This window comes from Nocardioides luteus, assembly GCF_000960475.2.
GTDB classification, from domain to species: Bacteria; Actinomycetota; Actinomycetes; order Propionibacteriales; family Nocardioidaceae; genus Nocardioides; species Nocardioides luteus_A.
This window is the reverse complement of the sequence record NZ_JZDQ02000008.1, coordinates 110169-167839: the sequence shown is the minus strand read 5'-3', so window position 1 is coordinate 167839 and position 57671 is coordinate 110169. Positions and strand designations below refer to the sequence as shown.

Below are 57671 nucleotides of genomic sequence, written 5' to 3'. Positions count from 1 at the left end.
CAGGTCGAGACCGGCGAACGCGCCGCGCTCGAGCAGCTCGATCTTGCCACCGCCGCCCTCTTCTGCGGGGGTGCCGTAGACCTCGATGGTCAGGCCGGCCGCGTCGGCGAGCGGCGCGAGCGCGCGGGCGGCGCCGACGGTGATCGCGGAGATCAGGTTGTGGCCGCAGGCGTGGCCGAGACCGGGGAGCGCGTCGTACTCGGCGCAGAGACCGAGCCGGAACGGGCCGCTGCCGAAGGTGGCCAGGAACGCGGTCTCCAGGCCGAGGTAGGCCGGGGTCACGGTGAACCCGGCCTCCTCGAGCGACTCCGCGACCCAGCGGGAGGAGTTGTGCTCCTGCCAGCCGATCTCGGGGTGGGCGTGGAGCTGCTCGGAGAGCCGGATGAGGCGCTCGGCGTCGCTGCTGACGGTGGCGGCGGCGTCCTGCTTCGCGGTGGGCATCACTCGTCCCCGGGGACGCCGTAGGACGGTGCGGTGGTCGGGTCGAGACCGCGGGTCACGTAGTCGTCGCGCTGCGGCAGCCAGACCTTCAGCAGGTCGCGGAGCTCCTCGATCGGACGGTCGCTCCAGTCGACGCGGAGGTCGGTGACCCGCCACGCGACCTCGCGTACGACGGACAGGCCCGCCGAGCGCACGGGGCCGGCCTCGCCGCCCGCCGCCTGACCAGCCTCGAGCCCGGCGAGCAGCCGCTCCTCGAGCTCTCCGGTCGCCGCCTCGAAGCCCGCGACGACGGCGTCGACGACCTCGGTGCCGGCCAGCAGGTTGCCGGCGGCGACGACCCGCGGCGCGACCACGTGGTGGTGGACGCCGAGAGACCCGGACCCGCTGTACGCCGCACCGGCTCCGTCGAGACCGAGCACGGTCAGCTGGCGGTGCTCGATGTGCTCGCGGTCCTGGGTGACTGCCGCCAGAGCGGCCCGGGCGTCGAGCCCCGAGGCGAGCGCGTCGAGCAGGTCGGTGCCCAGACGCGGGTCGGTGATGTTCTGCGACGAGGCACCGCCGACGCCGGGCCGCAGGTGGACGCAGCGCGCGGCGACCGCCGGGCTGGAGGAGGTGACGGCCATGCCGACGGCGCCCTTGCCGTCGGTGGCGAGGACGGAGAAGGTCACTTCGACGCCTCCGGGATCACGGCGATCGCGTCGACCTCGACCAGCCACTCCGGACGGGCCAGGGCGGAGATCACCAGACCGGTGGAGATCGGGTGCACGCCCTTCGTCCAGCGGCCGATGGTCCGGTAGACGACCTCGCGGTAGCGCGGGTCGACGATGTAGATCGTGAGCTTGACCAGGTGCTCCATCTCGGCACCGGCCTCCTCGAGCAGCATCTTGATGTTGGCCATCGCCTGCTCGGTCTGCGCCTCGACGTCGCCGATACCGACCGACTCGCTGGTGTCCAGGTTCTGCCCGATCTGGCCGCGCACGTAGACGGTGTTGCCCGCGACGACGGCCTGGCACAGGTCGTTGTCGAGGTTCTGCTCGGGATACGTGACGCTGGTGTTGAACGGGCGGATCCGGGTGTGTCCGCCGACGACGATGCTGCTCTTGTTGGTCTCCACGACGTCCAGTTCACCTCGTCCCGGAGCATGTGTCCAACAGATGTTTCCAAGGACTATCGTCAATGAAACAGATGCAATGGCGGTCGTGACGGTTGCATCAGTCAATCCGATGGATAAGGCCAACAACATCTGTTGGACACGACCAAGCGCGACGCCTGAGGATTTCGGTATGGCAAACGAAGACATCGAGGTCCTCGTCGTCGGCGCAGGTCAGGCCGGGGTGGCGATGAGCGAGCACCTGAGCGACAACGGCGTACCCCACCTCGTGCTGGAACGTGACCGGATCGCCGAGCGCTGGCGCACCATGCGCTGGGACTCGCTCGTCGCGAACGGCCCCGCGTGGCACGACCGGTTCCCGGGCCTGGAATTCCAGGACGTCGACGCGGACGCGTTCGCCACCAAGGACCAGGTCGCCGCCTACTTCGAGGCGTACGCCGAGAAGATCGCCGCTCCGATCAGGACCGGCGTCGAGGTCACCTCGGTGACCCGCAACGAGGGCCGTCCGGGCTTCCGGGTCGAGACCTCCGACGGCGTCATCGATGCCCGCTTCGTCGTCGCCGCGACCGGCCCGTTCCAGAAGCCCGTCTACCCGCCGATCATCCCCGACGGCGCGGTCCGGCTGCAGATGCACTCGAGCGACTACCGCAACCCCGACCAGCTTCCCGAGGGCAACGTCCTGGTCGTCGGCGCCGGCTCCTCCGGCGTCCAGATCGCCGACGAGCTGCAGCGCTCCGGCCGCCAGGTCCACCTCTCCGTCGGCCCGCACGACCGTCCCCCGCGCAGCTACCGCGGCCGCGACTTCTGCTGGTGGCTCGGCGTCCTCAACCTCTGGGACCTGGAGACCCCGCCGGCCGGCGCGGAGCACGTCACGATCGCCGTCAGCGGCGCCCGCGGCGGTCACACCGTCGACTTCCGCGACCTCGAGGCCGGCGGGATCCAGCTCGTCGGCATGACCGACCGGTTCGACGCCGGCACGCTCACCTTCCGTGAGGACCTCGCCGAGAACATCGCCCGGGGCGACGCCAGCTACCTCGCCCTCCTCGACGCCGCCGACGAGTACGTCACCCGCAACGGCATCGACCTACCCGAGGAGCCCTCGGCCCGCGACCTCGGCCCCGCCCCTTCAGCGGCGACCACCCCCCTGCTCTCCCTCGACCTGGCCGAGGCCGGCATCACCACGGTGATCTGGGCGACCGGCTTCGCCACCGACTACAGCTGGCTGAAGGTCGACGCGCTCGACGAGAACGGCCGCCCGGCCCACCGCCGCGGCGTCTCCACCGAGCCCGGTGTCTACTTCGTCGGCCTCCCCTGGCTCTCCCGCCGTGGCTCGAGCTTCATCTGGGGTGTCTGGCACGACGCCAAGCACGTCGCCGGCCACATCGCGACGCAGCGGAGCTACGCGGCGCACGACCGTCAGGCTCGGGGGTGACCGCGCGCGGCTGATCCACGGCGCACAGCCGCACCGGTCGGAGGCCCGGATCCCGCAAGGGGTGCGGGCCTTCGGCACGTCCCGGCGAGCGACCGGAGCTGGACTCCATCTGAGAGACTTCGGGCATGCGCATCGTCTCGGTCAACGCATGGGGCGGTGCCCGCTACGACGACCTCGCGGCCTGGCTGCCCACCGCCGGCGCGGACGTGGTCTGCCTCCAGGAGGTGACCCGCACCGCGGGCCTGTCCGGCTGGACGTCCTTCGCCGACGGTGAGCGGTCGCTCCCTCAGCGGGCGAACCTGCACGACGACGTACGCCGCCTGCTGCCGTCGCACGAGGGCCTGTTCCTGGCCAGCGATGCCGGGCCCGTGACCGACGACGCCGGCGACCGGCACCAGCAGGACTTCGGCCTCGGCACGTACGTCAGCGAGAAGCTGCCCATGATCGGCATGGCGAGCGCGTTCGTGCACGGCGGATTCGTCGACCACGACGAGTGGACGATCAGCGACCGGCCCCGGGCAGTCCAGGCGGTCCGCGTCGTCGACCGCACGGCCGGGCGGCAGGTGTGCGTCGTGCAGCTGCACGGCCTGCGGGACCCGGCCGGCAAGGGCGACACCCCGGCCCGGCACGAGCAGGCCGAGCGGCTCGCCGCCTTCGTCGAGGCGATCCGGGAGCCGGGCGACCTCGTGGTGGTGGCCGGTGATCTCAACCTGCTGCCGGACAGCGCCACCTTCGACGTGCTCCGCAGGATCGGCCTGCACGACCTGGTCGGCGCGGCCGACACCCGCACGTCGTCCTACCCCAAGCCGGTGCGGCACGCGAGCTACCTGCTCGTCTCGGACCCGGAAGCCGTCGCGGGCTTCCGGGTCCGGACGGAGCCGGAGGTCTCCGACCACCGGATCCTCGAGCTCGACCTCACGCCAGCTGGGTGACCTCCCGCCGGAACGGCACCTCGTCGTTGGAGGGCAGGACGGCGTCGAACTCCTCGGCCGCGCGGCGGCCGGACCAGACCGCGGCCGCGATGGTGCCGGGCGCCCAGGAGTCGCCGATGCCGCGTACGGAGGCGATCTCGCCGGCGTCGCGACGGGCGAGGAGGTCGAGGTAGAGCTCCTCGCGCGGGAGCCGGGCGGTGACCATGACGACGGCGTCGCAGTCGAGGTCGCGCTCGGCGCCGGCGTAGACGTCCTGGACCCGGACACCGCCGGTCCCGACCGACACGACGGCGTGGTCGGTCACCCGGGTGATGCCGTTCTCGATCAGCCGGCGCTGGATCCGGTTGATCTCGAAGGTGTTGTTGGTCCACGACGAGATCTGCGCGCCGGTGGTGACGATCGAGACGTCGTAGCCCTGCTGCGCGAGCAGCTCGGCGACGACACCACCCAGGTAGTAGTGGTCGTCGTCGTAGACGACGACCTTCTTGCCGTCGGGCAGCCGTCCGGCGAAGAGGTCGTCGGGCCCGAGCACCTGCATGCCCGCGTCGATCGGCATCGCGGTCGTGTGGAACCGCGCCACACCGTCCGTACGCCAGGTGGCGCCGGTCGCGGTGATCACGTGCTCGAAGCCGAACTCGACGATGTCCGCGGCCGCCATCGGGCTCTCGCGGTAGATCTCGACGTTGGGGAGGTCGGCGAGGACGGCCTCGCGGTACTCCTTGACCCGGCCCCAGGCCGACAGCCCCGGCAGCTTCGACTCCGCGGTCACCCGGCCGCCGAGGTCGCGACCGGCCTCGGCGAGGACGACGTCGTAGCCTCGCAGGCCGAGGGCACGCGCGGCCTCCAGACCGGACGGGCCGGCGCCGACGACGAGGACGCGGGAGTCGCTCTCCTTGGCCCGGATCCTCTCCGGGTGCCAGCCCCGACGCCACTCCTCCCCCATGCTCGGGTTCTGCGTGCAGCGGATCGGCGACATGGTCAGGTCGCCGGAGACGCAGATGTTGCAGCCGATGCACTCGCGGATCAGGTTGAGCCGGCCGTCGCGGATCTTGTTCGGCAGGAACGGGTCCGCGATCGACGGGCGCGCGGCGCCGATCAGGTCGAGGATGCCGGCCTTGACCTGGCGCACCATCGCGTCGGGCGAGGTGAACCGGCCGACGCCGACGACGGGCTTGGTGGTGAGCTTCTTGAGGCCGGCGACGAACTCCTCCTGGCGGCCCTCGGGGGCGAACCGCGAGGTGACCGAGTCGCCCTCCCAGCTGCCCATCGCGAAGTCCCACAGGTCCGGCAGCTCGCCGAGCTCGCGCAGCACGCCCTCGATGTCCTCGCGGGTGATGCCGCCGTCGATCTCCTCCTCGACCGTGATCCGGCAGGCCACGGCGGCGCGGCCGGCGACCTCCTCGATGGTGTCCTCGAGCAGCTCCCTGAGCAGCCGCATCCGGTTCTCCAGCGACCCGCCGTACGCGTCGGTGCGGTTGTTGTAGCGCCGCGAGAGGAAGTGGTGCGGAGCGCCGTAGCCGTGGGCGCCGTAGACGTAGACGACGTCGTAGCCGGCCTCGAGCGAGCGGCGTACGGCATTGCGGTGCCAGCGCCGCAGGTCCGCGATGTCCTGCAGCGACATCGCCCGGGCCTGGACCGGGGCGATCGTGTCAGGGGCGACCGGGAGGTGGGCGGGGCCGAGCGGGGTCTCGCGGCTGAGCTGGTTGGGCGCGTTCATGCCGTTGTGGGCGAGCTCGATGCCGGCCAGGCCGCCGCCCTCGTGGATCGCGTCGGCGATCCGCTTCAACGCGGGCAGATCCTGGTCGTCCCAGATCCGCAGCTCGATGAACGGTGCGATGTCGGAGGTTGCGTGGATCTCCACCTGCTCGGTGCACACCACCGACCAGCCGCCCTCGGCCTTGATCTTGCGCATCGCCGCCTGGGCGCTGGGGTCGCGGTAGCCCATCCCGTTGCAGTGCGGGACCTGGTAGAAGCGGTTCTTCGTCGTGAACGGCCCGATCCGGACGGGCTCGAACAGGATGTCGTACGGGGCAGCCACAGGGGTCTGCTCGGTCATCGGGTGGGCTCCTCGGTAGGAACGGACGGGACGGGAGCGCCGACCTCGGCGCGGACGCGGGCACCACGGGCGTACCCGACGGCGCACAGCAGGAGCAGGCAGGCGAGGGTGCCGAGGGTGAAGGCCTCGAAGGTCCCCTGGCTCACGCCCCAGTACTCCTTGAACGGGTAGGCCTCGCCGAACAGCCGCTCGAGCGTGCCGGGGAAGACCGCGACCCAGGAGCCGAGCAGGACCCAGGCGAAGGCGATCCAGCCGAGCACCGCGAAGCCGCGGTCGGAGACGGGGACCCGGAAGGGGCGCGGACGGTCGGGGTAGCGGGTACGCAGCCGGATCGCGGCCGGGATGACCAGCAGGTAGCTGAGCAGGAAGGTCGAGATCGAGATGGTGAGCACGACGCCGAAGATCGAGGCGCCGTCGCCGGTGACCTGCATGGCGACGAGCAGGAAGACGGTGGCCACGACGCCGGAGAGCATGTTGACCCGCACCGGGGTGCCGAGGCCCTCGTGGAAGCGGCCGAAGAAGCCGCCGAAGAAGGCACCGTCGGCGGCGGTCATCGCCTGCATCCGGTCGGAGATGATCATCCACGCGGCGCCCTGGCTCATCAGGATGTAGACGAAGACCACGGCGGTGAGCGTGAGCAGCGGCTCGGCCGCGGCGCCGTAGACGGAGTAGACGGTGCCGACCGCGTCCAGGAGGCCGCCGATGCCGGTGATGTCGTCGCTGGGGACGACGAGCAGGATCGCGAAGATCGGCACCAGGTAGCAGACCGCGGCGGTCGCGCAGGAGCGGAAGATCGAGACCGGTACGTCGCGGGCCGGGTTCTCCATCTCGCCGGCGGCGCTGTTGGAGGACTCGAAGCCGAGGTAGGCGAAGAGCAGGATGGGGACCGAGCCGAACAGGCCGAGCAGGGTCGGGCTGAAGTCGCCGCCGCTGAGACCGACGACGCCGTGCTGCACCGCGTAGATGATCGTGGTCAGCACGAAGAAGGCGAGCAGGCCGACCTTGATGATCGCACCGCTGGTCGGCAGCCACTTGCCCTTGGCCAGGCTGGCGATCGCCGCGACCACGGTGATCCAGATGAAGACGATCTTGAAGAGGTAGTCACCGACCGAGCCGTGCTCGAGCGGCGTGATGTAGGTGCTGACCGTCTCGGCGGCGAGGAAGGCCATCGAGCCGCCGACCCACACCGGCTGGGTGATCCAGGTGAGGATCGCCGCCACCGCGGCGGCCGGCCGTCCGAAGGCATCCCGGACCCAGGTGTAGGCCCCGCCCTCCTCGCTGAACGCCGCGCCGGTCTCGGCGAAGATCAGCCCGTACGGCACGAGGAAGAAGACCGCGAGCACGAGCGCCCACGTGAACGCCTCGGCGCCGTAGAGCGAGACCTGTCCGAGGGTCTCCAGGCCGACGACGGCGGCGATGAGCAGGAAGACGATGTCGAAGCGTCGGAGCGTCTTGCGGAGATGTGACTGCTGCTCGGCCGCGAGCGCGGTCGGCTGGTTGGTCTGCGTCATGGTGTGTCCCTGGCTGTGTGGGGCTGGCGGTCAGTGGTTGATCCAGACGGTCTTGAGACCGACGTACTTGTCGAGGGCGTGGAGCGAGAGGTCGCGCCCGAAGCCGGAGCCCTTGAACCCGCCGAACGGGGTCCAGGCGCTGAAGGCGTCGACGCCGTTGACGGTCACCGTGCCGGCGTGGATGCGCTCGGCGAGCCGGTGCGCGCGGCCCAGGTTGCTGGTCGCGACGGAGGCGGCCAGCCCGTACGCGGTGTCGTTGGCGAGCGCGACGGCCTCCTCCTCGGTGTCGAAGGCGGTGATCGCCAGGACCGGCCCGAAGACCTCCTCGCGGGCGAGGGTGGACGCCGGGTCGACGTCGTCGAAGACGGTCGGCTGGACGTAGCAGTCGCTGCCGTCACGGGTGATCCGTTCACCACCGGTGACCAGGCGGGCGTCGGACAACCTGGCGCCGTCGACGAACTCCATGATCCGGTCGGTCTGCTCGGGCGAGACGATCGCGCCCATCCCGGCGGCCGGGTCGAGCGGGTCGCCCGGGGCGTACGCCCCCGCCTCCTTCGCGACGAGGTCGACGAACTCCTCGTGGACCTCGCGCTGCACCAGGACACGGGAGTGCGCCGAGCAGACCGCGCCCTGGTTGAACCAGATGCCGAAGGCGGTCTGCTTGGCCGTGGTGGCGAGGTCCTCGGCGTCGCCGAAGACGACCTGCGGGCTCTTGCCTCCGCACTCGAGCCAGACCTGCTTGAGGTTCGACTGGCCGGCGTACTGCAGGAAGTACGCACCGACCTCGGTCGAGCCGGTGAAGGCGAGCACGTCGACGTCCGGGTGCAGGCCGAGCGCCTTGCCGGTCGTCTCCCCCAGGCCGGGGACGACGTTGAGGACACCGTCGGGGATCCCGGCCTCGGCGGCGAGCTCGGCGATCCGCAGCGCCGAGGAGGGCGACTGCTCGGCGGGCTTGAGGACGACACTGTTGCCGGCGGCCATCGCCGGGGCGACCTTCCAGGCGAGCATGTCGACCGGGTAGTTCCACGGGACGACCGCCCCGACGACGCCGAGCGGCACCCGGCGGATCAGCGCGGTGGTGCCCGGCGGAGTCGGCGCGACCTCGTCGTTGATCTTGTCGATCGCCTCGGCGTAGTAGCGGAACAGGTTCACCGAGAACGGGAGGTCCAGGTCGTAGGCGTCCACGACCCGCTTGCCCATGTCGAGCGAGTCCAGGACCGCGAGCTCGGCCGCGTGGTCGGCGAGGAGGTTGGCGAAGCGAAGCATCCGCTCGCGCCGGAAGGCGACTCCCGCCCGCGACCATCCCCCGTCGTGGTACGCAGCCCGTGCCGCCTGCACGGCGGCGTCGACCCCGGCGGCGCCGGCGTCGGCGACCTCGGCGAGCAGGGCACCGGAGGCGGGGTTGCGGTTCTCGAAGGAGCCCTCCGCGGTGTCGACGGAACGACCGCCGACGAACGCTCGCGTCCGGGGGCGGACCTCGGCGGCGATCTGGCGCCAGTCCTGGTGGGTACGCACAAGCAAGTCCTTTCTTTGCGCTTCACCGCAAATATGAGGCGCGCCACACCAGGTGTCAATCATCCGCCCGCAGATTTCACATACGCGTTACGGTTGAGCATGGCTCGACGCAAGGACCAGGCCGCTCGGCGCGAACACCTGACCGCGGCAACACTGACCGTGATCGCCGCCCACGGGTTGGCCGGCGCCACGATGAAGAACATCGCCGCCGAGGCCGGCATCTCACCCCGGTTGATCGCCTACTACTACCCCGAGCTCGACGGCCTCATCGAGGCCGCCCACCAGGCCGCGACGGACCGCTACTACTGGTCGCGTCAGCGCGCGATCGAGGGCGATCTCTCCCCCGCCGAGAAGCTCGGCCGGCTGATGTACTCCGGTCTTCCCCGAGGTGAGGACCTTCTCCTGAGCCAGGTCCTCGACGAGATCTCGGTCAACGCGAGCCGCAGCCCGATGCACGCGACCCTGATGACCCTGCTCTTCGACCGCGAGGTCTCGCTCTACACCGCCGTGCTCGAGGTCGGACGCGCCACGGGTGCCTTCACGCTGACCGACTCGGCCGAGGCGATCGCCCGCAACTTCGTCGCCCTCGAGGACGCCTTCGGCCTCCACCTGCTCGCTCACAACTCGTCCCTGACCCTCGAGCGGGCCGAGCAGCAGCTGGCCAGCTACGCCCACTCCGCGCTCGGCGTCCGGGTCACCCCGATCGACCCTTCCTTGCCTGAGAACGCAAAGAAATCGCGGCCGCGAGCCTGACCGTCCCGCCCGCCCCTCGGCAACACCCCGACGCCCAACGGGTCGCTTGACCATCTCCGATCGGCACTTTACGTTGCAGCGGGGGCACGTCGGATGCTCTCAATCACTTACTCGGGGGAATCGCATGCGTGGGTTGGCCTTACAGATCGGCGGCGCGCTTGCCGCCTTGGCCACGGTTGTCAGCGGATGCGGTTCGGCCGATTCCGGCGACCTCGACGACGTCAAGCCGTCCACGCAAACAGCACCGCGGGAGTCTCCCGAGTACGAGGAGGTGGCCGATCTCGCAGCCATGAAGGTTGTAGACCAGCAGTACGTCTTCGGTGACACGCTCTACCTGGACGATTCCCTCCTGTTGATCCAGGCAAGGACCCATCCAGACGTCGACTACCTCAGCCTGGTCACCGGCATCAACCCCGCCACCGGCAAGGTCAAGTGGGAGATCGACGAAGAGGACGTTCCGCCGTCGATCCTGAAGTCGGGCCTCTTCCTGAATCGCGGTCGTCTGCTGGTCACGGACGGCACCGCGTACGTCCCCATCGGGTCCAGCAGCAGCACCGGCTTCGTAGCCCTGGACGCCGAGACCGGCGAAGCAAGATGGAGTGCACAACATCCCGTCTGGGCGCCGGGTCACCCTGGCCCCGGCGGACGCGGAGCCCAGACAGTCGTCGACATCGTGGGCGCAGCGGGGGACGTGGTTGTCTACGCAGCGCACGAGTACTGGTCCGACGGCGACCTCTCCGCTCTCAACGACCCAGACGTCGACATCAAACCCAACATTCTCCACCGCGTCGAAACCGTCGCAGTGGACGCCGAGACCGGCAAGGAACACTGGCGCAAGAGCGGCTTCCTCGGCCGGTACGTCACCCGGAACCACGTGATCGGAACGATGCCGGCCAAGGAGGAAGCGCGCCACAACGAGCCCCTCGCGGCAGTCGTGGCCACAACCGGTGCCGAGGCCTGGAAGACCACATGGAAGTCGAACATCACAGACCTCTCCAAGGACTGGCTGCTCGTCCGTAAGTCGAACTCAGGAGACATCGGTCCCCACGACGGCGTCTACGAGGCAGCCACCGGTCGCCGGGTCGCGGAACTGGACGCCGACACCCCGCCCGGCCTCAGCTCGGGCTGGGCGAACGAGGTGCCGGAGGCCAGAGGGCACGGCATTGCCTGGATCACCACCGAGAAGGACAAAGACGGACCGCGGACCCTGCACGTCGCCAAGGACGGCGAGACCACACTCCGCAAGGTTGCCCTCCCACCCAATGACAGGCTCGAGATCGGCTACCCGATGGTGACGGAGGACGACTACGTGATGGTCCAATCGGCCGCCATTGACCCGATCGGACAACAGTTCACAGATCTGAAGGACGGAGACCTCGGGTTCCCGGTCGACGCAACCGAGGATGATCGCGAGCCGATCACCTACTCCGACGACTACCTCATCACCGGCGGAAGCCAAGTCGACGAGACCATCCTCTACAAGCGCGTGCCATGACAAGCCCCGCCTGACGTTCGACGCCTCAGCTCGATGGACCTGGGGAGGCCTGTCCGAACCTGGCTCGGACAGGCCTCCCCAGGGTCGGTCTTGGCCCATCCCCGGTGCACCCCAATTACCGCATGGCGGAATTTCGGTCAATCTGCAGCAAGCGCCCGACGAACTGCAGCAGCCGCACGCACGCCCGCGCATCGTGCGAGCGTGGCGAGCAGGTCATCCTCGTCTTTCATCGAGTGTCTCAGGGGTCATCTCGTGCGGGCGTACAGGAAGTAGTCCCGAAGGGTGCGGGAGTAGAGGATGTTGGCGTCCGCGAGAACAACGCTGAAGGTCAATCGACGAAGCCGATCTCGTTCGAGAAATCGGCCAGGGCCTCTGCCGCCTTCGCCCGCCGGGCTCGTCTCGCTCGCTCGAACGCCACCAACGGCTCAGCGGGGATCCGGTGGTGGGAGCCCACCATGACGTGCTCGATGTCGCCCGCAGCGATCATCTTCATCAACGTAGGGCGGGAGACCCCGAGAAAGCTGGCTGCCTCGGTCGTCGTGAACGCCTCCTTGATCGGCACGACCACCGCACCCGACGTACGTTCCGCGTCCAAGAGCGCCAGCACCTTCTCTGCGCTGGCTCGTGGGAGGCTCAACGAGACGTGCACCGTCTCGTCCGCATCGTCGAGTGCTGCTCGAAGCATTCGCACGTCGTCATTCAGCATCTCCGACATCTCAGAACCTCCCTACGCCCATCTGAAACCAACTGAAGCAAGTGTAACCGAGGCGGGACGTCCTGGCGAGAGCTTCAGTCCTCGGCCGGGTCCCCGATGACGACCGGGCGGCCGGCGACGTACCCGGCGCAGATCTGGATGACGGCGATGCCGAGCAGCAGCGCGATCGGGACCGACCACGACCCGGTGGAGTCGCGGAGCAGGCCGACGAGGAACGGGCCGCCGGCGGCGAGCAGGTAGCCGATGCTCTGAGCCATCGAGGAGAGGGCGGTGGTGCCGGCGGTCGTCGCGGTGCGGATGCTGAACAGGGTCAGCGCCACCGGGAAGACCGCGCCACCGATGCCGACCAGCACCGCCCAGAGCCAGGCGCCGGCGACGGGGGCGAACCAGAGGCCGGCGAACCCGATCGCCAGCAGCGCGGTCAGGACCGCGATCAGGTGGCCCTGCGACGAGGCCCGGATCGCGAGGGACGGCGCCAGGAAGAAGACGGGTACGCCGACCAGGATGCTCACCGCGAGCAGGAGCCCGGCCATCGCGTGGCCGAAGCCGGCGTCGGCGTAGATGCTGGGCAGCCAGCTCATCACCACGTACGCGAAGAGCGACTGGGTGCCGAAGACGACCGTCACGGCCCAGGCCACCGGCTCGCGCCACAGCGAGACCCGCGACCCGCCGTCGCGGCGCCGGCCGTGCTCGCGCAGGTGCGGCACCCACGCGAGCAGGGCGAGGACGGCGAGCAGCGCCCACACGCCGAGCCCGACCCGCCAGCTCCCGGCCGCCTCGGCGATCGGCACGGTGACCCCGGCGGAGACCGCAGCGCCCAGCGACATCACCGCGCTGTAGGCACCGGTGACGGCGCCGACGCGGTGCGGGAAGCCCTCCTTGACGACGGCGGGCAGCAGCACGTTGGCGAGCGCGATCCCGGCGCACGCGACGAAGGTGCCGGCGAGCAGCACCCACGGGTCGCCGATCACCCGGACCAGCAGCCCGGCCACCAGGAGACCGAGCGCGACACCGATGCCGCGGTGGACACCGAGCCGGCGCGCGAGCGTCATCCCGGTCGCGCCGACGACCGCGAAGCAGAGCACCGGCAGCGTGGTCAGGAAGGACCTGGTGCCGGCCGAGAGCCCGTCGAGCCCGTCGAGCAGGGCGCCGAGGGAGGTGATGCCGCCGCGCAGGTTCACCGCCACCAGCAGGACCGCCACCAGGAGCCACACCGTCGACCGGACGGCTGAGCTCGACGTCGGGGACTCGGGGCGGGACTGGAGTCGGGAGGTCACAGCCTCTAGGATGCCAGACATCGGATGATTGGACGAAAGGACGGCATCGTGCCGCTCTCCACCACCACTCCTCGCTCCCTGGTCGACCAGGCGATCGACGGCATGCGCGCACTGCTCGCCGACGGCGAGTGGGCCGTCGGCGCCCGCATCCCGCCCGAGCCCGAGCTCGCCGCGGCCCTCGGGGTCAGCCGCAACACGGTCCGCGAGGCCGTGCGCGCGCTGGCCCACACCGGCGTGCTGGAGGTGCGGCGCGGGGACGGGACGTACGTCGCGGCCGCCAACGAGGTCGCCGCGATGATGCGGCGCCAGGTCGGCCGGGTCGACCTTCAGCACGTCCTCGAGGTCCGCCACGCGATCGAGACCCGGGCCGCGGCGCTGGCCGCCGAGCGCCGCACCGAGGACGACCTACGCGCGCTGACCGCCGTGATGGAGCGGCGCGCCGCCGCCGTCGCGGCCGCGGACGCCGCCGCCTTCACGGACGCCGACGCCGAGTTCCACCTCGGGGTGGTCGCCGCGACCCACAACCCGCTGCTCATCGAGCTCTACGCGGGCTTCGAGGACACCCTGCGCGCGACCATCCACCTCGACGACGAGACCACCGAGCTCGCCGACGAGCACGTGGCCGTCTTCGACGCGATCCGCGCCCGGGACGCCGGCGCCGCGGCAGCCGCCGTCACCGGGCTGCTTCACACGCTCGCCCGCTGACGGGCCCGGGCGGACCAGCCCCTCAGCGCGGCCTCGGCCGCGTGAAAACCACCCATGCCGTGGACCCCACCGCCCGGCGCCGTCGCCGAGGAGCAGAGGTAGACGCCGGGGACGCCGAGGGCGTACGGATCGAGCGCGGGCCGCGGCCGGAACGCGATCTGGCGCGCGGTGTTGGCGCCGGCGCTGATGTCCCCGCCCACCCAGTTGGGGTTGTACGTCTCGAACTCGGCGGGAGTGCGGGTGGAGACGGCCACGATGCGCTCCCGGAAGCCGGGCGCGAAGCGTTCGATCTGACCGAGGATCGCGTCGGTGGCGTCGCCGTCGTAGGCGTTCGGGACGTGGGCGTAGGCATAGATCGGGTTGATCGATCCGTGGGACCGGGTCGGGTCGGCGAGGTACTGCTGCCCGAGCAGGACGAAGGGCCGCTCGGGCATCACGCCTCGGGTCGTCTCCTTCTCGATGGCGGCGATCTCGGCGGCTGTACCTCCCAGGTGCAGCGTGCCCGCGCGACGGCACTCCGCGTTCGTCCAGGGGATGTCGCCCTCGATCGCGATGTCGACCTTGAACGCCGCCGGACCGTAGCGATAACGGCCCAGCGCCCGGCGTACGCGGTCGGGCAGGGTGTCCCCCACGATCTCGAGCGCCCCGGCCGGTGCGGTGTCGAGCAGGACGACCTCGGGACGGCCACCGGCGAGGTCGCGCAGCTGGTCCAGAGAGGTGACCCGGACCCCGGTCACGACCTTCCCACCGAGCTCGGCGAGCTCGGCCAGCAACGCTCGGGTGATGCTCTCGGAGCCGCCCTCGGCCACGGGCCAGCCCACGGCGTGGGTGGCCGCGGTCAGCATCAGGCCGACCGAGCTGCTGAGCGGGGTGTCGAGGCGTCCGAACGCATGGGCGGCGACGCCCATGAACAGCGCCCGCGCCGGATCGTCCTGGAACCGGCGGACCGCCCAGGTCGCCGGCAGCAGGGCGTCGAGGCCGAAACGGCCCAGGACGACCGGGTGGCGCGGCACGTGCACCACCGGCTGGAAGACCTCCTCGATGAGGGCATCGAAGTTGCCGACGGGGTTGGCGAAGAGCCGGTCCCACCGGTCGGCGTCCACGCCGAGCGAGCGCCGGGTCAGCTCCCGGTCGCGGGCCGCGACCCCCGCCCGGCCGTCGTCGAGGGGGTGCGCGAGATCGATCTCCGGCCACAGCCAGCGCAGGCCGTGCCGCTCCAGCCCCAGCGAGGCGAAGTAGGGCGAGGCGACCCCGGTCGGGTGGAACGCGGAACAGTCGTCGTGGAGCACACCGGGGACGGTGCGCTCGCTGGTCCGGGTGCCGCCCCCGGGCCGCTCGTAGGCCTCGACGACGGTGACGTCCATCCCGGCCTGAGCGAGCCGGATCGCGCCGGCCAGCCCGTTGGGCCCGCTGCCCACCACCACAGCCGTACTCATACTGTCTGCTCCGTATCGCTCGACGTGTCGCTCGCGGGTCCCTCCGTCAGCGTACGCCGCCGCTGGAACCCGTCCGCCGCCCAGGTGACGCGCAGCGGGACGGGCCCGTCGGGCAGCCAGGGCTGCTCGGCCACGCAGTCGCGTACGTCCCAGGTGCCCGTCTCGACGACGCCGAGGGCGGCGTCGATGACGCGGTAGGCCTGCGGCGGGTTGGCCCACGGAATGGCCTGCGACTCGCAGTAGGCGACCACGAGGTCTCCGGGGGCGAGGTTGAGGCGCTTCTGGATGGCGGCGACCAGGCGCTCGTCGTGGAGGTGACCGTCGCCGAAGTTCCAGCCCAGGACGGCGTTGCAGACGAACTCGCCATCGCGGACCGTGCGCTCTTCGATGTCGTCCAGGTGCTCGTAGAGCACCGAGAACAGGCCCCGGCCCTGGCTGTGCATCGAGCGCCAGGCGAGCACCTTCTGCATGGTCATCTCGGCGTCGTCGGGCTCGCAGGGCGTGGGCAGCATCCGCTGGAGCTGGTCGACTTGGTTCTCGACGAGCGGAAGCTCGTTGAGCCGCTCCTCCACGCCGGGCTTCATCGTCCAGACCGCGGAGGCCCAATTGCCGGCGTACTGCCGCATCGAGGGCAGGAAGGACACCAGGTCGGGGCGCAGGTTCCCGAGCACCGGCCCGAAGCAGAGCAGCGCGAAGATCGGGATCAGCAGCAGCGGCTCGGAGAAGTTCCAGATGTTGTAGACCGAGGCGTCGAACCCTCCGCCGAGCCCGCCCCACAGCACGATCGCGATGTAGCCGAAGTAGACGTTCCACTCCAGCGGCACCGCCAGCGGGAAGGTCGAGGTGATGAAGACGTGGAAGGCGGCCATCGCGATCGCACCGAGCAGGGCGACCGTGTTGTTCGTCGTCACCAGCAGCACCAGCGGGATCAGGATCTCGACGGTCGTGCCGCCGACGTGCGCCATGAACCAGGCGAGCCGGCTGGGCCGAAGATCGCGGGGAGCGTCGCGATAGTGCCACCGCTTGAGGAAGCCGGGCTGGCCGGGGCTGTTGGAGATCATCGGCGGGACCACGTTGACGAAGTGCTCACCGAGCTTGGAGACGCCGGCACCGATCCAGACCACGCAGATGATGATCTTGAACGCGACGACGAGGTTCACGAAGGCAGCGCTGGTCTCCGAGCCCACCACGAGAGCGCCGAGGGTCGCGGAGATGAGCATGATCGGGAGGTACTGCTCGGAGCGGGCCGCGAGGAAGACCACCTTGTCGCGCAGACCCATCAGGGGCATCGCGATCAGGATCGGGACGAACGCCGCGGGCGGCACGAGCTCCTGGGGGCCGGAACCCTCGGGAACGAACGGGACCGGCTCGGCGGGAGCCAGCAGCGGGTACAGGAGGCTGGCCAGCACCGCGACGTACAGGACGACGTCGAGGACCGTGCGCTCGTCACCGCCGGTGCCCGGCACGTGCCGGCCCCAGGGCGCCATCCGGATCGTCCCGGGACGCAGCCAGTAGCGGATGTTGCCGAGCATGGGCGCGAAGTGGCCGCACAGCGGGCCGAAGGCGCCGCCGAGACCGATCACCTCGAGCAGCATCAGCCACACCGCGAGCTTCTGGTAGACGACCACGTTGTCGAACCAGGACGCGGGGTCGGTGAAGTGGACATGGTCGGTCGTCCACGAGGTGATGGCGAGACCGAGCGCGAAGTAGAGGCCCAGCATCTTCAGGATGTAGACGATGTGCAGGACCCGCGGGGTCCCGAACCCGTCCTCGACCCAGTGGGCGGCGAGGATCCGGATGCGCTCGCGCAGCGGGAGGCGTACGAAGTCGGCCGGCGGCACCGGCTGCGGGGAGGGGGTGAGGAATCCCATCTCAGGCTCCTTGGAGTGCGAGCGCGGCCCGGAGGGCCGGCTTGTCGGTCTTGCCGACGGGGTTCTTGGGAAGCGCGTCGAGCACGGTGATCGAGACCGGGATCTTGATCTTGGTGAGCTGCTCACGACACAGGTCACGCAGCTCGTCCTCGGTCGCGGTGCGTTCGGGATGGAGGGCGACGTACGCCACGGGCACCTCGCCGTAGGTCGGGTGCGGCGCACCGACGACGGCCGCGTCCAGGACGGCCGGGTGGGTGTGCAGGACGGTCTCGATCTCCTTGGGGTAGATGTTCTCCCCGCCTCGGATGATCATGTCCTTGATCCGGTCGACGATGGTCAGGTAGCCGTCCTCGTCGAGGATGCCGACGTCGCCGGTGTGCAGCCAGCCGTCGCCGAGCGCGTCCGCGGTGGCGTCCTCGCGGTTGAGGTAGCCCTGCATCACGGTGGCGCCCTTGATCACGACCTCGCCGCGCTCCCCCGCGGGCAGCAGACGGCCGTCGGCGCCCATGACGGCGACCTCCTGGCCCGGCAGGGCGACCCCGACGGTGCCGGGCCTGCGCGGGCCGTCGACCGGGTTGGCGGTGGAGGCGCAGGTGCCCTCGGTCAGCCCGTAGCCCTCGACCAGCGGGAACCCGAACCGCTCCTCGGTCGCCCGGATCAGCTCCGTGGACGCCGGCGCCGCGCCGCAGATCGCGAACCGGACCGAGCTGGTGTCGCGTACGACGGCGGCGGGGAGGGCCACCAGGTGGGTGTAGATCGTCGGCACCGCGGAGAAGTACGTCGGGCGCAGCCGCTCGATCGTGTCGAGGAACTCGACCGGGTGGAACCGCCCGAGGATCGTGAGCTGTCCCCCGCCCCTCATCGTGGCCACGAAGCTGACGCAGATCGCGTTGACATGGAAGAGCGGCAGCACCAGCAGGCAGTGGTCGCGCTCGGTGAGGGTGAACGCCTGGGCCATCGAGTCCGCCATCGCGGCCACGTTGGAGTGGTTCAGCATCACGCCCTTGGGCCGCCCGGTCGAGCCGCTGGTGTAGATCAGCAGGGCAAGGTCGTCGATCGACGTCGCCGGCCGGGGCTGCACCCGGCCGGTCGGTGCCGTACGCAAGTCGTCGACGAGCAGGCTGCGGCGGCCGCCGTCCGGGGCATCGGCGGCGGCCTTGATCACGAGCGCGGCGTCCGCGTCCTCGATCTGGTAGTCGGCCTCGTTCGCGGTGAAGACCGGGTTGACCGGCGTCGCCGCCGCTCCGAGCCGCCAGGCGGCGACGAGGCTGACCAGCAGCTCGACGCGGTTGGGCAGCATGATCGCCACGACCGAGCCGGGTCCCACGCCGAGGTCGGCGAACTGCTCGGCGGCGCCGTCGACACGAGCGGCGAACTCCGCGTAGGTCAGCTCGACCCGGTCGTCGCGCATGCAGGGCCGGTCGGCCCACTGATCGGGTTGGTTCCAGGGCAGGTGGTCGAGGTCCATCGGCGCGCTCCTCAGCGATGGGTGGCGGGTGTGGAGGCAGACGATAGGAACGAAGGCGTGCTCTCGGATTGGGTCGCGAGCACGAAGATTCGGCGCGCGGTTGTGACAGGCTTCACACCATGGGACGAGTGAGTGGAACTCCTGCCGAGACCCAGGTCCGGGCAGAGGACCGGGCGGCGGAGATCACCAGGATGATGGGCACCGGACTTCCCGATCTGGCCAACGCTCTGCACAGCGAGATCGCCGAGGCCATCCCCGAGCTGCGGGGTGACGACGTCATCCTCGAGCTGCTCCGGGCGAGCGTCGAGAGCAACGTCGAGACCTTCTTCCACATGCTCCAGCACGGGATCGCGACCGAGGAGATCCCGCCACCGCCGGCAGCGATCGAGTACGCCCGGCGGCTGGCCCAGCGCGGCATCTCCTCGAACGCGCTGCTGCGGGCCTACCGCATCGGTCAGAACCGGGTGCTCGACCTGGCCGTCGCGGAGGTCGCTCGGCACGAGCCCGACCGGGCCGTCGCCCTGGCAGCGGCACAGATCCTCCAGCGTGGCGGCTTCGCCTATGTCGACCGGATCTCCGAGCAGGTCGTGGCCGAGTACGAGTCCGAGCGGGAGCGCTGGCTGGCCAACCGCAACACCGTCCGTGCGGACACCCTGGCCGCTGTCCTGGTCGGCGATCACGTCGAGCTCGGCGTGGCGGAGAACGCGCTCGGCTACCGTCTGCGGCAGTACCATCTCGGCCTCATCGTGTGGGATGCCGACGGTGATGGTGCCGCCAGCGGGCTGCGGCGGCTGGAGACCCTGGTCGCCGCGATCGGCGAGCGGGTCGGGGCCGTCGGGCAGCCGCTCTTCATGCCGCAGGACAGCAGCCGGGCCTGGGCCTGGATCCCGTTGGGCCGGGCGCCGCGTACGCAGGGTCTGGACATGGCGTCGATCGCCGACCTGGTCGCCGCGACCGCCACGGCCGGCACCCGGGTGGCGCTCGGCCGGCCACATGCGGCCGTCGGCGGTTTCCGGGACTCCCACGAGGAGGCTCTCCGGGCCCATGCGGTCGCCACGACCGCCGGCGACCGCGCCCCCGCGGTGACCACGTTCGACGACCCGGACGTGCAGATCGCCTCGATCCTGGCCCAGGACCTCGACGGCACCCGGCAGCTGGTGGCGAGCTCGCTGAGAGGTCTCGCCGTCGACGACGAGCCCCACCAGCGCCTGCGCGAGACCCTGCTCGCCTTCCTCGGCGCGAAGAGCAGCTATCTCGCGACGGCCGAGGTCCTGCACGTCCACAAGAACACCGTGAAGTACCGGGTCGACAAGGCAGCCGAGGTCCGCGGCCGCCCGATCGACGAGGACCGCCTGAACCTGGAGCTCGCGCTCACCGCCTGCAAGTGCCTCGGCGCCCCCGTCCTCGGCCGTAGCATCTCCGCATGATCGAGTTCGTCAAGCTGGTCGTCGACCTGGTGCTCAAGGCCGTTCCGGGCATCCTCAGCAAGAACGAACGCGACCGGGCGGCGCGGCTCGGAGCAGATCTGTTCCTCCTCTACGTCCAGATCAACGACGTGCTCGTGCGGGCCGAGCTGATCGTCACCCAGATGGAGCGCTACGACCGGGCCTCGGACCTCGACCTGGCTACGGTGCGCGGGACGCTGCTCCAGCTGGTGCCGGAGCAGATCTCCGACCTGCGGGAGATCACCGGGCGCCTGCAGGCGCTGCACTGGGAGCTGGGGGTGCTCGACGGCGAGTCGTCCGCGTCCCTCGAGTTCCTGCTCGGCATGAAGAGCTCGGCGCTGGACCAGCTCTCGTACGCGCTCAGTCTCGACCATCTTCCGCTGGGTACGACGACCGTCGAGGTCGACGACGACGGAGTCCGGTGGCCGGAGGTGCGACCCGCGCACCATGCTCGCTGGACGGTGTTCGACAACCTTCGCGAGGAGCTCGGCCGGGACCACCCCGCCCGCGAGGACGAGGTACGCCGCATCCGCACCTATCTCGAGCGTCGGCAGCCGCGGGAGGAGATGCGGGCGATCCGCGAGAACCTGGAGAAGCTGCGCGAGGCGATCGCGGCCAACTTCACCCTCCAGGACATCCTGATCCGGGCTGGCGACCCGCGTCTCAGCCACCGGCCCCGGCGCTAGCCCGCCGGGAGGTCGACCCGGATGAACTTCGGCCGGTACAGGAGCGGGTTGCGCAGCACCGCGCCGAAGTCGGTGCTGTTGCGGCTGTAGGAGACGATCACCGAGCCGGGTTCCTCGAGGATGTCGGGATGGGCCAGCGGCATGTAGCGGAGCTCGCCGCGCGCGACGCCCGAGGGCAGGGTGCCGACCGGCGGCTGCGCCCGGAACGGACCGTGCGGCGACGACGAGGTCCAGAAGACCAGATCGTCCCCCAGGAACTCGTTGCTCTTGCTGAAGGCGTACCAGTGCCCGTCGCGCTCGAAGACGCTCAGCGTCTGGGAGACGCCGTCGGTCGCGGGGATCAGCTCGCTCGATTCCTTGGCCCGCCTGGTCCAGGAATCACCGTTCCAGTAGGTCCAGCGCTGGGGGTCGGCGACGTGGTCGGGCTCGACGCGGGCGACGTGCAGCGCGAAGCCGGTGCCGAGCTGCGGGTGGGGCTCGCGCGCGGTGCCGTAGAGGTAGAGCCACTCACCCGACACCGCCGCCGCGGCGCCCCACATCGGCCGGCGGGTGTCGGCGTCGTCGGCCCCGATGTCGGTCACGGAGATCAGCTGCGGGACTCCCCCGTCGGGAACCACGAACTGGGCGACGGCCGGTCCGAGGGCCTCGAAGCCGAACACATCCTCGGATGTCGTACGCACCCGCTGCGCGGCCACCACCACGAGGGCATAGCCGGGCTTGTCGAGGGTGGTCACCGACATCGGCCAGTAGCCCACACCGTCGCCGCGGTCGGGGATGATGGCGCCCCCGGACTCGGGGAGGACGACGCGCAGGCAGTCGGGCTCGACGAGCAGCATGGAGTTGCGTACGAAACCGGCGCCGGGGAGGTCCTTGTCCCGCAGGGTGTCGCCGAACATCCAGATGCTCCGCCCGTCGCCCAGGTCGGCGCTCACCCCCACGTCACCGCCCTGCAGGGCCGGCTCGGCGCGCAGCCGGGTGATCCGGTTGAGATCGTCGACGTCCTCGACGGGGCCGGAGGGTACGCACTGGGTCGTCGAGGCCAGGCTGGCCAGCGGCCGCGGCACGGTCTCGGCGTGCAGCGCTGAGGTCACCGCGGTCACCAGGACCGTCAGACAGGTGGCCGACGCCAGGACCACACCGAGGTTGCGCCGCCACACGCCCACCGAGACCGGAGCGCCCTGCGGCGCGACGAGACCCCGGAGCAGCCATCGGCTCGCCACCAGCACGATCAGGCCGAGCAGCGCCGACCCCGCGATGGTCACCACCGGTTGGATGATGCCGGTGCGGCCGTGTCCGGCCGCCGCCCACACCAGGGACTCCGCGGCTCCCGCGACCGTCCAGCGGGAGCCGGTCGACCACGGCTCGTCCAGAAGCAGCCGGTCACCGGCGAGGAGGAGAGGAGCCGGGCCGGCGACGATCACCGTCGCCGCGAGCAGCAGGCCGGGCAACCCGCCGATCACCTCGCAGGCGAAGGTCAGGGCGCCCGCCGCGACCACGGTGGCGGCGAGGACCGATCCGATCAGCATCCGCTCCTCCGCCGGCGCCCCCGCGGTGAGCAGCCAGCCGCCGAGGCCCGCGCCGACCGCCAGCGCGGCGAGCGCGGTCAGCCGAGCCAGCAGCCGGGGCAGCGTACGCGCGAGCGGGCCCCACACGAGCGAGACGACGCACACCAGCAGGAAGCCGGCCAGCGCAGTCGCGAAGGTGACCCCGGCGAAGGACCGTTCCTCGAACCGGTCCTCGTTCTCGACGAGCGCGACCGTACGTCCATGGGTCCTCTCGATCCGCCCGACCTCCGCCCGGACGGCACGAGCGAGCTCGGGCCGGTGGGCGGTGGCGAGCCGCAGCTCGTCCTCGGTCCCGGACAGATCGAGCGTGATCACCGCGACGACGTCGCCGCTCGCCAGCAGCTCTGCCGCCTCACCCCGGTCCTCGACCGCACCGGCGGAGAACGGCCGGCCCGGCACGGCGTTGGCCTGCTTCAGGAGCGGCGCCGTGACGACATCGGGCCCCACCAGCACGACCGGAGCCTCGTGCAGATCACCGGAGTCGGCACGCAGCCCGGTGACGATCCAGCCGAGGGCGACCAGCACGAGGACAGCGCACAGCGCGACCTCACCACGACTCCCCGGTCGCACCGCTCACCGCCCTCCTCGGCCACCGCACGACGCGGTTCCCGAGGGTCATGTAAGCAGTGCGACCGGTCGGCCCGCCACCTCAGTTCGGCGTGGCGCGCCAGCGCTGGGAGCCGGCCGCGGTGTCGGTCTGCTGGATCACCAGTCCGTCGGCGCCGGCCGCCAGGCTGAGGCCGCTGTGCTTGGCGGAGATCTTCAGCGCCGCACCGTCGGTCGCGATGACCCAGCGTTGGTTGGCGGTGCCGGTGCAGGTGTACTCCACGACCGGGTCGCCGCTCGTCTTCGAGCTGTAGGCGACATCGGCGCACAGACCCGTGCCGGCGTTCTTCAGCTGGTAGCTGCCGTCGTCCTCGTTCCGGGTCACCACCCACTTCTGCGACGCCGCCGCCCCGACCGCCGACGTGGTCAGCTGGCCGTCGGTGGTCTCACCGGCGGCGTCGAGCGCGAGCCCGGAGGCGGCGTTGCCGAGCGAGTACTGACCGTCCGCCAGCACCGGCGGGACGACCTCCTCGTCACCGACCGTCATCGCGAAGACGTGCACCGCGGCGTTGGCGGGCAGCGTGACGGCAGCGATCTCCTTGGCGGGGTCGGTGCGCAGGGTCTTGGTGAACAGCCGGTAGGAGACGGTCGGGTAGGCCGGGCCGCTCGGCGTGTTCTTCCCGAGCGTGGTGACGGCCACCTTGGCGCCGTAGCTGTCGGTCGCCGCGCAGCACCAGTTCGGGAAGCCGAGCGTCCCCGTCGAGGAGGTGCCGTCGGTGTAGTGCACGGTCGCCTTGCCGGCTGCCGACAGGCTGGTGCCGGTCCCCAGGAACGCCAGCGCGTTGCCGCGGCCGCTGATCCGGACGGTCTCGCCGCCGGAGGCCACGTTGTCCTTCGTGCCCGGGGCCGAGTCCGGCCAGGTGAAGTCGAAGCCGTTCGCGCTCACCGTCGCCCCGGGCGTGACCCCCTTCTCGGCGAGCTTGCCGGCGAGGAAGCTGCTCCCTCCCCCGTCGATGTCGCCCGGCGCCGGGTCCGCGGCGTCGGTGACTCCGACGTTGTCGAAGGCGGAGGCCAGGGCCGGGTGGGCGACCGTGGTGGTGGCCGAGTCGGTCACCGCGTACGTCCGGTCGTGGGTCACGTACGTCGCGCCCACCTCGATCCGGACGCGCCCGGGTTCGGCGTCCGCCGGCGGGGTGACACCGAAGGTCGCGGTGCGGGAGGCACCCGGCGCGAGACTCCCGGAGACGGCCTGGCCCGGGCGCACGTCCCAGCCCTCGGGCGCGGTGGCCGTGATCGACTCGAACTGCACACGGGAGCCGGTGTCGTTGGTGAAGGTGGCGCTGACCTCGGCCTCCTCACCGGCGACCGCGATCGCGGAGGTGGTGGCATCCAGGCTGACGTCGCGGTCGCCTGGGTGGCTGCCGCCGACGGCCGAGGAGCCGTTGAGCGTGACCACGGCCGCCGCGGAGGTGGCCAGCTTCCCGGTCTTCACGTGGGTGACGCCCGTCGCGGGGTCGTGGAACCACCCGGTCGACGCACCCTCCAGCTCGGCGGCGGAGCCTCGCTGCGGCAGCTCCTCGCCGCCGAGCTCGACGCTGCCCGGTTCGGCATCGGCATGCACGGCGAGGCCGTACTCGCGCGAGGCCGGCTTGCCGGCGTAGCTGCCGTCGACCTTGCCCAGCCGCACCACGACGCGGCCGCGACCCTGCTCGGGGGCGTCGACCTCGAACTTCTGGGTGGCGGACTCGCCCGAGGCGTGCGCCTGGCTGCGGCCGTCGTCCTCGTAGCTCACGAACGACGAGGAGCCCTGCGGGTAGATGTCGAGGTCGAGACGGCCCGACCTCTTGCCCTGCTGCCAGTCGAGCGTGCCCTCGGGGAACTGCGGCACGACCGCGCCGGCGCGTACGAACAGCGGCAGGGTGTCCAGCGGAGCCTTGTAGCCGTCGATGGTGGTCGGCCCCTGGTGAACCCGGCCGCTCCAGTAGTCGACCCAGGTGCCCTCGGGGAGGTAGATCCCGTCGCGAGTCGTGGCGTCCTCGTAGACGGGGGCGACCAGGAAGTCGTCACCGGCGAGGAACTCGTACTTCACCGCATCGCCCCAGGTCTTCGGGTCCTCGGGGTAGTTCAGGTAGAGCGGCTTGACCGCACCGACGCCGTTGCGGTGGGCCCGCATCGTGTGGGTGTAGAAGTAGGGCAGCAGCCGCTCGTGCAGCTTCAGGTACTTCCGGTTGATCGAGGTGTAGGGCTCGCCGTAGCGCCACGGCTGCTTGTCGGAGGCCGCCCACCCGCTCATCAGGTAGGTCATCGGCAGGAACATCTTCCACTGCATGTCCCGGACGTACGTCTCGGCGCTGCCGCCGAAGATGCCGTCGACGTCGCCCGTGGCGAGGTGCTGGCCGGACATGGTGGAACCGGCGTAGGTCGGGATCTGCCAGCGGATGTAGTCCCAGCTCCCGGACTGGTCGCCGCTCCACACCGCGGCGCAGCGCTGGGTGCCGGCCCAGCCCTCGACTGTGAGGACGGTCGAGCGGTCGGCGCTGTGGGTCTCGATGCCGTCGCGGGCCTGCTCGCAGGCGTCGAGCGCGAAGCGGTAGCCCGGGCCGACCCAGGCGACGTCGGTCTTGCGGACGCGGACGCCGGCCTTGACCTCGGTCTCCTGCTCGGTGAGGTCGTCCTCGGTCCACAGGCCCAGCTCGGCGCCGTGATCGTTCAGCATGTCGCCGGTCTCGGCCAGGTCCTCGTAGCCGCAGCCGTAGCCGTCGTTGACCAGCATCCAGCCCAGCGGCAGCTCGTGCTCGGCGTAGCCCTCGGCGATCGCGGTCGAGTCGCGCAGGGTCTCGCGCTCGCCCCGGTTGGCGTTGTGGAGGTAGCAGTCGGCGTCGCCGACCTCGAGGGCGTACATCGGGACCGCGACCGGGCGGCCGGTCAGCTCGGTGTAGGAGTCGATGACGCGCTTCGCGTCGCCGACGAAGTAGTAGGCGTCGAAGCGCTGCTCGGCGTGGGTGGTCGTGGTCGGCGCGCCGAAGTCGTAGCTGCCGGGTGCGAAGGTGTTGCGCAGCACGCCGTAGCCGCGGGAGGAGACGTAGAACGGCACCGCGTTGGGGTTGCCGCCGTCGTTCCAGTTGAAGTCGCGCGAGATCTTGATCGTCTGGCCGCGGTGGCTGAACCGGCCGTTCTGCATGCCGCCGCCGAAGAACTGCTCCTCGGCGCCGCGCTCGAGGTGCTGGGCGGTGCCGTCGGTGTCCCAGGTCAGCGGCGAGGACTCCGCCATCAGCACCCGCCCGCTCGGGTCGGTGAGGCGCAGCGTGATCGGCCGCTTCGTCACGGTCAGCACGGCCTCGCCGGTGCTGATGACGTACGCCGCGTCGGTCTCCTTCACCTGCGACCGTCCGCCGGGGTAGTCGCGCTTGACGACGATGTCGGCGTCCGGGGCGCCGGGGTCGGTGGGGTCGTCGTTGGCCGGGTCGTCGAACTCGCCGTTCGGGGCCAGGCGCACGCGCACCATGTCGGCGTCCTCGAAGGTCACCCGCAGCGCGGCCTCGCCGGACTCGAAGGTGTAGCTGTCGCCGTCGTGCTCGAAGCCGGTGACGTCGCCGAGCTCGTTCGTGGCCGGGGCTGCCACCGAGCTCACCGGGCTGAGAGCGACCAGGCCTGCGGCCAACGCGACGCCCGTGACCAGAAACCGTCTGAATGATTGATTGAACATGATCACATCACGCCCTAATTAGTCAGAATCAATCGAAGCCGAGGGCGAGCGTAGCGTGGGTCACACGGCGCGGTCCACCCTCGGTCCACCGATCAGGGCGAGCAGGCGCGCCGCCTCGCCGGCGACCGCGTCGCGGCCGGCGCCGAGGTACTTGCGGGGGTCGACCTTCGTCTCGTCCGTCAGCGCCGCGCGCACGGCCCTGGTGAAGGTCGCGTTGAGGTGGGTGGCGATGTTGATCTTGGTCATCCCGGCGGCGATCGCCGCGACGATGCCCTCATCGGGCACCCCGGAGGAGCCGTGGAGCACGAGGGGAACGTCGACGGCGTCGGCGAGCCGGGCGATCAGCTCGTTGTCGAGCGAGGCCGTCCGCGTCGTCATCGCGTGCGAGGAGCCGACCGCGACGGCGAGCGCGTCGACGCCGGTGGCCTCGACGTAGGCCGCGGCCTCGGCCGGCTGGGTGCGGACCCCGGGCGCGTGCACGCCGTCCTTGCCGCCCACCTCGCCGAGCTCGGACTCGATGGAGGCGCCGCGCTCGTGGCACCAGGCCGCGATCTTGGCCGTGGCGGCCACGTTCGCGTCGTAGTCGAGCTTCGAGGCGTCGAACATCACCGAGGGACAGCCCAGCTCGACGGCCTCCTCGACGAGCTCGACGCGGGTCGCGTGGTCGAGGTGTACGCAGACCGGCACCGTGGCGCGCTCCGCGATCGCGAGGGTGGCCGCCAGCAGCGGCGCCAGGGAGCCGCGGTAGTCGGCGGTGTTCTCGGAGATCTGCAGGACGACGGGACGGCCGGCCTGCTCGGCGCCGGCGACGATCGCCTCGGCCAGCTCGAGCTGGATGACGTTCATCGCGCCCAGCCCGCCTCCGGTCTCGCGGGCGTTGTCGAGCAGCAGCGACATCGGCACCAGGGGCATCTCAGGCCTCCTCGTGGTCGGGCGGTTCGACCCGGATGTCGGCCAGGACCGACGCGTACGTCTCGGCGTCGATCTCGCCGGCGACCGGCGCCGCCACCGCGGCGGCGCCCAGCGCGGCGGCGTCGCGCAGGATCTCGGGCCACGGCCGGCCATGGGCCAGGCCGCGGGCCAGCCCCGCGGCGGCCGCGTCCCCGGCGCCGGTCGGATTGCCGGCGATCCCTGCCGGCGGGCGTGCCTCCCAGCAGGTGCCGTCGGCGCACGCGATCAGCCCGAGGCGTCCGCGGGTCAGCACGACCGGCCCCCGGTTGCGGGCCGCGAGCTCTTCGACCGCGGCGACGGGGTCGTCGGGAGCGTGCCCGAGGAGGCGTTCAGCCTCGTCCTCGTTGGGCGTCAGCACGGCACCGGTGCCGACCGCGGCCACGAGCGCCGCGTCGTCCAGGTCGAGGAGGACCGGGACGCCGGCGCCCGCGGCGAGCCGGGCGATCCGTGCCGGAAGGTCGGCGGGCACGCCGGGAGCCAGGCTGCCGGAGACGGTGAGCGCGGTCGCGTTCGCGAGCCGAGCCTCGAGGAGGTCGAGCAGCCGCCGGTCGGCTCCGGGCGCCGCCTGCCGGCCCGGCTCCCACAGCGAGGTCGTCGACCCGGCGACGACGACCACGGTGCGGCGTACGTCTTCGAGCTCGGGAAGGAAGGTCGAGGGCAGCTCGCTCGCGAGGGCGTCGGCGAAGTGCGCGTCGGCGAGGCCGACGGCGTGCGCCGGCTCGCCCAGCTGGTGCAGGACCCGGGCGACGTTGACGCCCTTGCCGCCCAGCCGGGTGGTGACCTCGGCGACCCGGTGGACCTCGCCGACGGTCAGCCGGGGCAGCCGGTAGGTCACGTCGATCGCCGGGTTGAGGGTGACGGTGATGATCATGGGTTCGTCCTCACCGCTTCCAGGGCGAGCCGGGCGGCACCGACCAGGCCGGCACGGCCGCCGAGGGTGGAGAGGCGCACGGGCGGGACCGCCGTCACGCCGGCCCGCTCGTCCATCCGGGTCCGCAGCGGGTCGAGCAGGTCTCGGCCGGCCTCCGCCACGCCGCCGCCCAGGATGATCTCGCCGGGCGCGAGCAGCGCTCCCACGGCGAGGAAACCGTCGGCGAGGGCGGTGACCGCCTCGGACCAGATCTGGGCGGCGAGGCGGTCGTGCCCGGTCCGGGCGACCAGGTCGGCGACGCCGGAGACCGTGGTGTCGCCCGTCGAGGCGTACCTCTCCAGCATCGCGCGCCCACCCGCGTACGCCTCCACGCAGCCGCGCAGCCCACAGCCGCACCGCGGCCCGGCCGGGTCGACCACCAGGTGGCCGATCTCGCCGGCCTGCCCGGAGACCCCGAGGACGGCCCTCCCCTCGACGTACGTCACCCCGGCGACACCCGTCCCCAGCACGGCCACGAATGCGGAGGCCGGCGAGCCGGCGTCCGCCCAGATCGCGGCCGCCGCGGCGGCCGTGTCGTGCACGACCGTGACCGGCAGGCCGAGGCGCTCGGCGAGCGGGGCCGCGACGAGGGTGTCGACGAGACCGAGGTTGACCGCCCTGCGGGAGATGCCGGCTTCGGTGTCGACGAGACCGGGGAAGGCGACGCCGGCCCCGGCCACCTCCGCCCGAGCCGCGGGGCTCAGCCCGGCGAGCAGCTCCTCGCCCATCCGTGCGATGTCGTCGAGCACGGCCGGACCGGTGCGGGTCGACACCCGCGACTCGGCCATCACCACATCGGCGGCCCCCACCACGGCCCCCCGCACCGAGGTGCCGCCGACGTCGAACGCGAGAGCAAGAGATCGCATCAGGCAGGCGGAGGAGCGGCCGGGCTGAGGATGATCGAGCGCGTCAGGTTGCGCGGCACGTCGGGATCGAGACCGACCAGCTGGGCCCGCGCCACGCAGAGCAGATGCACCCGCACCAGCTCGGCGAGCGGGTCGATCTCGTGGTGCACCAGGTCGGCGCCCGTGGCCGCGACGTCCTCGGCGAAGCCGTCCACCAGGTCGCCGAAGGCCCACACCACCCGGCCGGGGGCGCTGATCGAGACCGGACCGTGGCGGTATTCCATCATCGGGTAGGACTCGGTCCACAGCTGCGCGGACTCCCGCAGCTTGAGCGCCGCCTCCTGCGCCACCCCGTTGGTCCAGCCGCGGCCGACGAAGGTGAGCTGGTCGGCGGTCAGCCCCGGGCCGAACGACTCCTCGCCGGCGTCGATGATCTGCTGCGCCTGCTCGGCGGCCGGGGTCAGGTCCTGACCGAGGTGCCAGCGCAGCATCGCGAGCGCGGTGGTCGCGAACCGGGTCTGGACCACCGACTTCTCGTCGACCTCGGGCATCAGGATCGGCTCGGCCACCTCGAGCGCCGGCGTGCCGGGCGAGGACGAGATCACCGACGCCGGGATCTCGCCCTCGACCCGGGTCAGCAGGTCGATGACCTCGGTCGTGGTCCCGGACCGGCTGATCGCGAGCAGCCGGTCGTAGCCCCGGTCGATCCGGGCCTCGGTCGGCGTCCAGGCGTCGGTGACGCCCAGCCCCTGCTCCTCGCGGAGCGCGGCGTAGGCCTGCGCCATGTAGAGCGAGGTGCCGCAGCCGACCACCGCGACCCTCTCCCCCGCCTTCGGCAGCGCGTCCGCGAAGCGTTCGGCGGTGTTCCTGGCGGCCATCCAGTTGGCGGGCTGGGTCGCGATCTCGGCAGCGAGATGCGTCGTCGGTGCGGGTCCGGTCATGGCTGAATCATCCAACGCGTTGATCGTTTATGTCAACAACAGGGCCTAAATGATCATTTTCGCTCAGGAGCGATCACGATCTCCGCCCCCCGCTCGGCCAGCGCCTTCGCGAGCGGCTCGGGCACGGCGCGGTCGGTGACCAGCATGGAGACGCTGCCGAGGTCGCGGATGCGCGCGAAGGTCGGATGCTCGAGCTTGGTGCTGTCGGCCACGACGATGGTGCGCTGCGCGGCCGCGATGAAGTCGGCGCTGATCTTGGCCTCGGCCGGGTGGATCGTGGTGAGGCCGGCGCGGGTGCTGATGCCGTCGACGCCGAGGATCGCGGTGTCGATGTGGATCTTCGACAGCACCCCCTCGCTCAGCGGCCCGACCAGCTCGTAGGACTGGGTGCGGGCGGCGCCGCCGGTCACCACGATGTTGACGTTGGGCCGGATCGAGAGCTCGTAGGCGATGTTGAGCGCGTTGGTGACCACGGTGATGCTGTCGTCCTCGGCCAGGTCGGGGTGGCGCCCGATCGCGCGCGCCACCTCGCTGGTGGTCGTGCCGCCGTTGAGCGCCACCGTCTCGCCCGGCACGAGCAGGTCGGCGACCACGGCCGCGATCGCCTGCTTGGCCTCGGCCTGGCGGCTGATCTTGTACTGCAGCGGCAGCTCGTACGCCGAGCCGAGCGCCGTCGCGCCACCGTGGGTCCGGGTGACCAGTCGCTGGTCGGCGAGGTGCCCGATGTCGCGGCGGGCGGTCGCCGCCGAGACACCGAGCGCACTCTCCACCTCTGCGATCGACACGTGCCCGTGCTCGCTGATCAGCTCGAGCAGCTGGTTGAGTCGCTGTTGTCTCATGGGCCCCCTTCCTGGGTCCCGGACAGCCTACGCAGATTCTCAGGGGCTGCAGTGGAACATCGCATCCGCCCAGTCGGCGTGGTCGTTGCCGTTCCCGTCGCCGGCATCGCCCACGACCAGGTCGACGTAGTCGGTGCCGGTGATGTCAGCACTGACCGACTCGGTGGCGCTGGCCGGCCCCAGGGTGCCGGTCTCGGCGACCGTACGCCCGTCCGCGACGACCGCGAAGGTCACCGACCCCCGCGAGGTCTGCGCGTCGTCCACCCCGACGTCGGCGGTGAAAGAGGTGCAGTTGCCGGCCAGGTAGTAGCGGACCTTCGAGACCGCGTGCGCACCCAGCCCCTTGGCGTAGACCTTGCCGGCGAGCGTGATCGGGCCGCCGTCACCGGCGCCGCTCTCCCCCACGCTGGTGTCCCGCTCGACCGGCCCCCAGCCGTTGGTGGCCGAGAGCCAGCCCAGATCGCTGGCGTAGGTGTCGGCGGTCGGCGGAGGCGGCGCGGTCTGCACCGTGGCCGCGCGGGTCACCGTGCGCGTCCCGCCCCCGATGTCGTACGTCGCGGACGCATCGAGCCGATAGCTCGACTCGGCCGCGTCGGCCGGCGGCGTGACCTTCCAGGTGACGGCATGACTCTCTCCCGGAGCGAGTGCGTCGAACGCCGCCGGGGTGGTGGCCTCCGCCGTCCACCCGTCGGGGACGTCGAGGGCGATCGACCCGGCGCCGGTCGCCGACGCCTCGTCGCTGGTCAGCGTCGTGGTGACCTCGGCGGCCGCGCCCGGCAGCAGCTTCTCCTCCCCGGCGTCGACGGCGAGGGTGGCGCAGGCCGGCAGGTCGCCGGCCGCACCGAGGTCCTCGACGGTGAGGTCGTCGATGCTGATGTCGCCGCTCGCGCCGTTCTCGTCGGCGGTCCGCAGCCCGACCCAGTAGTCGCCGCAGCCGCCGGCCACGAGCTCGTCGCTGAACCGGGTCGTCTCGAGCTGCCGGCCGATCGGACGGACCGCGACCTCGACCGAGCGCGGCTCGCCGCTGGCGACCGAGTCGTAGCCGGTCACCCACTCGTAGTCGCCGTCCCGCTCGGTCTGGTGGTCGAAGGAGACCCGGTAGCGGTGGCCGGGCTCGAGACGTACGGTCTGCGGGACCGTGCGGTAGACGAGGCCGCCGTTCTCGGCGTGCGACTTGAGCGACCAGTCGCCGCTGATCACGTCGTCGGTGGCCTTGCCGTTCCAGCCGCTCTGCGTGTAGGGCTCGTGCCGCTCGGCCAGGTGGGTGCGCGGGTCGGTGACACCGCCCGAGGTGCCCTTGACGAACGGCGACCAGCCCTGGACGACCTCCTCGAAGTCCTCCTGCGCGATGACCTTCGCCCCCGGCGCCGGCGCCAGGTCGCGCTTGACCGGGACGACGCGTACGTCATCGAGGCGGACGCGACCCGAGCCCGCCTCCGCGGAGATCTTCACGGTCGCGGTGCCGTCGCGGGCGGTGTCGAAGGGCACCTCGACCCGCTGGAAGTAGGTGCTGTGCAGCTCGTCGGCGGCGACCAGGTTCTTCGCGGTCGAGCGCTCGACGCGGTTGGTGTAGGTCTTCCCGCCGGAGGTGACGGTGACCGTGGTGGCGCGGCTGTGGCCGGGCTCGACCTCGACCCAGACACCCAGCGCGTTGCGGCCGCTGCGCAGGCCGGTCAGTCGCTGGCTGATCGCGGCCTTCCCGCCGGCGCCCAGGACGGCGACCCGCTGCCCGGTCGAGGTACGTCCCGTCGCGGCCGGGCCGCTCGGGTGCCACGCGTCGAGGTTGCCGGCGTTGAAGCCGGGGTCGGCGATGTGGCTGCCCTGGCCCCACTGCGGGTCGGGCGAGCTGCCGGGAGCCTTGGTCAGGACGTACGCCGTCCCGGGCTTCGCGTCGAGCGTGACCTTGCCGCTCCGGACCGGCACGCTGCCGGCCGCGACCCGGCCCTGCTCGGTGAGCCGGTAGACGTTGAGCCGGTCGCTCCGGCTCCACGCGTCGGTCAGCGTCCAGGTGGTCCGGCCGCCGTCGGCGTTGTAGTGGTAGAGCTTCGACTCGTCCTGCTGCCGGTCCTTCCACGGGAGCAGGTAGGCGTCGCCGTCGAGGACGAGGTCGTCGTCCTGGTAGATCTTGCGGGTCGCCTCGGTGGTGCCGGTGTTGACCACGCGGACGCCACCGTCCTGGACGACCTCGTCCGGGCTCCAGCGCAGGATCGGGTGGCGCTGCAGATACTTCGTCGGCAGGTTCGTCCGCCAGATGTTGTCGTAGAAGGCGTCGACGTCGTTCTCGCCGGTCCAGCCCTCGAACTCGACGATCTCGGTGTGCCCGAGCAGCTTGTCGGGGTTCCAGGTGTCCTTCTGCCCGTTGCGTACGAACCGGATCAGCTGGCTGTTCAGACCCTTGTTGGTGGCCCCGCCGTAGGACTCGTCGTTGGCCCAGTGGGACCAGAGCGCGTCCTCCTCGAAGTGGTAGGACCACTCGGTGCCGATGTTCCAGCCCTGGCCGCGCAGCTCGCGGGCGAGCCGCTCCTGCAGCCAGCCGTAGGAGTAGTAGACGTCGATGTAGACGAAGTCGAGGTTCGGGTGCGTCTCGCGGCGCAGCCGGGCGAAGCGGTCCACGATGTTCTTGGACGCCAGGTCGGTGCGCTGGTCGATGTAGTAGGACTGGTCGATCCAGTCCCAGCCGGGCTTGCTCTTGTCGACGAGGGTCTCGTCGAAGGCCTTCGCCTCGGGGTAGGCCTCGGTCGCGTTGACGTGGACGCCGAAGTCGGCGCCCCACTTCTCGCCCTCACGGGCGAGGGTGTTGAGGTCCTCGAGGCCGCCGGCGCGGGTGTTGTAGTTGCCGCCGTAGTCGGGGTGCGCGGAGTCGTGGCCCTCGGAGCCGTAGCCCTTCAGCACGGCCAGCTGACCCAGCCCGTCGGTGGCCAGCGAGACCCGCTTGACGTCGTCGAGCGTACGCAGGAACGGATGTGTCGCCTGGCTGGCGAAGTTGAACGGGATGTGGGTGACCACCCGCTCGGGCGTCTCGTCCGCGCCGTTGACCGGTCGCTGGATGTCGCGCAGCGCGATCGCGCCGTCCTGCCAGTCGACCCGCTGGTCGTCGTTGGCGTCGGGGGTGATGGTGACCTTCGCCCAGGGGAGCTCTTCGGTGTAGGGCGAGCCGGCCGCCCGGTAGGTCCACTGGCCGCTCCACAGCCCGACCCGGTGGCCGCTCTCGGTGGCGTTCACGCTGCGCCAGATCCGGCCGCGCTCGTTGGTCGAGTCACCGCCGGTCTGGTCGTAGACGGAGTTGGTCTCGATGGCGGCCGCCAGCTGGTCGGTGTCGACGATGGCGTACGCCGACCCGACGGGCTTCTCGGTCGTGGCCAGGTCCGCGGTCACCTCGGTGTGGGTGTCACCGCTCTTGGTGCGGTCGGCGCTCACGACGGCGGTGCTCACCGTCGCCCCGGCCTGGTCGGAGCTGACCGAGAGGAGATCGTGGCCGGGGATGTCGAGGGTGCCGACCCGGTGCTCGGCGGTGTCGGTGACCTCGGTGACGGCGAAGGTGAGGACGTCGCCGGCGACCTCGAGCTTCGTGTCGAGCTCGACGCCGGGCAGGTCGGCGAAGGTCAGCCGGTAGGTCGCGGTGTCGGCGTCGACCTGGGTGCCGGTCACGGTCGCGGTGTGAGCGGTGCCGTTGATCCGTACGGAGGTGGGCAGCGTGGTGGCGCCGCCGATCTCGCCGCCGGCGCTGTGCCGGTAGCCGAGCACGGCCGGGAAGTCCTCGGCCACCTGGACGGTCAGCACGGACGAGGTCAGGGTGAAACCGGCCGCCGGGGCGGCGTGGCTTTCGGGCGCGATGGCGACCACGCCGGCGAAGGCCGTCACGGACGCGAGGAGGGCGGTGGGGAAACGCTTCGGCATCGTGACTCCCGAGGGTGGGGGTGGGCCTGAGGTTCCGTCCATCATGCAGAGTTTTGCGCGGAATGGCTACGTTATGAGCAAAAGTTGTCATAGCCTCGGGCGGGTGACCCCCACCTTGGCCTGGCAGGACGGCGAGTTCCTGAAGCACGGCGTCCAGCACCGGATCCTGTCCGGGTCGATCCACTACTTCCGCATCCACCCGGACCTGTGGGAGGACCGGCTGCGCCGGGTCGCCGCCACCGGGTTCAACACCGTCGACACCTACGTCGCCTGGAACTTCCACGAGCCGGACGAGGGCTCCCCCGACTTCACCGGACCTCGCGACCTGGCCCGCTTCGTCACGATCGCCGGCGACCTCGGGCTCGACGTGATCCTCCGCCCCGGCCCTTACATCTGCGCCGAGTGGACCAACGGCGGGCTGCCGTCGTGGCTGACCGCGCGCACCCGGGCACCGCGCAGCAGCGAACCGGTCTACCAGGACGCGGTCGCTCGCTGGCTCGACGTCCTGCTCCCCCGACACGTCCCGCTCCAGGCCGGCCACGGCGGGCCGGTCGTGGCGGTCCAGCTGGAGAACGAGTACGGCTCCTACGGCGACGACGCCGCCCACCTCGCCTGGCTGCGGCAGGCGCTCCTCGACCGTGGCGTCACCGAGCTGCTCTACACCGCCGACGGTCCGACCGACGTCATGCTCGACGCCGGCATGGTCGACGGCACGCTCGCCGCGGCGACCTTCGGCAGCCGCGCCAAGGAGGCCGCGGCGAAGCTGAGCGCGCGACGGCCCGGCGAGCCGTTCCTGTGCGCGGAGCTCTGGAACGGCTGGTTCGACCACTGGGGCGAGCACCACCACGTCCGCTCCCCCGAGAGCGCCGCCGGGACGCTGCGGGAGATCATCGACCTCGGTGGCTCGGTCAGCGTCTACATGGCCCACGGCGGCACCAACTTCGGGCTCTGGGCCGGCGCCAACCACGACGGCCGCCGCATCCAGCCCACCGTCACCAGCTACGACTCCGACGCCCCGGTCGGCGAGGACGGCCGGGTCTCGGAGAAGTTCCGGCTCTACCGCGAGATCCTGGCGCCCGCGTCCGGACGGACGGTCGACGAGCTGCCGGCGCTGCCGCCCACCGCGCCGCGACACGCGTTCTCCTCGGCGCCGGTGTCACCCGGCGACGACCTGGTGTCGCTGGCGACCCGCGGGCCGGCGGTCCGCGCGGCGCGGCCGCTGAGCCTCGAGGAGCTCGGCGTCGACGCCGGCCTGGTGACGTACCGGTCCTCGGTCACGCTCCCCGGCCACGACGTCCATCTCACCGTGCGGGGGCTGCACGACCGGGCGTACGTCTTCCTCGACGAGGATCGGATCGGCACGCTCGAGCGCGACGACGCCGAGCCCGCGGTGTTGACGCTTCCGGGTCTGGGCAGGGTCGCCGAGCTGACCCTGGTCGTGGAGGCGCTGGGCCGGGTCAACTACGGCCCGCTGCTCGGCGAGCACAAGGGCATCCTCGGCGGCGTCCAGGTGGACCGGCGCCTCGTGCACGGCTGGGACCACCACCTCGCTCCCCTCGACCGCTGGGACGACCTCGACGGGCTCGACGGGCTCGACGGGCTCGACGGGCTCGCTGACGCCGTCATCGACGTCGAAGCGCCCGCCGACGGCTGGCTCGCGGTCCCCGGCGACGGCGACCGGTACGTCTGGCTCAACGGCACCCTGCTCGGCAGGCTGTGGGCGTGCGGCCCCCAGCGACGCCTCTACGCCCCCGCTCCCCTGTGGCGCGCCGGCGCGAACCGGGTCGCCGTCCTCGACCTCACCGGGCCGGCGACCCACGTCGAGGTGCATCCGGACCCGGACTTCGGGCCGAGCGAGGAGTACGTCGAGTCGCTGCCGACCGGGACGTAGCGCTGCGCTATCTCAGGTCCGCGAAGGCGTCCTCGAAGGCCTGCCGGAGGACCGCTCCCGGCGTACGGTCGAGGATCCCGAACACCACGTGCTCGAAGACCCCCTCGAACCGGCCGCCCGGACCGAGCAGGTCCCGGAACGATCCGGCGACCATCGCGGGGTCGTTCTGGAACACCCCGCAGCCCCAGGCGCCGAGGACGAGGCTGCGATACCCAGTGGCCGCCGCGGTCTCCAGGACCCGGGCCGCACGGCCGGCGAGCACGGCCGGGATCTCGCCCTCACGCTCGGGGACCTTCCTGCGGATGACGCCCGCGTTCGGCGCCGGCGAGGTCAGGAAGCCGACCTCGAACGGCTCGTCGAGCAGGTGGCCGCGGTCGTCGCGGAAGACGGGCACGCCCGGCGAGTGGATGACGCGGTCGCTGTAGAACGGGTCGCGCATGGCGCGGTGATGCACGTAGTAGGCGGGCGCCTCCAGCAGGCAGGTGTAGAGCGCCGAGGCCCGGCACAACGCCTCCTCCTGCGCCTGGGCTCCGTTGACGTACCCGCCTCCGGGGTTCCGCGCGGAGGCGAAGTTCAGCACCGCCACCCGGCCCGGCAGCCGCCGCGCCTCCCACAGGCTGCTGCCGCCGGTGACCGCGAACCGTGTCGCCACCGGCTCGGTGGCAGGCACCTCGACCGGCTCCGGTCCGTACAACCGGGTTCCCTCCCGCGCCGCCCGGACCGCATCGCCGATGACCACCTTCGTGCCGTCCGTACGCCGGTAGTACCCGGCCTCGATGAGATGCTCGTTCTCCCGCGCGAGCGCGCGCAGCCGCGCGCTCATCCGGTCACCCTCGTGGTGACCACCGTCGCCCCTGCGACGGCTCCTTCGATCTTCTTCACGGTACGAATCGTCCGATCCTCGAGGTTTCCACTGCAACCAAGTTTCCTCGATCGCACGCTTCGTGGTCGAAAGTGCCCATCCCTGCTGCTACACGCCTGACCTCGGCGAATTCGGCTATGCTCCCGGACGTGGGATCTCGGCCAACCATCGACGCGTCTGCACAACCGCCACGTCCTCGCTCCCCTGAGGTGAGCAGCACGGGCCGCCGAGTCGACTGGCACAACGATCCCGCGGCCCCCGAGGTGAACAGCATCCGCCCCAGCGCCGCCGCCTTCGTGCGCGACGACCCGGGCAGGATACTGCTGATCCGCCGCAACGACACCGGCAACTGGACGATGCCCGGCGGCGCGATGGAGCCCGGCGAGTCCCTCACCGCCGCCGCGGTCCGCGAGACGTTCGAGGAGACCGGCGTCACCATCGAGGTGACCGGCCTGGTCGGGATCTGGACCGACCCGCGCCACCGCATCGAGAACACCACCAACGGCGAGGTACGCCAGGAGTGCAGCATCGTCTACTCCGGCCGCTACCTCGCCGGCGAGCCCACTCCCTCGGCCGAGAACACCCACGCCGAGTGGCTCTATCCCGAGATGGTCCCCAGCCTCCAGATGGACCGCAGCCAGCGCGTACGCCTCGACTGGGCCCTCAACCGCAGCTTCCCCCACCTCGACCCCAACCCCTGACCCGACGGACGGGCGGCCGCGTCCCAGGAGACGTCAGTCGGTGATGTCGCCCGAATAGCCGTACGTCGTGTCGTGCCAGGTGCCGTTGGCTTCTGCGCTGGTGGCGTGGAACTCGTACCACGTGTTGTTGACGCTGGTGATGGGCGAGAAGTACATCCCGGGCGATGGCCGCGGCCCGGTGCAGGTGCCGTCCGCCTGGCACTGCCAGTCGAAGTCTGCGACGTGGCCGCTGAGCGGATGCCGCGGGTTGAACTCGCCGGTCAGCCGGAGGATCCGCATGCCGTAGAAGGTGCCGGTGACGCCCTCGCTGATCGTGCCGGTGCCGCCCGGGCTGACGCCGGCGAAGCTGGTCCAGGTGCCGTCGTACTCGATGCGGAAGCAGTAGTGCTTCTGACCGATCCTCCACACCTGGACGTGCTGGAGGTACGTGTCGAGGGCCCAGACGTGGCCGTCGCTGGCGATGTCCGCCACGTTCGTGTTGCCGATGGTCACGTCGTACAACGTCGGCCGGTCCGTCGGGCACGAGTCCAGGTCGGTCGGGACCGCCGAGGCGGGCGGACTGCCGGCGACCAGCAGGCCGACGCAGAGAGTCAAAGCGATGAGAATCCGGCGCATGGCGCCACCTCCGCCTCCTGGAGAGCTGCGGCCGAAGACTCTGGGCGCCGAGATCGACCGGACAGCTACTTCGAAGTATGCGCCTGGTCGCCGATCGTGCGGATCATCGTTCCGGGGTATAGATGCTCGTCGGCCGTGACCGATGCGCGGGCGATCCTCACCTCGGGCACGCCGCAGATCCGAAGACACGTCGCCGCGATCGCTCGCGCCTGCGCGGGCGTGACCGTGGCGCCGCGCGAGCGGATCCGGATCACCACCTCGACCGCCTGGATCAGCAGCCCACCCAACTGGTCCGTGGTGACCGTGGCGGCCACAGGGCCACTGACCACCTGAGCACCCAGCCGACCGTACGCAGCAGTCAGCTCCTGCAGCGCCGGCTCGAACTCCCCGAAGACCTCGCTGCTCCTGACATCCGGCATCCGGTAGAGCCGGCCGATGTTGTGCGGCACCGTCGCGAGGGTGTCGGCGTCGATCAGCGCCAGCAGGTAGAGCGCCGCCTCCGGCACCTCGGCCGGACACTCCCGCTCGATCCTCTCGACCTTCTCGAGACTGGGCCGCACCGACAGCTCGAGGAGTTCGGCAAGGATCCCGGGCTTGCCCGCGAAGTGGTAGTAGAGCGACGCCTGCCGGATCCCCACCTTCTCCGCGATGTCCCGCGTCGACGTCGCCGCGAACCCGCGATTGACGAAGAGCTCCGCCGCAGCGTGAAGGATCTCGTCGCGAGGAGTCGCCGCGCTTGCCGCGCGCGGGATCACCCGAGGTCGACCGGGGCGGGTGGCACTTGCGGGCGCGTACGTGCTCATCGGGGTCCTTGTCAGGAGCGGAGTCGGTCTGGAGGTCCCCAGCGCTCCGACGCCGTGTGCGGCCCGGCGCGCCGGGGACTTGAACCACCCTCGCCGCGGCCCCAGGGACGTTTGCACCGCCCGCTGGAGACCTATTGAGACGTTTGCGACACAAGAAGTGCACTCCCCCTCGCAGATGGAATGCGACGCTCGACCGACCGCGAAGTTGTGGGCAGCACCCTCTCCGCATCGGGGTTCGAGAACGTCGTACAGCGAATGAAACGCCTCCTACGTACAGCCAAACGCCCCCGAAAGGTCCCTATGCTGAGCGGCGTGAACGATTCCCTGCGGAACGCGTTGGCCCACCGGGGGTGGTCGTCCGCCGACCTGGCTCAGAGGATCGAGCTCGACGAGAAGACCGTGGAGCGCTGGATCACGAAGGACCGGCGACCTCATCGTCGTAACCAGCGCCTGGCAGCTGAAGCGCTCGAGCTCTCGATAGACCAGTTGTGGCCAGATGACACGCGACACGACGTCGCGGCCGCCAGCGCCCACTCAGAGATCGTCGGTATCTATCCCAACCGGGCCAGCGTCCCCCAGTGGAAGTGGATGTCCCTCCTCAAGGAGGCACAGAGTCAGGTCGACATTCTCGTGTTCGCGGGAACGTTTCTCAACCAGACCAACCCGCGCTTCCCAGCGATGCTGGCAGAGCGAGCCGAGGCCGGCGCTCGAGTGCGTCTGTGCTGCGGAGACCCATCAGGCGACGCAGTAGCCCTCCGGGGCAAGGAGGAAGGCATCGGCAGCACGCTCGGTGCCAAAGTCCAGGCGTCGCTGACCTACTTCAGCGGCCTCGTCGGTGTACCCGGGTGTGAGATTCGGCTGCACGACACCGCGTTGTACGCCTCGATCTTCCGCTACGACTCGCAAGCGATGATCAACACTCACCTATGGGGCAGCCCTGCCTCCGCCAATCCGCTGCTACATGTCCGAGACACCGGTGAGGACTCCATGTTCCGGAAGTACACCGAGAGCTTCGACGCTGTCTGGGGCAGCGCAAGGTCATGGACAGCCGAGTGAACGGTCGCATCGAACACTGGAACAACCCTGACGCCCCAGCCGCCAACTCGCTGGTGCCGGCGTCGAACCTCCTAGTCGTCAACAGCTCGGGCGAGATCCTCCTGCAGAAGCGCCGCGACACCGGGCAGTGGGCATTGCCCGGCGGCAAGCAAGAGCTCGGCGAGACACCAAGCCAGTGCGCAGTGCGCGAGTGTGAGGAGGAGACCGGGATCCTGGCCGAGATCACCGGGTTCCTGGGCGTCTACAGCGACCCCAACCACTTGATCGAGTACCTCTCCGACGGCGAGGTACGGCAGGAGTACGAGGTGACGTATCTCGGCCGGCCGATCTCGGGCGCTCCGGCCGCAAACGAGGAGGCGTCCGCCGTACGCTGGATCGACCCGACCTCACTCGACGCCTACGACGTCCATCCCACGATGCGCCGACAGATCGACGACTACCTCGCTGGGCGCTACCCGGTAGCGGACTGAGCACATGCCCAGGATCGACTGGCACGACGACCCGTCAGCCCCGCCCGTCAACAGCCTCGTGCCAGCGGCCGCCGCCTTCGTGGAGCGCGACGGCGAGATCCTGCTCATCCAACGCAGCGACAACGGCAAGTGGTCGATGCCGGGCGGCACCATGGAGTTCGGCGAGAGCCTGACCACCTGTGTCGTCCGCGAGACGCTGGAAGAGACCGGCATCCACATCGAGTGCACCGGCCTCGTCGGCGTCTTCACCGACCCGCTCCACCGCGTCGAATACGACAACGGTGAGGTCCGCCAGCAGTTCGCCATCGTCTACCGGGCGACGTACCTGGCCGGCGAACCGACCCGCAGCCCGGAAAGCCCCCGTGTTGAATGGGTCCGACGTGCGAACGTCCTCGACCTCGACATGGATCCAAGTCAGCGCGTCAGGCTCGCCTGGGCCCTTCAGCATCCCGGCGATGTTCGTATCGATCCACCCTGACCGACGTGGACGATGATCAGCCCGTACGCAGCAGCCTGAACTCATGCCGCTGCAGCACCTGCAGCACCAGCTTGGCCGGATAGCCGAAGGCGTCCCGGCCGGCCGCGGACGGATAGGGCTCGATGGCGGAGACCTGATGCCACTGCCCGTCGACCAGCAGCTCACAGCGACCGGCGGCGACGATGTTGCGATACCAGTTGACATCCTCGCCGTACGTCAGCTCCGCGATGAACCCCTCCGGCACCCGCGCGACCATGATCGGCGTCTCGTACGTCTTCCCCGACTTCCGCCCGACGTGACGCACGAGCGAGAACGGGCCGTGCCCGGAGCGCGCCGCCCGGATCGTCACCCGGTTGAGCGTGTTCTTCAGCAACCACAGCCACTTGCGACGCATCTCAGCCTCCTGTGAGTTTCAGGTTCACCATCACGGCCCGGTTCCGCACCATCCGCGGCACGACCGAGTCGATCATGGAGGTCACCGAACCGACCTTACTCACGTGCTAGGCCGATCCGGTCCGATCGAGCAGCGCCGGGAGTTACGCTCCAGGAATGGCAACGCTCGAAGACCTCGCCCGGATCATCGCCGAGCTACCCGAGGCCACCGAAGGCGAGCGCCACGGACACCCGACCTGGTCCGTACGCGGCAAGAGCATCGCCTGGCTCCGCCCCTTCAGCAAGGCAGACATCAGACGCTTCGGCGACCAGACCCCTCCCGCCCAGCCGATCCTCGCCGTCAACACCGCCGACCTGCACGAGAAGGAAGGCGTCCTCGCCGCCGGCATCGACGGGGTCTTCACCATCGAGCACTTCAACAACTACCCCGCGGTCCTCATCGAGCTGAGCGTCATCGACCCGGGCGACCTACGCGACCTGCTGGTCGATGCCCGGCTGGCCGCCGCCCCAGCGGAGCTCGCCGAAGGGTTCGACGGCTGAAGCCCTGACTGACGGCAAGCGCGTGCGGAAAGGTACGTCTTTCCGGCTCCCCTCTGTTGTCAACCAGCGGTTGCGAAGGGTCCGGCCACCGGGCTCTTTCGGGTGGCGGGCGGTGCGGCGTAGCGTCGGGGCTGCGGGTCCGGGAGTGGCTGATCCGAAGTGTCGATTCGCGGGGGCAGGTCGACCGCGCTGGATTCTTGAGACGCCCCGTAGTGCCCTCCCGGGTCCGCCTCACAAGCGCGTGCGGCATCTTTGACGAGCTGCTTGTAGATGGCGTCTGAGATGCGTCGCTTGAGACATCGCAGCGCTTCTTGGGGCTTCTTCCCGGCTGCTCGCTTGCGCCGGTAGTAGGCGCGTCCGTCGGTGTCGAGGCGCAGCTGGGTGACCGCGGCGATGTGGATCATGTGGTTGACCCGGCGGTTCCCGGCACGTGAGAGTCGGTGCCGGTTCTGCTCACCAGAGGAGGCATCCAGCGGCGCGGTGCCGGTCCAGGACGCGAACCGGTTGCGGTCGGCGAACCTGGCGATGTCGCCGACGTCGGCGAGGATTCTGGCGGCCACCACGGCACCGACCCCGTGAATGTCCATCAGCCGTGAATCGCGTGCCAGGACCATCGCCTTGAGTTCTGCGGTGGCCTTCTTGATCTTCGCCTCGACCGCGATCAGTTCGGCGAGTTCTTCGGCGGCGATGCGGCGGCGGGTCTTTCCGGCGATGTCCCTGGGGCGGACCGTGGCCAGCATGGCCTTGGCCTGACCGGTGGTGATGTCGCGTTTGACCTGACCAGGCAGGAGTTCTGCGAGCAGCGCCTGAAGTCGGCACACGGTTTGAACCCGACGCCTGGTGAGTGCTTCGCGTCGGTCGGTGAGCATCCGCATTGCCTCGAGCGCGCCGTCGACCTTCAGCACCCGCAGGTTCGTCGTGCGCACGGCCACGATGGCGACTGCGTGGGCGTCGTGGGCATCGGTCTTGCGGTTGTGGCCGGTGTCGAAGAGCCGGACACGTGCGGCGAGCTTGGCTGGCACGTCCACGACATGCTCGCCGGCTTCGAGGAGCCGCTGGGCGAGTGGACGCCCGGCACCATTGGCTCCCTCGACTGCCCAGATTCGACCCGGCCAGGCCTTGGCGTAGGCGCGCATCGAGGCGTAGCCGGCCTGATCGGTGGTGAAGCGACCAGATCCGAGGAGTTGCTCCTGGTGGTCGACGACCTCGATCGTTGCGGACAACTTGTGGGGATCGACTCCGATGACGACCTGCTCCATGCGCTACTCCCTGCGCTCGTTCCGGTTGGGACGGCGAGGTGGGCATTGCTACTACGAGCTGGGCAGTCCCCTCTTGAGCCACGCCTCGTCAGCGGTGCCCGGGGGCTGCATACCGGAATCGAGCCACACCCGCACGGGCGGGTGGGCAGCCCAATAGAGAGCGAGCCCACCGGGCACCTGGACCGAGTCTGGCCGGACGCCGGTCCTACCGGAATCCTCTAGTAGCCCAGAACGACGCGCTGCAACGGTATGGCTCCGCCGACGAGCGGGCGGGAGCCTCTGGATCCGCTTCAATTTCGTCGCGGCTGACTCCCCTCGCTGGGACTATGGACGCACGACAGGGTCTGACCGATCAGCGCGTGAAGTCGGTGCGTGATCCCTACGTCCACCCAGGTGCTCGATGCAGCAGCAGGATCGGCAACAGCGCGACCAGCGGCCCCCCAAACGACTTGTGCCTCAAGACCAGATGAAGGGAGACGAGTATGCCTCGAGGAAGGATGAGCCTGTCTTTTGCAAGCATCACATGCGACAGGTGCGGTGGCACCAGGCTGATGACTCAGCCGTGTCCCGAATGCGGACTCCTGCCCCGTCGACATGAGACACAGCCGGACCTCGAACGCCGCCGGAGGATCCTCCGAGAACTTCTGGATGCCGACGTACCACTTCCGCCGGCCAAGGACGACCTCACAGACGCCATCGCGTCGGTCCCGAAGCTGATCGCAGACATACGCGAAGCGTTGTCACATGCTGCTCGGAGAGGGCGAGATGCGCATGAGGTTGTTCAGGCGTTTGCCAAGCTGGACGCTCAAGTAGCGCATTGGTCTCGGCGTCACCCACGCCCGGGAACCAATCGAGCCCGCAGCTTTGGGCGTTCGCTAAGCCTTCTGCGCCAGGGCTATGGGATCTTTGCAGAAGCTCTCGGCGCGGAGACGATCCTGCTTGCTCAGGACTTGCAGGCCCGCGCGCAGCCGTTGATCGACGCCGCGGCCGACGAGATCGACAAGTTGAACGAGATCGGCGAAATTGAACGCTTGCTCGCCGGGCACGCCGCGTTCAGTCAGATAGGCGAATCAGCGCGCGCCGCCGCAGGGGGCGACGAGATGTTGGCGACCCTCGATGAACGACTTCGAAAATTGACCGGCGGATCCACTGATCCAGCGCAAATGGGAATCGGACTAAATCTCCTCTTGATGCGTCACCTCATGCTGGTCCTCTTTGATCTAGAGCAGGCGCTCGAAGTCGCGGACATCGCCGAAGGCGATATGGGCCAACTCCAACCTGTCTGCAACTCGCCGAAGTGGCAGGCCAGGCACGGTGTGGTCACCGCCCAGTTCTCCACCGCGGCATTCAAGCTTTCGACCATCGACGAGAGCAATGACCTCGAGGCCGCGACCACCGCCCTTCACCTAGTTATGCAATGTCGTGACGGCATCATCCGCCACTGCTTGGCCACGATGTTCGCGACGGATGACGCCGACTATGAACGCCTCCACCAGCAGGGTGCTGGCAAGCTCATCAAGCGCGCGATTCAGCGCTGGCCGGACCTGCTCCTCGAGGAGAACCTGTCTGAGCCTGTCCGCCACGCGGCGGCTCACTACGACTACGACATCGTCGACGACCACTTCATCACCCACTTGTCTCCGGGTGAGGAGTTCCGTCTTAGCATCGACGAGTTCCTTGATGCCGTGCTGGGCTACTTCCAAACAGCAGTGTCCCTCATGATGGCACTAACACGCGCCACAGCGACTCAAGGTATCGAGCTCGAGCTGTCCCGACACACTCCCGAGCGAGATCTGTTCAGCGTCATCTGCCTGATGCTCGGCTTCCTGGGTCTTAGCGACACAACCGTCGAACGGGAGGGCACCGTACTTCGCATAGCCGCCATCGGCGACCCGCAACAGTTGTCGACTGCCGCTGCGGCCATCGCGGCCGTATCCCCAGAGGACCTAACCCACGCCCAGGCAGCCATCAAATCGTCGAACGGCAGCGCTCACTCTTGGGAAGCCCCACTACAGCCGTTCCGTGAATACGCCCGAAGACCACCCTCAGCCAACCAGGTCGACGACGTCCTCGCGCTCGCACGAGTTGTCTCGACGATTCGGATTGACGGCGAGGCCGTCTGGAAGGGCGACACGTGGCGCGGCGTCGCCATGTTGGTCTTCAACGGAACCAAGGATATGCGGGTCGTCGAGCGCGTCCGCAGATTCAGGGAAGTTCGAGACCTTACGTTGGCTGCGGGCATGGCTGAGATCGCAGCCGGGCTAACTGCCATTCTCGAAGGCTTGCGAAAGGGTCAAGGGAACGATAGCCGCGAGCCAAACCCGTTCCAGCGACAAACCCCAAGAGGCAACACCCCTTGAGCCTTCAGTCGCGCCTCGCGATGCATCCCGTCCCTCGAAGCGGCTACTAGAACTGTCATGTCATTCGGTCCACTTTCACTGAGGCAGACAACCGGAGCCTCTGCGAGCGCGCCCCAATTCTGAGGGAGACACCTTCGAACGTCCCCACGAGAGCAGCGGGTCCAGACATCGACGGGTTGCGCCGCAGCCCGAAACGGTCGCACACCCTGCGACCAGTGCAGTTCTGCAGGTTTCGGCTTACCGCCGGCTGCTCGAGGTCCTTTGAGCCCCGGGATCTGCTGATGTGCGGTGCATTCTGGATGGCCATGACACTCTTGCTGCCATGAACGAGAAGAAGATTACGCCGAACGCGCTGCCATTGATCGTTCCGGCGCCGCCATCCATGTCAGGCCCCCTCGACACTTACTTAGCCTTCGACGCGAACCTAAGTTCGTTCGAGGACGTGCTACGTGCCTCCAGCTTATTGGCGATCGAAGATTCCCCAACCGATCGAATCCGCCGGGTTGTCGACCGCCTTGAATACCCTCTTCCAGATGCGGTCAGGGAGAAGTTTACTCAAGCCATCGGTCGACACCAGACCAAAGTCTTGAGAGAGTCGTTCAGCGACCCCCGCGACAAACGAGTGATCGAGATAATCGAGGACACCGAACCAGCTACAGACCCGAAATCTACGCGATTTGAAGTTGTATTCTTCATGGAAGTGGACCTCGACGACGAGGCCTGGGAAGCCCAACTACGCACTGCTCTTGACCCGCTAATACCTGGCGATCTTGACAAAGCTGCGGTCTTCAACAGCGTGTGGCGGGGGTTAGCTCATGTCGGGTCTCCGGGGCCATCGCTAAGGCGTGGCCTCCTCATGGCGGTCGTGGCTGCATTCGACACGTTCCTGTCACTCTCTGCGAAGACAGCAATCGAACAGCGTCCACAAATTCTGCGCAACGTGAACCGACAGTTCAGCAGTCGCGACGTTCTTGATGCCCAAAACTTGGACGACCTACGCTCAGCGATTGTCAACGACAAGCTGAGCCGGCTAGCCCGAGAGGGCTTTCCGGGCTACCAGAAGTTTTTCGCGAGCCTTCTCGGGGACAAAGGCAACTTGCAGACAGTACACGAGATCGTGGAACGACGCAACGTCTTCGTTCATCATGGCGGTCGCGTCAGTAACCAGTACCTGCAATGTCTTGCCGCCAATCAAGGAAAGCTTGTAGAGGGTGACGAGCTTGACGTGTCAGCCGCTTACCTCCGGCGCGCGATAGCGGAGTTTCGCGGCCTAGCTTGGAGTTTGTCGCAGGGGCTTGAAGCCTTATCTCCGAATATAGTCTTGTAAGTCGATGGAGCTACGCATCGGGCGGCAGGGCGGCCCTCCTGCGATTCTGCTCGTCTTACATCTCTATCGGCTGTTGGGCCGCCACGGCCACGCCGCGAACACCGCGCTCCGAACCTGCGTCCTTCCGCCGCCAGTGGGACGCACCAACTGTGTCGAGGCTTGAGGCGGTGGTGGACGGAGGTGCGAGTGGCCGATGCTGCGCCGATCGGCTGGAGCGCTGTGGACACCGGACAGCGACCGGCTGCGGACGCGACGAGCCTGAGACACATGGCCCTTTCAGCACTGCTCCCCACATCCACCAGTCCCGGATCGCAATCCCCGATTCGATGCGTCAGACGATGAGCTCGTTCTGCTCGGGCGTCGTCGTGGTGACAGTCCTCGGCGCCGACGCGACACCGACCGAGGCACGTCAGGCACACTGCAGGAGTGTCCGACCTTCTGCGCAGTCTGCTTGCCGCGCCGCCCGATCTGCCGGTCACCGCAGGCTTGGCCGCTCTCGGCCAGGCGCTTCGCGCCCGCGGAGCCGCGGTGGTCCACGCACCGCCGGGCACCGGCAAGACGACCTTGGTCCCGCCCGCGGTCGCCGAGGTTGTCGCCGGACGGGTCGTCGTCACGCAGCCCAGCCGCATCGCAGCCCGTGCTGCTGCCCGTCGGCTGGCGCACCTCCTGGGCGAACCGGTTGGCGAGACGGTCGGATACTCCGTGCGCGGAGACCGACGCACCAGTCGACGTACACGTGTCGAGATCGTCACGACCGGGCTGCTGCTCCGGCGGGTCCAACACGATCCCGAGCTGCCCGGCGTCGGCGCCGTCGTACTCGACGAAGTGCACGAACGCCACCTCGACGCGGATCTGACCCTGGCGCTGCTCATCGACATCAGGGCCAACCTGCGTGAGGACCTGGCGCTGGTGGCGATGTCGGCCACCATCGAGGCCGAGCGGACGGCCGCGCTGCTCGGTGGGGGCGGCACTCCGGTGATCCGGGTCCCGGGTGCGCTCCACCCGGTCGAGGCGATCTGGTGCCCGCCACCTGCGGGGGTACGCCGCACCGACGAGCGGGGCATCACCCCGGCCTTCCACGACCATATCGCATCGACCGTACGACGTGCGCTCGTCGAGCACGAGGGTGACGTCCTGGTCTTCGTGCCGGGTGTCGCGGAGGTCGAGGCGACCGTACGTCGCCTAGCCGGCGTGGACGCGGACGTGCACGCCCTGCACGGACGTCTGTCCTTCGCCGAGCAGGATCGTGCGCTCAGCGAGGGCCCGCGTCGACGAGTGATCGTCTCGACCGCGGTCGCCGAGTCGTCGCTGACCGTACCTGGGGTACGTGTCGTGGTGGATGCCGGATTCTCGCGCGAGCCGCGCACCGACCACCGCCGCGGACTGGCTTCCCTGGTCACCGTCGCGGTGAGCCGGGCAGCGGCCGAGCAGCGGGCAGGTCGGGCCGGACGGCTGGGGCCGGGGGCCGTGCTGCGTTGTTGGTCCGAGGCGGAGCACGCGCATCTGGCCGCTCATCCGGAGCCCGAGATCGCCACCGCCGATCTGACGGCCTTCGCCTTGGAGGTGGCGTGCTGGGGCAGTCTCGACGTGCGCGATCTGGCGCTGCTCGACCAGCCACCGGCGCATGCCTTGTCGTCGGCCAAGGAGGTGCTGGTGGATCTGGGGGCGATGGCCGAGGACGGCAGAGCCACCCCGCGAGGCCGGGTCATCGCCGGCGTGCCGACCGACCCCAGGCTGGCGCGTGCCCTCATCGACGGGGCTGGTCTCGTCGGAGCCAAGCGCGCCTCAGAGGTGGTCGCGATGCTGAGCGAGGACGTACGTGCTCCCGGCGGCGACCTGGTTGCCGCGCTCCGGTCGCTCCGTGGCAACCAGCGTGCGGGCTCGTGGCGCAGCCAGGCCACCCGCTTGGAGACGATCGTCGAGAAGCAGGGCACCACGGGCGGACGGAGCAACGCGTCGGACCATTCCCAGGCAGCCCGAGCACTCACCGATGACGTGGCGGTGGGGCTGGTGGTGGCCCTGGCGCATCCGGACCGGATTGCGCGCAAGCGTTCGAGTGCCTCGAGCTACTTGATGACGTCCGGAACGGGCGCGGCGCTCGATCCGCGTGCTCCGGGGCCCTTGGTCGGAATGGAGTGGCTCGCGGTCGGAGACGCGGAGCGACGGCCCGGGCAGCGTGAAGCCCGGATCCGATCGGCGGCCCCGCTCACCGAGGACCTCGCGCTGGAGGCGGCCGGGTCCCTGTGGACCGAGGTGGATGAGGTCACCTGGACCGAAGGGCGGGTGCTGGCTCGCCGACGTACGCTGCTGGGCGCGATCGAACTCCGCTCCGTCCCGCTCAGCGATCCACCCGCGCAGGCCGTGGCCGACGCGATCCGAGAGGCGGTGGCACGTGAGGGAATCGCTCTCTTCGCCTGGCCGGAGGCGGCCACGGCGCTGCGCGCCCGCCTCGACTTCCTGCACCGTACGCTCGGCGACCCGTGGCCCGACGTGAGCGACGCGGCACTGACGCAGAACCTCCAGTCGTGGCTCGGGCCCCAGCTGGCGCGGGTTCGCTCGGCCCAGGATCTTCGTCGCGTCGACGTGGCCACCGCGCTACTGGCGATGGTGCCGTGGCCGCAGGCAGGCAGGCTCGACGATCTGGCTCCCGAGCGAGTTCAGGTCCCCAGCGGGTCGAGCGTGCGGATCGACTACTCCGCCGAACAACCGGTGCTCGCTGTGCGCATCCAAGAGGTCTTCGGCTGGACCGCAGCGCCGGCCCTCGCGGACGGCCGGGTCCCGCTCCTGCTGCATCTGCTCTCCCCCGCGCGACGCCCGGCAGCCGTCACTGCAGACCTGGAGTCCTTCTGGGACAACGGCTACCCCGGCGTTCGTGCTGATCTGCGCGGGCGCTATCCCAAGCACGCCTGGCCGGAGGATCCCCGCAGCGCACCGGCCACCGCGCGTACGAACAACCCCCGCCGCCGAAGGTGAGCGGCCGGTCGACTCGCCGACCGACGTGGGCGAGCCATCTCTGCACATGAAGGAGACCCCGATAGCGTCGAGGGGTGGCCAGTCCTCGCCGATCCAGTGCTCGTCGCCGCGGCGGGCGTACGCGCCGTAGCGGGACGCGGCAACCGAGCCGGCCGCTGCCCGCCGTCGGTCCGGGCGAGCGGCTGTGGGTGCTCGACGTTCCTTACGGCACCCAGGTCGAAGGCGCCGCATGGCACCCGGGAGTCAAGACGCACCTGTACGTCGGGCGCGCGCTGCCGGCGCACCTCGCGCCCTACGCGCCGCGTCCGTACACGCTCGGTCGGTTCATCGAGAGCACCCTCAGTCCCGACATGCCGACACGGAGCCCCGAGCCGACCGACGCGCTCGAGCCGCGGCAGATCCAGTACGAGGCTGCTGACGCTATCGCGGCGCGTGCTGCGGCAGGCGGACGGCAGTTCCTGCTGGCCGACGAGCCCGGCGTGGGCAAGACGATCTCCGCGGTCCTCGGGGCGACAGCGGTGGGCGACCTCCGCGGTGCGCGACGGGTGCTGGTCGTGGCCGACCGCCCTGCCGCGATCACGATCGGCCACTGGTGCCGCACGATCGCCGCGCTTGGCGACGGCGGTCTCGAATGGGTCGTGATCACATGGGACCGCCTGGAGAAGGTCAAGGATCACGCGTGGGACGTGATCATCGCGGACGAGGCGCACGCGCTGCGACGTACGACGACGAAGCGGTGGAAGCTCTGGGCGCGGATCTCGGGCCACGGGCGGCCACACGACAAAGCCCCCTTCATCATCGCGACGACCGCGACGCCCGGGCACACGCCGCTCGACCTGCCCTACCTCGCCCCGGCCTATGCGCAAGTCCTCGGCGAGCCGATGCAGGAGTGGACCTCGGCGACCCAGCCCGGCGCCACGTTCGCCACCGCGCTCGAGCGCAACGGGATCGGGATCGAGCGGGGACGCTACGGCGCAACCTGGACCTCCGACCCGGCGCGGCGCGCCGCCGACCTCAAGCTGGTCCGCGGCTGGCTCGAGGACGAGCGACCGCCCGCGATGCTGCACCGCGCGGCACCATGGGGACCGGTGCCGATCTCCGGCATGCCGGTGGCACTCACGCCGTCGGAGCGGACTGCGTACGAGGCCGAATGGGGAGAGTTCTGCCGCGAGATGGACATCGCCCGGCGTGGCCGCAATGTCGCAAAGGGGCGGGCAGCGCTGCTGCGCTTCCGACAGAAGGCCGGGCTGATACGCGTCGACTCCACGGTCGCCTGGATCGTCCAGCAGGTCGAGGCCGAGCGACAGGTGGCGTGCTCGGTCGAGTTCGTCGCGACCGCCGCCGACCCGATCGCCGACCGACTGCGTGACTCCGGCCTCGAAGTCGCCACGATCTACGGCCGCGACCGGTTCGACGCAGAGGCCGAGCGGCTCCGGTTCCAGACCGGACAGGCGAAAGTCTGCGTCTTCACCACTGTCGCCTCGATCAGCCTGCACGCCGGCGAAACCCTCGCCGACGGTCGCCGGGCCAGCAGCGAGCCGCGGGTCGGCGTCTTCCACCAGGCCCGCTTCTCAGGCATCGCGGGACGGCAGGTGACCGGCCGCACCCACCGCGACCACCAGCTCTCGCCGTGGCACATCGCCTACGCCGAGGGCACCGTCGAAGAGCAGGTCGGCAGGGTGATGGTCGAGCGGATCGCTGCCGCCTCTGACACGGTGGGAGGCGACACCACCGGCCTCGCCGGCGTCGCCCACCTCCTCGGCGCCGACTGGCTTCCCTCCGCCACCCTGACCGAGGGCGGCGACTGACCTCTCGGCTCCTGCAAGTCACACCGTCACCGTGGAGAAACCTATGCAGGGCTGGCGCCGCATTCCGCCGCGAGCGCGCTACATCGCCGCGATGGGTCACTCACCGAAGGGGCGGGCGGTCGAGGTCTCCCGTTCCTAGGGCGTCGTCGTGGCGAGGAGGCGTCGCGCACGACGACCCAGATCGCTCAGATCCACCCGACCCTCCTCAGCCGCGGCCGCCAGACGCGCGGCGAGGTCCATTGCCTCGTCGAGCGCGGGTGCGGTGGCCGCGGACTCCTGGCCCATATCGCGAAGGATCGTGATCTCGGTCCGAGACGCGATCAAGGGGTCGGTGACCCCGTCGATCCAGACTCGAGTGCGGCGGCCATCACCGCGTTCCTCCCCGGTGATGCGCTCCAGGGCGAAGATGCGGTCGGCGCGCGCGAACTTTCCGAAACCCAATGCCACCATCCGGGAGTCCGATGCCATGTAGTCATCTTGCCATTACGCAGCGAACTTCGATCTGGCGTGCAACCCCGGCTGGCAGAGAGGTTCTACGTCGCACCGCCGCGAGGGGACATCCGAGGAGGCCTTCAGCCACCACAGACGAATGTCGGACTCAGCCCAACCGGGGGCCGAGAACCACGGACCTTGGGTATGGCGTCCCAGCACGCAGAGGGGTAGACAGGGAACTACCGGCGGTGCCGGTCGGGCACTGCCCTGTCCTAGAAAGGAGCGGGCTGTGTACGCACGTTCCACTACGTTCCACGGAAGTCCCGGCAACATCGACGCGGGCATCACGTTCGTCAAGAACGAGGCCGGGCCCACGCTCGACAGCATCGAGGGCTGTCGCGGCCTCTCGATGCTGGTCGACCGCGAGACCGGCCAGTGCATCGCGACAAGCTCGTGGGAAGACGAGGCGGCCATGCGCGCCAGCGATGAGCAGCTTCGTCCGCTACGCGATCGGGGGAAGGACATCCTCGGCGGCTCCATGCAGGTCGACGAGTGGGAGATCGTCGTCATGCACCGTAACCACCACGGCGAGTGCGCCCGAGTCAGCTGGCTGCAGGGTGACCTCGACACCATGACCGAGACCTTCCGGGTCGGGATCCTTCCCCAGCTCGAGCAGACCGACGGGTTCTGCAGCGCGAGCCTGCTGGTGAACCGGTCCTCCGGCCTGGGCTGCGCCACCACGGCCTGGGAGTCCCGCGCCGCGATGGAAGCAAGCCGCGCGGCGGCCAACGACATGCGCAACCGGACCGCGAGCGACGCGGGCGGCGACATCGTCGACGTGCACGAGTTCGACCTCGCGTACGCCCACCTGCACGTCCCCGAGATGGCCTGACGTCCACGCCTCTTCGCCGAGCCCGCCCGGGCCGGGCTCGGCCACGCCATCAGGACCCCCTGCTCAGCGCACTTCCCGGCCTGCGCCATCGCGCCGCGACCCGGAAGCAAGATGCCCGCAGGCGGTGCTTGCTACTCCAGATCGGTCAGATCCTGTCGTGAAATCGCTGACGAGCCCACGGCCTGGGAGGACACTGACAGTAGGGGGAGTTTGAAGCGAGGAGCCGCGGATGAGTCGGCAGATGACCATCACGATCCACGATCCTGATGTGGAGCGTCTCGAGGAGTTCAGTTCGGTCCTGCGCAGGGAACTGCTGGACCTCGGCGTCGACGATGTCGAGCGCGCGAGCGCGGGCGAGGCGCCCGCCGGCACCCGTGGCATCGACCTGGCGGCGATCGGGGTGCTGATCGTGGCCTTCCAGGAGCCGCTGGTCGCGGTGACCGCCATCGTGGGGGCGATACGGGGATGGATGTCCTCCAGCCGCGGTGCCCACGCGGTGGAGCTCACCATCGGCGACCAGACGCTCAAGATCGACTCGGCGTCGCGGGAGCAGCAGGATCGACTCATCGATGAGTTCGTCGCCGCCCTGCACGCGTCAGAGGAGGCGGGCCCGCCTGCTTCCTCGCCGGCGCCATGACCACGGGGCGGCGCAGCGCGCTGGTGGTGGCGAACGACACGTACCACGACCAGCGGTTGAGCAGGCTTCGCGCGCCCGCCACCGACGCCGAGCAGCTGGCCGGCGTACTCCGGAACGCCGAGATCGGCGGCTTCGAGGTCGAGGTGTCGCTCAACGAGCCGGAGCATGTGGTCCGGCGTAAGGTCTCGACCTTCTTCGACGACCGCGGGCCCGACGATCTTCTCCTGCTGCATCTCTCGTGCCACGGGGTGAAGGACGAGGACGGGCGGCTCTACTTCGCGACGCCGGACACCGAGATCGACCACCTGGACGCCACGTCCCTGCCCGCCGACTACGTGAACCGGCAGATGACGAAGAGCCGGTCCCGGCGCATCGTGCTGCTCCTCGACTGCTGCTACAGCGGCGCGTTCGCGCGCGGGATGATGAATCGCGGCGACGAGCGCATGGACATCATGGAGCGCTTCGACGGCCGCGGGCGGATCGTGCTGACGGCGTCGAGCGCGATGGAGTACTCGTTCGAGGGCGACCAGCTCGCCGGCCAGGGGAAGCCGTCGGTGTTCACCTCGGCGCTGGTCGAGGGCCTGGCCACCGGCGAGGCGGACCTGGACCGTGACGGGTTCGTGTCGGTCGACGAGCTGTACGACTTCGCCTTCGACCGGGTGCGGACCGTCACGCCGTCGCAGACTCCGGGCAAGTGGGTCTTCGACGTGCAGGGGGACTTCTTCATCGCCCGCAGCAACCGCCCGCCTGAACCGGTGGACCTGTTGGCCGACCTGCGTGGTGCCATCTCCAGTCCGTTCACCAACGTACGTCTCGGTGCGGTCGAGGAGCTGGCAGCGCTGCTGGACGACGAGGACCCCGCCCGCGCCGCCGCGGCCCGTGCGGTGCTGGACGAGATGGCTGAGCACGACACACAGCGTGTCGTACGTGGGTCGGCCGAGCGAGCTCGCAGGCCCGAGCCTCCTCCCCCACCGCCACCGCCAGCCCCGGTGCAGCCGACCGTCGCGCCGCCCCCACCGGAACCACCTGCACCGGCGGCCGAAGTCCCTCTCGCACGCGAACCCGAGCCCGAACGCGAGCCCGAGCCCGAGCCCGAGCACAGACCCGAGCACAGACCGCGGCCGGTGGCAGCGACCGAGCCCCCGCCCCCATCGTGGGGGCCGACCGCCGCATCACTGGCTGCCGTAGCGCTTCTGGCGGCGGTCCCGTTGCCGCTGCTGGCCGACTCCACGACTGCCTGGAACTCGTTCGCGGTCGTCGCGCCGTTCGAGGCAGCGCTCGCAGCCGTTGCCCTCCTCCTCGCGGCGGGCCGACTCCGCCGTCAGCAGCTGCCCACCGCCGGCGCAGCAGGACTGTTCCTGGTGGTCGGAATCCTCATGGCCGCCGCCGGCATCGGACTGGTGAAGTTCTCCGTCGAGGACATCGGCGTCATCGGTGCCGTCCTGGGCCTGCTCGTCGTAGGCGGCGCCGTGGTGGCCGTCGTGGCAGGCCGGGCGTGCCTGAGCGTCTCCTCGACGGACCGCGATCATGGGAACGTCGAGCCCGTCTGGCTCGTATCGGCCCTGGCGGGCACAGGGCTGGCCGTCCTCGCGCTGTTCCTCCCCTACGACGGCTACAGCTCGTTCTGGACCGAGGTCGAGGAAGGCGCGAGCGCCGAGTACATCTTCGAGCCGGTGGCCGTGGTCGGCTGCCTGGCCGTCGGCCTGCTGACGCTCTCCTCCCGGCGTCGGTTCGCGACCGCCGTCCTGCTCTCGGCCGGTACCCTCGCCGCGGTCCACTACCTCGGGGTCGTCCTGGCGGCCTTGCAGGCGATCGGCGAGCAAGGCGAGGTACGTGCCGCCGGATGGATCGGCATCGCCGGCGGCCTCCTGGTCGCCTTCGCGGCATTGCAGATCCACGGGTCGCTGACACGAGGTGGCGCGGGGTCCGGCACAAGCTGACGCCAACCCGTCGCAAACGATCGGCCCCTCAGCCCCCGCCGGCGTGCGCGTCGGCGGGAATGCGGATCGAGGCCACCACTTCCTCGTCGGGGTCGTCCGTGTCGAGCGTCTCGTACCCGCGGACCCGGTGGATCTTCACCACGATGTCCGTGAACCCGTCGGCGGAGCTCGTCTGGAACTCCAGGAAGTGCTTGAAGAACGGGGGCTCGTCGAGCGAGTAGATCTCGGAGACGAACCTCTGGATCGGTCCGAAGGGCGGGTTCAGACCGGGGAAGGCGATGTAGGCGCGGCGCTTGGCCCACCAGCCGACGCCCTTGACCGCTGCCGGCTCGGCGCCGACCCGGTCCCTCTCGGCCTGGATGATCCTCTTCGCGTCCTGCTCGCTGATGAAGTCCTTGTAGGCACCAGGACCGTCGCGGTAGAGGCCGTCGAACCACGCCTTCGGGTCGACGAACAGCGAGTACGCACCGAGGAACACGAGGTGGGCCAGGAGGATGGCGAAGCCGACGGCGATCGTGATGAAGAGGGCGGCGCCGACGGCGACAGCCGGCCAGGACGTACGCAGCCAATCGGCGATCCCGCTCGGCACTGGACCGGTGCCGTCGAGCAGGCCGGGTACGGCCGCGCCCAGCAGAAGGATCCCGGCGACCAGGAGTCCGACGACCGTCAGTCGCCGGTGCCAGGCCGGGTGGTCGCGACGCATCCAGTCGCTGATGAACAGCCAGACCGCGGCAGCCACCAGGAGCGCCGGCAGCCCGAAGCAGGCCTGCAGCACCGCGGCCGGTGCCGTCCCGATCCACTCGCGCACCGATGGCAGATTCAACAGATACGCCGCCGCGGCCCAGATGATCATCACCACCGGAGCCGCAGCGAGCACAGCGCCGCGGACCCACCCCCGATAGCCGATCCAGGTGTTCCGTCGAGTCTCGAGATCGGCGATGTGCCGGGTGCGCAGATCCGGGATCATCATCAGCCCCACGATCACCGCCGCGATCACGACCAGTGGGAGGAGGCTGAGCAGTCCGCTCCAGAACAGCAGCGGCGGCAGGTCGTGGTCGCTCATCACCCGCAGCATCTCCCCCGCGACGACGGCGGCCTGCGCGCCGGTGGCCCACCAGACCGAGCGGTTCAGCCACCGGGCCGCATCGTCGCCGAGCACGTTGCCGACGTTGCGGTCGTGGAGCC

46 protein-coding genes (2 of these 46 cut by a window edge) are annotated in these 57671 nt (G+C 70.1%); 20 read left to right on the top strand and 26 right to left on the bottom strand.

Annotated features, from left to right (window positions below; genetic code table 11):
- The 3 genes in view from UG56_RS07610 to UG56_RS07600 are tightly spaced (each overlapping or abutting the next) and all read right to left on the bottom strand, a layout consistent with a single transcriptional unit that may run on beyond the window.
- Window positions 1-441, bottom strand: partial view of a M20 family metallopeptidase gene (locus UG56_RS07610; RefSeq protein ID WP_045551741.1) — the 5' portion only. 699 nt of this gene lie to the left of the window's left edge; the window shows 441 of its 1140 coding nt (coding positions 1-441); it begins with the start codon at window positions 439-441; the stop codon falls past the left edge of the window.
- Window positions 441-1109, bottom strand: coding sequence for a DUF1028 domain-containing protein (locus UG56_RS07605; protein ID WP_045551742.1), 669 nt, complete (start codon window positions 1107-1109; stop codon window positions 441-443). The genes UG56_RS07610 and UG56_RS07605 overlap by 1 nt, the downstream gene beginning before the upstream one ends.
- Entirely contained in the window at window positions 1106-1555 is a 450-nt protein-coding gene (locus UG56_RS07600; RefSeq protein WP_008361594.1) for a RidA family protein, read from the bottom strand. The genes UG56_RS07605 and UG56_RS07600 overlap by 4 nt, the downstream gene beginning before the upstream one ends.
- 169 nt (window positions 1556-1724) lie before the next feature.
- Here UG56_RS07600 and UG56_RS07595 point away from each other — a divergent pair, with 169 nt between their 5' ends.
- Both UG56_RS07595 and UG56_RS07590 read left to right on the top strand, forming a co-directional pair.
- Window positions 1725-2984: a flavin-containing monooxygenase gene (locus UG56_RS07595; RefSeq protein WP_045551743.1), complete on the top strand. Its 1260-nt coding sequence runs from the start codon at window positions 1725-1727 to the stop codon at window positions 2982-2984.
- A 125-nt stretch (window positions 2985-3109) separates the two neighbouring features.
- Window positions 3110-3916 (top strand): endonuclease/exonuclease/phosphatase family protein, encoded by an 807-nt coding sequence (locus UG56_RS07590; RefSeq protein ID WP_071326939.1) that lies wholly within the window; start codon window positions 3110-3112, stop codon window positions 3914-3916.
- Here the strand turns inward: UG56_RS07590 and UG56_RS07585 are convergent.
- Genes UG56_RS07585 through UG56_RS07575 form a run of 3 tightly spaced genes read right to left on the bottom strand, consistent with a single transcriptional unit; the run spans window position 3900 to window position 8998 of the window.
- The gene (locus UG56_RS07585; protein ID WP_045551373.1) at window positions 3900-5972 is read right to left on the bottom strand and encodes an oxidoreductase; all 2073 of its coding nucleotides are present in this window, start codon (window positions 5970-5972) and stop codon (window positions 3900-3902) included. The two genes, UG56_RS07590 and UG56_RS07585, sit on opposite strands and share 17 nt — an antisense overlap.
- Window positions 5969-7483: an APC family permease gene (locus UG56_RS07580; protein ID WP_045551374.1), complete on the bottom strand. Its 1515-nt coding sequence runs from the start codon at window positions 7481-7483 to the stop codon at window positions 5969-5971. The genes UG56_RS07585 and UG56_RS07580 overlap by 4 nt, the downstream gene beginning before the upstream one ends.
- A 30-nt stretch (window positions 7484-7513) precedes the next feature.
- The gene (locus UG56_RS07575) at window positions 7514-8998 is read right to left on the bottom strand and encodes an aldehyde dehydrogenase family protein (RefSeq protein ID WP_218145161.1); all 1485 of its coding nucleotides are present in this window, start codon (window positions 8996-8998) and stop codon (window positions 7514-7516) included.
- 99 nt (window positions 8999-9097) lie between these two features.
- On the opposite strand from UG56_RS07575, the gene UG56_RS07570 reads away from it, so the two are divergent.
- Window positions 9098-9751 (top strand): TetR/AcrR family transcriptional regulator, encoded by a 654-nt coding sequence (locus UG56_RS07570; protein WP_052694126.1) that lies wholly within the window; start codon window positions 9098-9100, stop codon window positions 9749-9751.
- Window positions 9752-9875: 124 nt separating this feature from the next.
- A complete protein-coding gene (locus tag UG56_RS07565; protein ID WP_084100681.1) occupies window positions 9876-11246 on the top strand; it encodes an outer membrane protein assembly factor BamB family protein in 1371 nt (456 codons plus the stop codon).
- A gap of 328 nt (window positions 11247-11574) precedes the next feature.
- Here the strand turns inward: UG56_RS07565 and UG56_RS07560 are convergent, their stop codons facing one another.
- Window positions 11575-11931 carry an excisionase family DNA-binding protein gene (locus UG56_RS07560; protein ID WP_256206487.1) on the bottom strand — a complete coding sequence of 119 codons (357 nt, stop codon included), beginning with the start codon at window positions 11929-11931 and terminating at the stop codon, window positions 11575-11577.
- A gap of 104 nt (window positions 11932-12035) precedes the next feature.
- The gene (locus UG56_RS07555; RefSeq protein WP_177191436.1) at window positions 12036-13238 is read right to left on the bottom strand and encodes an MFS transporter; all 1203 of its coding nucleotides are present in this window, start codon (window positions 13236-13238) and stop codon (window positions 12036-12038) included.
- A 24-nt stretch (window positions 13239-13262) separates the two neighbouring features.
- Between UG56_RS07555 and UG56_RS07550 the strand changes: the two genes are divergently transcribed.
- Window positions 13263-13943, top strand: a complete 681-nt coding sequence (locus tag UG56_RS07550; protein ID WP_218145160.1) for a FadR/GntR family transcriptional regulator — start codon at window positions 13263-13265, stop codon at window positions 13941-13943.
- Here the strand turns inward: UG56_RS07550 and UG56_RS07545 are convergent.
- The 3 genes from UG56_RS07545 to UG56_RS07535 are packed head-to-tail and all read right to left on the bottom strand — an operon-like array spanning window position 13925 to window position 18718.
- Window positions 13925-15379, bottom strand: a complete 1455-nt coding sequence (locus tag UG56_RS07545; RefSeq protein WP_071326936.1) for a phytoene desaturase family protein — start codon at window positions 15377-15379, stop codon at window positions 13925-13927. The two genes, UG56_RS07550 and UG56_RS07545, sit on opposite strands and share 19 nt — an antisense overlap.
- On the bottom strand, window positions 15376-17250 hold the full coding sequence (locus UG56_RS07540; protein WP_045551429.1) for a DUF3556 domain-containing protein: 1875 nt from the start codon (window positions 17248-17250) through the stop codon (window positions 15376-15378). The genes UG56_RS07545 and UG56_RS07540 overlap by 4 nt, the downstream gene beginning before the upstream one ends.
- A gap of 1 nt (window position 17251) precedes the next feature.
- Entirely contained in the window at window positions 17252-18718 is a 1467-nt protein-coding gene (locus tag UG56_RS07535) for a class I adenylate-forming enzyme family protein (RefSeq protein ID WP_045551430.1), read from the bottom strand.
- A 128-nt stretch (window positions 18719-18846) separates the two neighbouring features.
- On the opposite strand from UG56_RS07535, the gene UG56_RS07530 reads away from it, so the two are divergent.
- Window positions 18847-20145 carry a PucR family transcriptional regulator gene (locus tag UG56_RS07530; RefSeq protein WP_256206486.1) on the top strand — a complete coding sequence of 433 codons (1299 nt, stop codon included), beginning with the start codon at window positions 18847-18849 and terminating at the stop codon, window positions 20143-20145.
- Window positions 20142-20849, top strand: coding sequence for a hypothetical protein (locus UG56_RS07525; RefSeq protein WP_045551432.1), 708 nt, complete (start codon window positions 20142-20144; stop codon window positions 20847-20849). The genes UG56_RS07530 and UG56_RS07525 overlap by 4 nt, the downstream gene beginning before the upstream one ends.
- On the opposite strand, the gene UG56_RS07520 is transcribed toward UG56_RS07525, so the two are convergent.
- From UG56_RS07520 to UG56_RS07485, 8 genes are all read right to left on the bottom strand, one after another.
- The gene (locus UG56_RS07520; protein ID WP_143054949.1) at window positions 20846-22984 is read right to left on the bottom strand and encodes a DUF4185 domain-containing protein; all 2139 of its coding nucleotides are present in this window, start codon (window positions 22982-22984) and stop codon (window positions 20846-20848) included. The genes UG56_RS07525 and UG56_RS07520 overlap by 4 nt on opposite strands.
- Before the next feature lie 79 nt (window positions 22985-23063).
- The gene (locus UG56_RS07515; RefSeq protein ID WP_256206485.1) at window positions 23064-26591 is read right to left on the bottom strand and encodes a TIM-barrel domain-containing protein; all 3528 of its coding nucleotides are present in this window, start codon (window positions 26589-26591) and stop codon (window positions 23064-23066) included.
- A gap of 135 nt (window positions 26592-26726) precedes the next feature.
- Window positions 26727-27578 (bottom strand): class II fructose-bisphosphate aldolase, encoded by an 852-nt coding sequence (locus tag UG56_RS07510; RefSeq protein WP_071326934.1) that lies wholly within the window; start codon window positions 27576-27578, stop codon window positions 26727-26729.
- A 1-nt stretch (window position 27579) separates the two neighbouring features.
- Window positions 27580-28488, bottom strand: coding sequence for a 1-phosphofructokinase family hexose kinase (locus UG56_RS07505; RefSeq protein WP_071326933.1), 909 nt, complete (start codon window positions 28486-28488; stop codon window positions 27580-27582).
- Window positions 28485-29393, bottom strand: a complete 909-nt coding sequence (locus tag UG56_RS07500) for an ROK family protein (protein WP_071326932.1) — start codon at window positions 29391-29393, stop codon at window positions 28485-28487. The genes UG56_RS07505 and UG56_RS07500 overlap by 4 nt, the downstream gene beginning before the upstream one ends.
- On the bottom strand, window positions 29393-30313 hold the full coding sequence (locus UG56_RS07495; RefSeq protein WP_045551569.1) for an SIS domain-containing protein: 921 nt from the start codon (window positions 30311-30313) through the stop codon (window positions 29393-29395). Before UG56_RS07495 ends, UG56_RS07500 begins: the two co-directional genes overlap by 1 nt.
- Before the next feature lie 53 nt (window positions 30314-30366).
- A complete protein-coding gene (locus UG56_RS07490; RefSeq protein WP_045551570.1) occupies window positions 30367-31152 on the bottom strand; it encodes a DeoR/GlpR family DNA-binding transcription regulator in 786 nt (261 codons plus the stop codon).
- Window positions 31153-31191: 39 nt separating this feature from the next.
- A complete protein-coding gene (locus UG56_RS07485) occupies window positions 31192-35049 on the bottom strand; it encodes an endo-alpha-N-acetylgalactosaminidase family protein (protein ID WP_045551571.1) in 3858 nt (1285 codons plus the stop codon).
- 103 nt (window positions 35050-35152) lie between these two features.
- Here UG56_RS07485 and UG56_RS07480 point away from each other — a divergent pair, with 103 nt between their 5' ends.
- Window positions 35153-36940, top strand: coding sequence for a glycoside hydrolase family 35 protein (locus UG56_RS07480; protein ID WP_071326931.1), 1788 nt, complete (start codon window positions 35153-35155; stop codon window positions 36938-36940).
- A gap of 7 nt (window positions 36941-36947) precedes the next feature.
- Here the strand turns inward: UG56_RS07480 and UG56_RS07475 are convergent, their stop codons facing one another.
- Window positions 36948-37763 (bottom strand): TIGR02452 family protein, encoded by an 816-nt coding sequence (locus tag UG56_RS07475; RefSeq protein WP_045547471.1) that lies wholly within the window; start codon window positions 37761-37763, stop codon window positions 36948-36950.
- 248 nt (window positions 37764-38011) lie between these two features.
- Between UG56_RS07475 and UG56_RS07470 the strand changes: the two genes are divergently transcribed.
- Complete coding sequence (locus tag UG56_RS07470) at window positions 38012-38503, top strand: NUDIX hydrolase (RefSeq protein WP_045547472.1); 492 nt, start codon at window positions 38012-38014, stop codon at window positions 38501-38503.
- 33 nt (window positions 38504-38536) lie between these two features.
- Here UG56_RS07470 and UG56_RS07465 read toward each other — a convergent pair whose 3' ends face one another.
- Together UG56_RS07465 and UG56_RS07460 are read right to left on the bottom strand one after the other, a co-directional pair.
- Window positions 38537-39118, bottom strand: coding sequence for a hypothetical protein (locus tag UG56_RS07465; RefSeq protein WP_045547473.1), 582 nt, complete (start codon window positions 39116-39118; stop codon window positions 38537-38539).
- A 65-nt stretch (window positions 39119-39183) separates the two neighbouring features.
- A complete protein-coding gene (locus UG56_RS07460; protein WP_045547474.1) occupies window positions 39184-39921 on the bottom strand; it encodes a TetR/AcrR family transcriptional regulator in 738 nt (245 codons plus the stop codon).
- A gap of 312 nt (window positions 39922-40233) precedes the next feature.
- Here UG56_RS07460 and UG56_RS07455 point away from each other — a divergent pair, with 312 nt between their 5' ends.
- Genes UG56_RS07455 through UG56_RS07445 form a run of 3 tightly spaced genes read left to right on the top strand, consistent with a single transcriptional unit; the run spans window position 40234 to window position 41925 of the window.
- Window positions 40234-40977 carry a helix-turn-helix domain-containing protein gene (locus tag UG56_RS07455; protein ID WP_071326948.1) on the top strand — a complete coding sequence of 248 codons (744 nt, stop codon included), beginning with the start codon at window positions 40234-40236 and terminating at the stop codon, window positions 40975-40977.
- Entirely contained in the window at window positions 40974-41447 is a 474-nt protein-coding gene (locus UG56_RS07450) for an NUDIX hydrolase (RefSeq protein ID WP_218145159.1), read from the top strand. Before UG56_RS07455 ends, UG56_RS07450 begins: the two co-directional genes overlap by 4 nt.
- 4 nt (window positions 41448-41451) lie before the next feature.
- Complete coding sequence (locus UG56_RS07445) at window positions 41452-41925, top strand: NUDIX hydrolase (protein ID WP_045547477.1); 474 nt, start codon at window positions 41452-41454, stop codon at window positions 41923-41925.
- A gap of 16 nt (window positions 41926-41941) precedes the next feature.
- Here the strand turns inward: UG56_RS07445 and UG56_RS07440 are convergent, their stop codons facing one another.
- Window positions 41942-42319 (bottom strand): nitroreductase family deazaflavin-dependent oxidoreductase, encoded by a 378-nt coding sequence (locus UG56_RS07440; RefSeq protein ID WP_045547478.1) that lies wholly within the window; start codon window positions 42317-42319, stop codon window positions 41942-41944.
- Window positions 42320-42474: 155 nt separating this feature from the next.
- Between UG56_RS07440 and UG56_RS07435 the strand changes: the two genes are divergently transcribed.
- The gene (locus UG56_RS07435; protein WP_045547479.1) at window positions 42475-42858 is read left to right on the top strand and encodes a hypothetical protein; all 384 of its coding nucleotides are present in this window, start codon (window positions 42475-42477) and stop codon (window positions 42856-42858) included.
- Window positions 42859-42917: 59 nt separating this feature from the next.
- Here the strand turns inward: UG56_RS07435 and UG56_RS07430 are convergent, their stop codons facing one another.
- Entirely contained in the window at window positions 42918-44117 is a 1200-nt protein-coding gene (locus tag UG56_RS07430; RefSeq protein ID WP_045547480.1) for an IS110 family transposase, read from the bottom strand.
- A gap of 950 nt (window positions 44118-45067) precedes the next feature.
- On the opposite strand from UG56_RS07430, the gene UG56_RS07425 reads away from it, so the two are divergent.
- The 4 genes from UG56_RS07425 to UG56_RS07415 all read left to right on the top strand — a co-directional run bounded on the left by UG56_RS07425 (window position 45068) and on the right by UG56_RS07415 (window position 52585).
- Window positions 45068-46477: a hypothetical protein gene (locus tag UG56_RS07425; RefSeq protein ID WP_045547481.1), complete on the top strand. Its 1410-nt coding sequence runs from the start codon at window positions 45068-45070 to the stop codon at window positions 46475-46477.
- Between the two features lie 322 nt (window positions 46478-46799).
- Window positions 46800-47804: a hypothetical protein gene (locus UG56_RS27835; RefSeq protein WP_143054946.1), complete on the top strand. Its 1005-nt coding sequence runs from the start codon at window positions 46800-46802 to the stop codon at window positions 47802-47804.
- A 426-nt stretch (window positions 47805-48230) separates the two neighbouring features.
- The gene (gene hrpB, locus UG56_RS07420; RefSeq protein ID WP_218145158.1) at window positions 48231-50777 is read left to right on the top strand and encodes an ATP-dependent helicase HrpB; all 2547 of its coding nucleotides are present in this window, start codon (window positions 48231-48233) and stop codon (window positions 50775-50777) included.
- Between the two features lie 74 nt (window positions 50778-50851).
- Window positions 50852-52585 (top strand): helicase, encoded by a 1734-nt coding sequence (locus UG56_RS07415; RefSeq protein WP_045547482.1) that lies wholly within the window; start codon window positions 50852-50854, stop codon window positions 52583-52585.
- Window positions 52586-52720: 135 nt separating this feature from the next.
- Here UG56_RS07415 and UG56_RS07410 read toward each other — a convergent pair whose 3' ends face one another.
- Window positions 52721-53053: a hypothetical protein gene (locus UG56_RS07410; protein ID WP_045547483.1), complete on the bottom strand. Its 333-nt coding sequence runs from the start codon at window positions 53051-53053 to the stop codon at window positions 52721-52723.
- A 253-nt stretch (window positions 53054-53306) separates the two neighbouring features.
- On the opposite strand from UG56_RS07410, the gene UG56_RS07405 reads away from it, so the two are divergent.
- The 3 genes from UG56_RS07405 (at window position 53307) to UG56_RS07395 (ending at window position 56486) form a co-directional block, all read left to right on the top strand.
- Window positions 53307-53909 (top strand): antibiotic biosynthesis monooxygenase family protein, encoded by a 603-nt coding sequence (locus UG56_RS07405; RefSeq protein ID WP_045547484.1) that lies wholly within the window; start codon window positions 53307-53309, stop codon window positions 53907-53909.
- Window positions 53910-54150: 241 nt separating this feature from the next.
- Window positions 54151-54546, top strand: coding sequence for a hypothetical protein (locus UG56_RS07400; RefSeq protein ID WP_045547485.1), 396 nt, complete (start codon window positions 54151-54153; stop codon window positions 54544-54546).
- On the top strand, window positions 54543-56486 hold the full coding sequence (locus UG56_RS07395; protein WP_052693238.1) for a caspase family protein: 1944 nt from the start codon (window positions 54543-54545) through the stop codon (window positions 56484-56486). Before UG56_RS07400 ends, UG56_RS07395 begins: the two co-directional genes overlap by 4 nt.
- A gap of 28 nt (window positions 56487-56514) precedes the next feature.
- On the opposite strand, the gene UG56_RS07390 is transcribed toward UG56_RS07395, so the two are convergent.
- A protein-coding gene (locus UG56_RS07390; RefSeq protein WP_177191434.1) for a metallophosphoesterase crosses the window boundary here: on the bottom strand, window positions 56515-57671 show its 3' end. The gene runs 1816 nt beyond the window's last position; only the last 1157 of its 2973 coding nucleotides appear in the window; its start codon lies off the right edge, out of view — the gene reads right to left on this strand; the stop codon is at window positions 56515-56517.

What these genes read in the sequence shown, in the direction of transcription:
- UG56_RS07595 (WP_045551743.1), top strand. Translation starts at nt 1,725, where the DNA reads ATGGCAAACGAAGACATCGAGGTCCTCGTCGTCGGCGCAGGTCAGGCC.
- UG56_RS07590 (WP_071326939.1), top strand. Translation starts at nt 3,110, where the DNA reads ATGCGCATCGTCTCGGTCAACGCATGGGGCGGTGCCCGCTACGACGAC.
- UG56_RS07585 (WP_045551373.1), bottom strand. Translation starts at nt 5,972, where the DNA reads ATGACCGAGCAGACCCCTGTGGCTGCCCCGTACGACATCCTGTTCGAG.
- UG56_RS07580 (WP_045551374.1), bottom strand. Translation starts at nt 7,483, where the DNA reads ATGACGCAGACCAACCAGCCGACCGCGCTCGCGGCCGAGCAGCAGTCA.
- UG56_RS07570 (WP_052694126.1), top strand. Translation starts at nt 9,098, where the DNA reads ATGGCTCGACGCAAGGACCAGGCCGCTCGGCGCGAACACCTGACCGCG.
- UG56_RS07565 (WP_084100681.1), top strand. Translation starts at nt 9,876, where the DNA reads ATGCGTGGGTTGGCCTTACAGATCGGCGGCGCGCTTGCCGCCTTGGCC.
- UG56_RS07560 (WP_256206487.1), bottom strand. Translation starts at nt 11,931, where the DNA reads ATGCTTCGAGCAGCACTCGACGATGCGGACGAGACGGTGCACGTCTCG.
- UG56_RS07550 (WP_218145160.1), top strand. Translation starts at nt 13,263, where the DNA reads ATGATTGGACGAAAGGACGGCATCGTGCCGCTCTCCACCACCACTCCT.
- UG56_RS07545 (WP_071326936.1), bottom strand. Translation starts at nt 15,379, where the DNA reads ATGAGTACGGCTGTGGTGGTGGGCAGCGGGCCCAACGGGCTGGCCGGC.
- UG56_RS07540 (WP_045551429.1), bottom strand. Translation starts at nt 17,250, where the DNA reads ATGGGATTCCTCACCCCCTCCCCGCAGCCGGTGCCGCCGGCCGACTTC.
- UG56_RS07535 (WP_045551430.1), bottom strand. Translation starts at nt 18,718, where the DNA reads ATGGACCTCGACCACCTGCCCTGGAACCAACCCGATCAGTGGGCCGAC.
- UG56_RS07525 (WP_045551432.1), top strand. Translation starts at nt 20,142, where the DNA reads ATGATCGAGTTCGTCAAGCTGGTCGTCGACCTGGTGCTCAAGGCCGTT.
- UG56_RS07510 (WP_071326934.1), bottom strand. Translation starts at nt 27,578, where the DNA reads ATGCCCCTGGTGCCGATGTCGCTGCTGCTCGACAACGCCCGCGAGACC.
- UG56_RS07505 (WP_071326933.1), bottom strand. Translation starts at nt 28,488, where the DNA reads ATGATCATCACCGTCACCCTCAACCCGGCGATCGACGTGACCTACCGG.
- UG56_RS07500 (WP_071326932.1), bottom strand. Translation starts at nt 29,393, where the DNA reads ATGCGATCTCTTGCTCTCGCGTTCGACGTCGGCGGCACCTCGGTGCGG.
- UG56_RS07495 (WP_045551569.1), bottom strand. Translation starts at nt 30,313, where the DNA reads ATGACCGGACCCGCACCGACGACGCATCTCGCTGCCGAGATCGCGACC.
- UG56_RS07490 (WP_045551570.1), bottom strand. Translation starts at nt 31,152, where the DNA reads ATGAGACAACAGCGACTCAACCAGCTGCTCGAGCTGATCAGCGAGCAC.
- UG56_RS07485 (WP_045551571.1), bottom strand. Translation starts at nt 35,049, where the DNA reads ATGCCGAAGCGTTTCCCCACCGCCCTCCTCGCGTCCGTGACGGCCTTC.
- UG56_RS07475 (WP_045547471.1), bottom strand. Translation starts at nt 37,763, where the DNA reads ATGAGCGCGCGGCTGCGCGCGCTCGCGCGGGAGAACGAGCATCTCATC.
- UG56_RS07465 (WP_045547473.1), bottom strand. Translation starts at nt 39,118, where the DNA reads ATGCGCCGGATTCTCATCGCTTTGACTCTCTGCGTCGGCCTGCTGGTC.
- UG56_RS07460 (WP_045547474.1), bottom strand. Translation starts at nt 39,921, where the DNA reads ATGAGCACGTACGCGCCCGCAAGTGCCACCCGCCCCGGTCGACCTCGG.
- UG56_RS07445 (WP_045547477.1), top strand. Translation starts at nt 41,452, where the DNA reads ATGCCCAGGATCGACTGGCACGACGACCCGTCAGCCCCGCCCGTCAAC.
- UG56_RS07440 (WP_045547478.1), bottom strand. Translation starts at nt 42,319, where the DNA reads ATGCGTCGCAAGTGGCTGTGGTTGCTGAAGAACACGCTCAACCGGGTG.
- UG56_RS07435 (WP_045547479.1), top strand. Translation starts at nt 42,475, where the DNA reads ATGGCAACGCTCGAAGACCTCGCCCGGATCATCGCCGAGCTACCCGAG.
- UG56_RS07430 (WP_045547480.1), bottom strand. Translation starts at nt 44,117, where the DNA reads ATGGAGCAGGTCGTCATCGGAGTCGATCCCCACAAGTTGTCCGCAACG.
- UG56_RS27835 (WP_143054946.1), top strand. Translation starts at nt 46,800, where the DNA reads ATGAACGAGAAGAAGATTACGCCGAACGCGCTGCCATTGATCGTTCCG.
- UG56_RS07410 (WP_045547483.1), bottom strand. Translation starts at nt 53,053, where the DNA reads ATGGCATCGGACTCCCGGATGGTGGCATTGGGTTTCGGAAAGTTCGCG.
- UG56_RS07400 (WP_045547485.1), top strand. Translation starts at nt 54,151, where the DNA reads ATGACCATCACGATCCACGATCCTGATGTGGAGCGTCTCGAGGAGTTC.
- UG56_RS07395 (WP_052693238.1), top strand. Translation starts at nt 54,543, where the DNA reads ATGACCACGGGGCGGCGCAGCGCGCTGGTGGTGGCGAACGACACGTAC.